General features: G+C 43.3%; 44 protein-coding genes and 1 tRNA gene (2 of these 45 only partly in view). 12 read left to right on the top strand and 33 right to left on the bottom strand.

The features are described from left to right. The 3 genes from A3K91_RS04180 to cydB all read left to right on the top strand — a co-directional run. Positions 1-5, top strand: partial view of an esterase/lipase family protein gene (locus A3K91_RS04180; protein WP_062844130.1) — the 3' portion only. The gene continues 2,461 nt to the left of window position 1, outside the view; 5 of the gene's 2,466 nt are visible here — the last part of the coding sequence; the start codon falls outside the window, past its left edge; it ends in the stop codon at positions 3-5. Between the two features lie 626 nt (positions 6-631). Further along, a complete protein-coding gene (locus tag A3K91_RS04175) occupies positions 632-2,122 on the top strand; it encodes a cytochrome ubiquinol oxidase subunit I (RefSeq protein ID WP_208855371.1) in 1,491 nt (496 codons plus the stop codon). Then, positions 2,122-3,138 (top strand): cytochrome d ubiquinol oxidase subunit II, encoded by a 1,017-nt coding sequence (cydB, locus tag A3K91_RS04170; RefSeq protein WP_062844128.1) that lies wholly within the window; start codon positions 2,122-2,124, stop codon positions 3,136-3,138. The genes A3K91_RS04175 and cydB overlap by 1 nt, the downstream gene beginning before the upstream one ends. 295 nt (positions 3,139-3,433) lie before the next feature. Here the strand turns inward: cydB and murU are convergent, their stop codons facing one another. Together murU and A3K91_RS04160 are read right to left on the bottom strand one after the other, a co-directional pair. Then, the gene (gene murU / locus A3K91_RS04165; protein ID WP_228139909.1) at positions 3,434-4,177 is read right to left on the bottom strand and encodes an N-acetylmuramate alpha-1-phosphate uridylyltransferase MurU; all 744 of its coding nucleotides are present in this window, start codon (positions 4,175-4,177) and stop codon (positions 3,434-3,436) included. 111 nt (positions 4,178-4,288) lie between these two features. Further along, complete coding sequence (locus A3K91_RS04160; protein ID WP_228139908.1) at positions 4,289-5,365, bottom strand: aminoglycoside phosphotransferase family protein; 1,077 nt, start codon at positions 5,363-5,365, stop codon at positions 4,289-4,291. A 430-nt stretch (positions 5,366-5,795) separates the two neighbouring features. Here A3K91_RS04160 and A3K91_RS04155 point away from each other — a divergent pair, with 430 nt between their 5' ends. After that, positions 5,796-8,798, top strand: coding sequence for an LPS-assembly protein LptD (locus tag A3K91_RS04155; protein ID WP_062844126.1), 3,003 nt, complete (start codon positions 5,796-5,798; stop codon positions 8,796-8,798). 173 nt (positions 8,799-8,971) lie between these two features. Beyond that, positions 8,972-10,366 (top strand): peptidylprolyl isomerase, encoded by a 1,395-nt coding sequence (locus tag A3K91_RS04150; protein WP_062844125.1) that lies wholly within the window; start codon positions 8,972-8,974, stop codon positions 10,364-10,366. 432 nt (positions 10,367-10,798) lie between these two features. Here the strand turns inward: A3K91_RS04150 and A3K91_RS04145 are convergent, their stop codons facing one another. Next, entirely contained in the window at positions 10,799-11,932 is a 1,134-nt protein-coding gene (locus A3K91_RS04145; RefSeq protein ID WP_179288316.1) for an endonuclease/exonuclease/phosphatase family protein, read from the bottom strand. 418 nt (positions 11,933-12,350) lie between these two features. On the opposite strand from A3K91_RS04145, the gene asd reads away from it, so the two are divergent. After that, entirely contained in the window at positions 12,351-13,484 is a 1,134-nt protein-coding gene (asd, locus tag A3K91_RS04140; RefSeq protein ID WP_062844123.1) for an aspartate-semialdehyde dehydrogenase, read from the top strand. Between the two features lie 139 nt (positions 13,485-13,623). Here the strand turns inward: asd and A3K91_RS04135 are convergent, their stop codons facing one another. After that, positions 13,624-14,271, bottom strand: a complete 648-nt coding sequence (locus tag A3K91_RS04135; RefSeq protein WP_062844122.1) for an SOUL family heme-binding protein — start codon at positions 14,269-14,271, stop codon at positions 13,624-13,626. Between the two features lie 355 nt (positions 14,272-14,626). On the opposite strand from A3K91_RS04135, the gene tgt reads away from it, so the two are divergent. Further along, on the top strand, positions 14,627-15,778 hold the full coding sequence (tgt, locus tag A3K91_RS04130; RefSeq protein WP_062844121.1) for a tRNA guanosine(34) transglycosylase Tgt: 1,152 nt from the start codon (positions 14,627-14,629) through the stop codon (positions 15,776-15,778). A 130-nt stretch (positions 15,779-15,908) separates the two neighbouring features. Here the strand turns inward: tgt and A3K91_RS13930 are convergent, their stop codons facing one another. The 13 genes from A3K91_RS13930 to rimO all read right to left on the bottom strand — a co-directional run bounded on the left by A3K91_RS13930 (position 15,909) and on the right by rimO (position 31,215). Beyond that, positions 15,909-16,040, bottom strand: a complete 132-nt coding sequence (locus A3K91_RS13930; protein ID WP_021815034.1) for a methionine/alanine import family NSS transporter small subunit — start codon at positions 16,038-16,040, stop codon at positions 15,909-15,911. Between the two features lie 40 nt (positions 16,041-16,080). Continuing rightward, a complete protein-coding gene (locus tag A3K91_RS04125; RefSeq protein WP_062844120.1) occupies positions 16,081-17,598 on the bottom strand; it encodes a sodium-dependent transporter in 1,518 nt (505 codons plus the stop codon). A gap of 287 nt (positions 17,599-17,885) precedes the next feature. Beyond that, positions 17,886-18,665 (bottom strand): acyl-ACP--UDP-N-acetylglucosamine O-acyltransferase, encoded by a 780-nt coding sequence (lpxA, locus tag A3K91_RS04120; protein ID WP_062844119.1) that lies wholly within the window; start codon positions 18,663-18,665, stop codon positions 17,886-17,888. A gap of 183 nt (positions 18,666-18,848) precedes the next feature. Continuing rightward, positions 18,849-19,358, bottom strand: a complete 510-nt coding sequence (gene fabZ / locus A3K91_RS04115) for a 3-hydroxyacyl-ACP dehydratase FabZ (protein ID WP_062844118.1) — start codon at positions 19,356-19,358, stop codon at positions 18,849-18,851. A gap of 52 nt (positions 19,359-19,410) precedes the next feature. Next, positions 19,411-20,427 carry a UDP-3-O-(3-hydroxymyristoyl)glucosamine N-acyltransferase gene (gene lpxD / locus A3K91_RS04110; protein WP_062844117.1) on the bottom strand — a complete coding sequence of 339 codons (1,017 nt, stop codon included), beginning with the start codon at positions 20,425-20,427 and terminating at the stop codon, positions 19,411-19,413. Between the two features lie 140 nt (positions 20,428-20,567). Then, on the bottom strand, positions 20,568-22,988 hold the full coding sequence (gene bamA / locus A3K91_RS04105; RefSeq protein WP_062844116.1) for an outer membrane protein assembly factor BamA: 2,421 nt from the start codon (positions 22,986-22,988) through the stop codon (positions 20,568-20,570). 261 nt (positions 22,989-23,249) lie between these two features. After that, the gene (gene rseP, locus A3K91_RS04100; protein ID WP_062844115.1) at positions 23,250-24,626 is read right to left on the bottom strand and encodes an RIP metalloprotease RseP; all 1,377 of its coding nucleotides are present in this window, start codon (positions 24,624-24,626) and stop codon (positions 23,250-23,252) included. Between the two features lie 33 nt (positions 24,627-24,659). Further along, the gene (gene ispC / locus A3K91_RS04095; RefSeq protein ID WP_062844114.1) at positions 24,660-25,862 is read right to left on the bottom strand and encodes a 1-deoxy-D-xylulose-5-phosphate reductoisomerase; all 1,203 of its coding nucleotides are present in this window, start codon (positions 25,860-25,862) and stop codon (positions 24,660-24,662) included. Positions 25,863-25,961: 99 nt separating this feature from the next. Further along, positions 25,962-26,771, bottom strand: a complete 810-nt coding sequence (locus tag A3K91_RS04090) for a phosphatidate cytidylyltransferase (protein ID WP_062844113.1) — start codon at positions 26,769-26,771, stop codon at positions 25,962-25,964. A 238-nt stretch (positions 26,772-27,009) separates the two neighbouring features. Next, positions 27,010-27,768: a polyprenyl diphosphate synthase gene (gene uppS / locus A3K91_RS04085; protein WP_062844112.1), complete on the bottom strand. Its 759-nt coding sequence runs from the start codon at positions 27,766-27,768 to the stop codon at positions 27,010-27,012. 319 nt (positions 27,769-28,087) lie between these two features. Further along, on the bottom strand, positions 28,088-28,642 hold the full coding sequence (gene frr, locus A3K91_RS04080; RefSeq protein ID WP_062844111.1) for a ribosome recycling factor: 555 nt from the start codon (positions 28,640-28,642) through the stop codon (positions 28,088-28,090). Between the two features lie 96 nt (positions 28,643-28,738). After that, positions 28,739-29,464 (bottom strand): UMP kinase, encoded by a 726-nt coding sequence (gene pyrH / locus A3K91_RS04075; protein WP_062844110.1) that lies wholly within the window; start codon positions 29,462-29,464, stop codon positions 28,739-28,741. A gap of 164 nt (positions 29,465-29,628) precedes the next feature. Continuing rightward, complete coding sequence (rimO, locus tag A3K91_RS04070) at positions 29,629-31,215, bottom strand: 30S ribosomal protein S12 methylthiotransferase RimO (protein ID WP_062844109.1); 1,587 nt, start codon at positions 31,213-31,215, stop codon at positions 29,629-29,631. A 148-nt stretch (positions 31,216-31,363) separates the two neighbouring features. On the opposite strand from rimO, the gene A3K91_RS04065 reads away from it, so the two are divergent. From A3K91_RS04065 to A3K91_RS04055, 3 genes are all read left to right on the top strand, one after another. Continuing rightward, complete coding sequence (locus tag A3K91_RS04065) at positions 31,364-32,725, top strand: two-component system sensor histidine kinase NtrB (RefSeq protein WP_062844108.1); 1,362 nt, start codon at positions 31,364-31,366, stop codon at positions 32,723-32,725. Positions 32,726-32,820: 95 nt separating this feature from the next. Further along, the gene (locus A3K91_RS04060) at positions 32,821-34,659 is read left to right on the top strand and encodes a sigma 54-interacting transcriptional regulator (RefSeq protein WP_084387254.1); all 1,839 of its coding nucleotides are present in this window, start codon (positions 32,821-32,823) and stop codon (positions 34,657-34,659) included. 240 nt (positions 34,660-34,899) lie between these two features. After that, a tRNA-Leu gene (locus A3K91_RS04055) sits at positions 34,900-34,984 on the top strand. 81 nt (positions 34,985-35,065) lie between these two features. Here the strand turns inward: A3K91_RS04055 and A3K91_RS04050 are convergent. Then, positions 35,066-36,091, bottom strand: a complete 1,026-nt coding sequence (locus A3K91_RS04050) for a serine/threonine protein kinase (protein ID WP_228139907.1) — start codon at positions 36,089-36,091, stop codon at positions 35,066-35,068. Between the two features lie 81 nt (positions 36,092-36,172). Between A3K91_RS04050 and A3K91_RS04045 the strand changes: the two genes are divergently transcribed. Continuing rightward, entirely contained in the window at positions 36,173-37,138 is a 966-nt protein-coding gene (locus A3K91_RS04045) for an ATP-binding protein (RefSeq protein WP_062844107.1), read from the top strand. A 1-nt stretch (position 37,139) separates the two neighbouring features. Here A3K91_RS04045 and A3K91_RS04040 read toward each other — a convergent pair whose 3' ends face one another. The 8 genes from A3K91_RS04040 to A3K91_RS04005 all read right to left on the bottom strand — a co-directional run bounded on the left by A3K91_RS04040 (position 37,140) and on the right by A3K91_RS04005 (position 47,106). Beyond that, entirely contained in the window at positions 37,140-38,243 is a 1,104-nt protein-coding gene (locus tag A3K91_RS04040) for a ribonuclease Z (protein WP_062844106.1), read from the bottom strand. Positions 38,244-38,287: 44 nt separating this feature from the next. Continuing rightward, positions 38,288-38,536, bottom strand: a complete 249-nt coding sequence (locus A3K91_RS04035) for a hypothetical protein (protein WP_062844105.1) — start codon at positions 38,534-38,536, stop codon at positions 38,288-38,290. A 68-nt stretch (positions 38,537-38,604) separates the two neighbouring features. After that, positions 38,605-39,273, bottom strand: coding sequence for a glutathione S-transferase (locus A3K91_RS04030; protein ID WP_062844104.1), 669 nt, complete (start codon positions 39,271-39,273; stop codon positions 38,605-38,607). Positions 39,274-39,458: 185 nt separating this feature from the next. Further along, the gene (rarD, locus tag A3K91_RS04025) at positions 39,459-40,529 is read right to left on the bottom strand and encodes an EamA family transporter RarD (protein WP_062844103.1); all 1,071 of its coding nucleotides are present in this window, start codon (positions 40,527-40,529) and stop codon (positions 39,459-39,461) included. A 245-nt stretch (positions 40,530-40,774) separates the two neighbouring features. Beyond that, complete coding sequence (gene rarD, locus A3K91_RS04020) at positions 40,775-41,839, bottom strand: EamA family transporter RarD (protein WP_062844102.1); 1,065 nt, start codon at positions 41,837-41,839, stop codon at positions 40,775-40,777. Between the two features lie 181 nt (positions 41,840-42,020). Then, positions 42,021-44,840, bottom strand: coding sequence for a DNA gyrase subunit A (gene gyrA, locus A3K91_RS04015; RefSeq protein WP_062844101.1), 2,820 nt, complete (start codon positions 44,838-44,840; stop codon positions 42,021-42,023). A gap of 288 nt (positions 44,841-45,128) precedes the next feature. Continuing rightward, entirely contained in the window at positions 45,129-45,308 is a 180-nt protein-coding gene (locus tag A3K91_RS04010; RefSeq protein WP_062844100.1) for a YdcA family protein, read from the bottom strand. A gap of 103 nt (positions 45,309-45,411) precedes the next feature. Next, positions 45,412-47,106 carry an alpha/beta hydrolase family protein gene (locus A3K91_RS04005; RefSeq protein WP_062844099.1) on the bottom strand — a complete coding sequence of 565 codons (1,695 nt, stop codon included), beginning with the start codon at positions 47,104-47,106 and terminating at the stop codon, positions 45,412-45,414. Positions 47,107-47,431: 325 nt separating this feature from the next. Here A3K91_RS04005 and A3K91_RS04000 point away from each other — a divergent pair, with 325 nt between their 5' ends. Beyond that, positions 47,432-48,325: a methyltransferase domain-containing protein gene (locus A3K91_RS04000; RefSeq protein WP_062844098.1), complete on the top strand. Its 894-nt coding sequence runs from the start codon at positions 47,432-47,434 to the stop codon at positions 48,323-48,325. 55 nt (positions 48,326-48,380) lie between these two features. Here the strand turns inward: A3K91_RS04000 and A3K91_RS03995 are convergent, their stop codons facing one another. The 7 genes from A3K91_RS03995 to A3K91_RS03965 form a co-directional block, all read right to left on the bottom strand. Then, positions 48,381-49,583 (bottom strand): ABC transporter ATP-binding protein, encoded by a 1,203-nt coding sequence (locus A3K91_RS03995; RefSeq protein ID WP_416231988.1) that lies wholly within the window; start codon positions 49,581-49,583, stop codon positions 48,381-48,383. Positions 49,584-49,708: 125 nt separating this feature from the next. After that, positions 49,709-51,385, bottom strand: a complete 1,677-nt coding sequence (locus tag A3K91_RS03990; protein ID WP_062844097.1) for an ABC transporter permease — start codon at positions 51,383-51,385, stop codon at positions 49,709-49,711. 123 nt (positions 51,386-51,508) lie between these two features. Then, entirely contained in the window at positions 51,509-52,639 is a 1,131-nt protein-coding gene (locus A3K91_RS03985; RefSeq protein ID WP_062844096.1) for an extracellular solute-binding protein, read from the bottom strand. Positions 52,640-52,978: 339 nt separating this feature from the next. Continuing rightward, positions 52,979-53,746, bottom strand: coding sequence for a 16S rRNA (uracil(1498)-N(3))-methyltransferase (locus tag A3K91_RS03980; protein WP_062844095.1), 768 nt, complete (start codon positions 53,744-53,746; stop codon positions 52,979-52,981). Further along, positions 53,743-55,347, bottom strand: coding sequence for a 3-deoxy-D-manno-octulosonic acid transferase (locus tag A3K91_RS03975; protein WP_062844094.1), 1,605 nt, complete (start codon positions 55,345-55,347; stop codon positions 53,743-53,745). Before A3K91_RS03975 ends, A3K91_RS03980 begins: the two co-directional genes overlap by 4 nt. A 120-nt stretch (positions 55,348-55,467) precedes the next feature. Next, positions 55,468-56,931, bottom strand: a complete 1,464-nt coding sequence (locus A3K91_RS03970) for a tetratricopeptide repeat protein (RefSeq protein WP_062844093.1) — start codon at positions 56,929-56,931, stop codon at positions 55,468-55,470. Positions 56,932-57,031: 100 nt separating this feature from the next. Next, positions 57,032-57,671, bottom strand: partial view of a cardiolipin synthase gene (locus tag A3K91_RS03965; RefSeq protein WP_062844092.1) — the 3' portion only. The gene runs 968 nt beyond the window's last position; 640 of the gene's 1,608 nt are visible here — the last part of the coding sequence; the start codon falls outside the window, past its right edge; the stop codon is at positions 57,032-57,034.

Here is a 57,671-nt window from a genome sequence, read left to right as displayed (position 1 = left end):
AATAGTGGCAATCTGTATTACATCGTCGATTATTCACAATGATTTAACTCTAGCAACTTATTAAAAAATAAGAGAGCCAGACTATAAAGCATGCCATACGAATATTATTTTAAAGAATTGTTCTAGCGAAACCGTATTTTATCTAAGAAAAAATCGTTATGAATATTAAAATAGTTGGTGACGATGTACGAATATCATTTCGTGATCAGTTATAGACATTTTTGACCATACTATCTATTTAGTAACCCCTTGTTATTGAATGGTATTTATTCAAGTTTTTGAGGATGATTTTAGTATTTTTAGATGACTGTTAGGTATGTAACTATGACATAGCTTAGCTTGCGTGTATATCTAGGTAAGCGCATAATATATCTCTAATACACGATAGCAAGATATTAATCCGTACGACAATACATTAATTTATAAGGATGTAAGTTATTCAATCCAACTAAACAGTTGTTAGCCTAGCTGCACTTTGTCTCTAATGTTGCTCGCTAGCCGACACTGAGCTACTGCCGTAATACTTGTCATTTTAGTCTACAGACAATTACGGACAGTTACTTAAGCGTTTTATGGAAGCTAGCGCTGTTCAGGTAACAGATAAGGGTAACCATTTATGTTCGCTACGTTTATGATTGACCAGCTTGATGCGCTCTTACTCGCACGCATCCAGTTCGCTTTCGTTATCTCTTTCCATATCGTCTTTCCCGCTTTTTCCATCGGACTTGCCAGCTGGCTTACGGTGCTTGAATACCGTTGGTTAAAAACTGGCGACCCTATTTATGCTGAAGTCTATAAACACTGGGTAAAAATATTTGCCGTGGTGTTTGGTTTAGGTGTGGTATCGGGCGTGGTCATGTCATACCAGTTCGGCACCAACTGGGCTGTGTTTTCTGATAAAGCGGGGAACGTCTTAGGTCCACTACTTGCCTATGAAGTGTTGACGGCGTTTTTCTTGGAAGCTTCTTTCCTCGGCATTATGCTATTCGGTTGGGGCCGCGTTAGTAAGCGCATGCATTTTGCCTCAACTGCCATTGTCGCTATTGGTACGCTGATTTCAGGATTTTGGATTTTGGCTGCCAATAGCTTTATGCAAACACCGCAAGGTTTCATGATGGGCGCAGATGGGTTGCTATACCCTACTGACTGGCTTGAAATCATATTTAACCCGTCATTTCCTTACCGCTACGCTCATATGATGACAGCCGCATTCTTAACGACCGCCTTTGTCGTTGGTGGTATCGGTGCTTACTATCTTCAATCTAAAAAACATATTGAGCACCGTCGTCATGGTCGTATCATGCTAGGTATGGCGATGATTATGGCAATTTTTGTGGCACCGGCTCAAGTACTCATCGGCGATGAGCATGGTCTAAATACCCTAGAGCATCAACCTGCCAAAGTAGCAGCAATGGAAGGTATTTGGGAGGATGAGCGCGGAGCTGCTTTGCGTGTATTCGCTATTCCTGATCAGGAAAACCAAACCAATAAATATGAAGTAAAAATTCCTTATGTGACCGGCTTGATTCTTACCCATTCACTAGATGGCGAAGTTAAAGGCCTAAAAAACTGGGCACCTGAAGATCAACCTGTCGTTATTGTTGTCTTTTGGGCATTTCGTATCATGGTTGCTATTGGTATGTTAATGGTACTTGTCGGCTTATTTAGTCTTTATAAATACTTTAAGAAGCAGCAATTTAGCCCTGATAGCGTCTGGTTTCACCGTGCATGGATGATGATGACGCCGCTTGGGTTTGTCGCTATATTGGCAGGCTGGTTTGTGACTGAAACAGGTCGTCAACCGTGGACAGTATATGGCGTTATTCGTACCGCTGAAAGTATGTCGCCAGTCGCTGCACAGCAAGTCGCAACGACACTCATTGGCTTTATCATATTGTACATTTTTGTATTTGGCGCTGGCAGCTTTTATATTTTGCGACTGATTGCGCAAGGGCCTAAGCCTTATGAAGACCCATCAGAAGATAACTTCTATGAGCATTCTGTCACAGAAGCGCAAGGTCGGGCTTTGAGTGGTGATAAAAATGCAGGCGAAAATACCAAAGACAATGATGAAGACATGAGTAAGCCTGCTGATGATGTCGATGATGGAGGGTTACGCTAATGTTTAACTTCGGTGATGTATTAGACTTACCCTTAATTTGGGGCGGACTTATCGTCCTTGCTGTTTTTATTTATGTACTGCTCGATGGCTTTGATTTGGGCTGCGGTATTTTGTTTCCATTTGCAGGTTCTGATAAAAACCGCAGCCGCATGATGAACTCAATCGCTCCATTTTGGGATGGTAATGAAACGTGGTTGGTATTGGGCGGGGGTGGTTTATTTGCCGCCTTCCCAGTTGCTTACGGTATCATCATGACGGGGCTTTATTTGCCCGTGACTGCTATGCTGTTTGGACTCATTATGCGCGGCGTCGCGTTTGAGTTCCGGTTTAAATCATCAGCACGTCGTCATGTGTGGGATACTTTCTTTTTTGTCGGTTCGGTCATTGCGACGTTCTCTCAAGGGATTATGCTTGGAGCGCTAGTACAAGGATTAGAAGCCAGTAACCGTCTCTATACAGGTGGTCCATTTGACTGGTTGACACCTTTCTCCATCGTTTGTGGGTTTGCGATGATTATCGGCTATGCGCTGCTTGGCTCGACATGGCTCATCATAAAAACCGAGCATACATTGCAAGTTTGGGCACGTAAAGTATCAGGTTGGCTGCTTTCTGCCTTAGTAGTAGCCATGATTGTCGTGACTGCGTTCATGTATTTTTCAGACATTGATGCACTCGAAGGCTGGTTTATGTTGCCAAGTATTTTATATCTTGCACCGATGCCTGTTATTGCGTTGTTGTTATTTTTCCTAATGCGTAAAGACTTAAAAACGGAACGTGAGTATCGTCCTTTCTTATTGACTGTGGCATTATTTTTGATGGGCTATATTGGGGTTTGTTTTGCCATATTCCCTTATATCGTACCGTATCAAATGACCATTTATGATGCGGCGGCGGCTGATACGTCGTTGTCCTTTATGTTAATTGGCGCGGTCATTATGCTACCGATTATTTTGAGTTATACCGCTTTTGCTTATTATACGTTTAAGGGTAAAACAGATCACAACCCAATGTATTAATCGTAAATAGCAACTTATGACAGGTCAGACTGACGCTGTGGTTATTACTACTGATGTAGGATAATCACAGTTCATGAGCTAATCAGGAGTTTTTATGAAAAAGCTTAGTAAAAAACAGTCACAATGGTTATGGTTTTTTGGTTTATATGTGGCAGGGTTTTTGGTTGTTTTTATATTTGCCCAAATAATCAAGTTAGCAATGGGCGTTTGATGACAATTGCTAAAACCATAAAAAAGCAGCGTCGAGAAATCAACGCTGCTTTTTTTATGGGTCTATTTTTATTTGATAGTGGGTTTATGCGCCCAAATGATTGTCAGCGCCTTTACTATCAATGAACTCATTTACCTGTGTCAGGCGTTCGGGCGTACCAACATCGATCCAATTATCAGTAATGACTTCAGCAGTGATTTGGAATTTTATCATTGCCTGTCTTAATAAAGGCCCTAATGCTGCTGGCTGTCCTGACACCAAACCATCCATCAATCTGGGAGAGATGACACTGATACCAGCAAATGTATATTTGTCTGCGTCACCAATTGCTTGTTCGCTGGCCAGACCGTTATTAATCGCAAAATCACCACCATTATTGTGCTCAGGATTGTCAATCAACAATAAATGCGCTTGTTGGTCAGCACTCAATGCATAATCTCGTAACTGGCCAAAATCATACGTCGTCCAAATGTCAGAATTGACTAAGATAAAGGGCTCATCTCTTAACTGACCTGCTTGCAATGCTTGAAAAATACCACCTGCTGTCTCAAGCGGTTCATCTTCTTCAACGGACCAATGTAGGTTGACGCCATATTGAGAGCCATCGCCCAATGTATCCATTAACTTATCAGCAAGCCATGACGCATTGATAGTAATATCAGTGATGCCTGCTGCATGCAACGCTTTGATATGCCAAACAATAAGCGGCTGCCCACCCACTTTAACCAATGGCTTTGGGGTTTCAAGCGTTAATGGACGTAGGCGTGTCCCCTTACCCGCAGCCAAAATCATTGCTTGGGTAATCTTAGAGGTAGATGACATTGACATGCATATTCCTTTTTATCGTATTATGTAAATTCTTGATCTAAATATTCAGCCACAGCTCATAAGTAGTCTGTATTTATCAGTGTCGATTTATCAATACTTATATTACCGCACTCATATCGCAGAAAATGTGTCTTGATAAGCAGGCAAGACAACACTTTCTAGCCATTGGTTAAAAGGGACAACGGCTTGCTGAATGTCAGCGTTGCCATGCTCAGCCAACCAGTTTAACTCGGTGATCAAATCACGCATGACTTTAGGAATGTCAGATAGATAGCGATCTTTGCCATCGCGCTCAGACAAGCGGATAAATATTCCCAGCACTTTTAGATGACGCTGCACACCCATGATATTCACATCACTTTCAAACTGCTCAACACTATCTGCTGTGGTGAGCGCTGCTTGCTTTTGTAACTGCCAAAAATCGCTAATCCATTCAGATATTTGAGGCTCTGACCACTCAACATAAGCATCTCGTATCAATGACACCAAATCATAAGTATAAGCACCTATGACCGCATCTTGAAAATCGATCACACCCAAGCGTGAGTGATCCGCTTGGTCTTGCATAAGATTGCGACTGTGATAATCACGGTGGACGATAACTTGAGGCTGGCGCAAAATTTGTTTTATCAGTGCCGCTTTTAGATTGTCCCACAATGTTTTATCAAGGGCTACACCGATGTAAGGTATAAACCAATCACTAAATAGATCCATCTCGCGATTTAGTAGTTCCTCATCATAATCTGGCAATTGATGTTGGGCCTTTGCAGTCTCAACCGGAACAGTTTGAAGCGCAATCAATGTCTGCATTGCCAGCTGATAATGCTCATCAATTTGAGCAGGCACTGCACCGACAAGTAAATGGGCAAACTCTACCGCGCCAAAATCTTGTAATACTAAAAAGCCTTTTTCTACATCTTGTGCGATGAGCGTGGGTACATTGATCGCTGGGGACATCAATTTGGCAACATTGATGAACTGGTGCATGGCGTCTTGTTCATCAGCAGAATCCATAACAATATAACGCGATGCTGTCGTATCACTGCCTTCTAACAGCTGAAGACGATGATACTGACGCGCGCTAGCATCACCTGGCAAACTGTCAAGATTGAATGTTTTGCCAGCAAATACTTGCTGCAACCAGTGCTCTAAATGCTGAAGGCGATTGTTTGTAATGGTCATAGTCATATTAGGCTCTAAAATTATTAGGTCAGTCATAAAAGGTAATAAAAGTTAAATATGCGTCGTAAACAATTAAAGTAGTGATAAGTCGCACCAATACTTGCTAAAATAGTAACGTCTTGAGCCACAACAGATGCTGTAACAGTCATATTGATATATCATTCAGTATCTAGCGCTGAGCATTCTCTCAGTGACCATTTAAAAAATAGCCAGTCTATACGATAAATTTTGGTAAATAGTGTAGCTGATTTGGTTTTTTTTGACTATGATTAGTCGTCATTATATGTAAAACGTCTAAATTCTTGAGATTACATTACCCATTAGGAATTTAATAGCTGCTCATTCGCTATTGTATTGTTTGTACCATATAGAATATATCAGCAGTTATTAAACTCAGTATCGCAATCCAATAGGCTCTGCAATCATAGGTGTGCCCTTGTTATATTCTCCGCTTTACCAAAGCATTCGCTTGATTTTATTTGGTGCCCTAGGCTTATCCAGCCTCACTGTCAGTGCTGCGCTGAACGATGTCAATACATCGCAAACAGAGCTACCAATCACTGATAATAGTGCCACTCATAGCCCTGACAATAGTGATTTTGCTGACAGTCGCTTAGATACCACTAATCTAAATGACAACAGTTTAAATAGTAGTGCTTTAAATAACAGCGATTTAAATAGCAATACTTTAGACAGCAATGCTTTGGATATCACTGATATTGAGGAAAACAGTGACCCTCAAATAAATACTGATGTACCAGTCAGCGAGACGGCTGTGTCGGATTCTATAACAGACGCGACTCAAAGTGAGACCAGTGAAGAGAGCATCCAAGACAGTCTGATGCGTTTGGCAGAGTTTTATGAGCTGACACCAGATACTGATAATAGTACTAATACACCAGCTTTGGACAGTGCAGATAAAACAGCAAATATTGAAACTGAAACTGAAACTGAAACTGACGACAATCAAAATGCTTTGACACCTAACTCACAAACCATTCCGAAGGTGGGTAGAGACTTGCGGCTGTTGCCAAGCTCAATCGATAGTGCTCAACGCTGTGAAGGTCAATGGGTATATCCAAAGGGGAACCCAAACTATCAGCGTGCCGTGAATGAGGCTGGAGCAGCAAATGGTCAACCAGCGCCGAACCTTGATGGTCTTCCAAACAATCAAGCGCCTTTGTTTACAGAGTCAGACTACGGTTACTACAATAACGTCGATTATGCCGAGCTTTCAGGCAACGTTATTGTCAATCAGGGTACGCAGTACATAGAAGCAGAAAAGGTCTTGGTCGATTTAAGCACAGGCGTTGCTGCTGCTCAAGGCAAAGTCATGTTTACGGATCAAGCAACTGGACAACAAGTGCCATCTAGTAATGCTACGAGTAACTCTCTTAAGACATCGCAGGGCAACTTTGCCAATAAAGCCTCTCAAGGAGGCCTCATCGGTGTTGCAGACAGCTTGGCTTACAACACTGAAACTGGACAATCAACCGCTAATGATGTGGCGTTTGCCAGTGTGGCACTACAAGCACATGGCTATGCTAAGCGTCTAAACAAGCCCAATGAGAGTCAGTACGAATTAGATGAGGTAATGTTTAGCACCTGCCCGCCGACCAATCGTAAATGGCAGTTCGATGCAAAAAGCATTGATTTAGATACAGACACAGGTCGCGGTGAAGCTTACAACACCACTTTCCGTATTGCTGATGTGCCAGTATTTTATCTGCCTTATTTTAACTTTCCAATTGATAGTCGTCGCAGCAGTGGCTTCTTATTGCCAAGCGCGAGTATCGGTAGTGAAAGTGGCGTTGAACTTGATGTGCCGTATTATTTCAATCTTGCACCCAACTATGATGCCACGCTTAATACCCACATTTATACTGATCGTAATCCCATGGTCTCAGGTGAATTTCGTTATTTAACCGAAAACTATGGCGAAGGGATTTTCAACGGCTCATACCTACCCAACGATAAAGAATATAATGATGAAGATCGTACCAGCTTCTTCTATGATCATTACTGGACGTCTAAAGACATCCCTCGTTTGAGCGGTGATGCCAAATACAGCTATGTGTCAGATGCTGATTATCTCAACGATTTTGATACGTTGGGTTTATCAGACAGTACCATCAATTTACCACGCCGTGCTCGCGTCAATTATTACAATGACTACGTTGATGGCGAATTAAAAGTAGAAACGTTTCAGACTTTGGATGCTTTTACGGATAGTGGACAGCCATTACAAGACAAAGACAAGCCCTACTCACGATTACCGCAGCTCAAACTCAATTATCGCCTGCCTTGGTTTGAAAATTTCGACATAACCGGTGTACAAGACTCTGCTTACTTTAAAAAGTCGATCGATGATGGTTCTGAGAATGAAAAAAGTGGCGCCCGTATTTATAATAAGCTAAGCGCAGCTTATCCAATAGAAAAATCTTGGGGTTACATTAGACCCAAACTAAGCTTGCAGCATCTTTACACCTCTTATGATGAAGACAGTTTGGCAGACAACGATTTGAGTGAGGAAGACGGTAGTCAATCTGTGTTTGTACCACAGGCTAGTATTGATGCTGGATTGAACTTTTATCAAGCAGGTTCACCGTTTGGCGCTTTTGATGACACTATGGGTGGCTATCGCTTGCTCAGTCCGCGATTAAAATATACGTACTCACCTTATAAAAACCAAAACGAGCTTCCCAACTTTAACACGCGTATTGCTTCTATTAACTACGAGCAGTTATTTTCGGACAGTTGGTTCTTAGGTCATGATCGCTTGCAAGATTTGCATTCGATTACTCCTGGGGTCAATTATCGTTACATCGACGCAACGGGTGTGACACGTTTTGATGGTAGCATAGCGGAACAATTCTATATCGATGATGGACGTGTCACACTTGAAAATGAACAACCCGTCTTTACGTCTTCTTCTTCAGGGATGGTTTGGGATACGAGTACACAGCCCTATAATAATTTTTGGGTGGATGTCAGTGGCGCGCTCACCAATGATTATGACTTAAATTACATCACGACTGAACTGCGTTATCAGCCATCAGAAAATAGCTTATTTAACGTCGGTTACGTCAAACGTCAACGTGACGAAAACACGAATCAGCTACCGCTCGCTGCATTTACAGCATCAGCTGTCTTCCCTATCAATAATAGCTGGCGAATATTGGCTCAGGGTCAATACGATCATAATCGTGATAAGATGCTTGATTCGTTAGTAGGTGTTGACTATGAGGATTGTTGTTTTGGTTTTGCGGTTTATGGTCGTCGTTACTATAATGACCTAAATGTTAAAGACAAACCAACGCAAGCGATTATGGCAGAGATCAGATTAAATGGGCTTGGCAGTGGCAGCAGTCGCTTGACACGCTTACTGTCTGACAAGGTTTTGGGCTTTGAACCTGTCCAAACTGCATGGAAAGACTGATAAAGTATTCTTTGTCAGGTTAAAAGATCGTTTGTATAAATATTCATAAAGCATTTTGTATTACCCAGTCTGCAACCCTATTATGGACTATCCTATCTGATACTTATCTATTGAGAGTATCAGATAGCGTTAACCGACTACCATCCGATGTGATGACATTGATGAGGAGCATCATGAGAGTTTTTTCTTTACGTCAGACCAGCCGCGCTGTATTGCTGTCTATGAGTGCCAGTCTTGCACTGACATTGAGTGCCCACGCTGCCACCGTCAAGCCTCCTGTAGGGCAAACAGCGAGCACTGCTGAGCAAAACAGTAGCAATCGTTTGACTCCAGGCAATAGCACAGATGGCATTATTGCTTTGGTCAATGAAAATGCGATTTTAAAAAGTGAATTGGTTGACGCTATCGTGCAAACCCAAGCACGCGCTCAAGCTGCTGGAGAAAACCTTCCAAATTCGGCACAGTTGCAGTCGGACGTGCTAAACGCTCTTATCTTGCGCGAATTGCAATTGTCTATGATTAAACGTGTTGGCTTGAATCCTGATGAATCAGCCATCAATCAGCGCCTTGGTCAAATCGCACAATCAGAAGGTCTAAATAGTCTATCAGAATTGCAGCAAAGTTTAGACGCAGCAAGACCTGGTAGCTATGCTGCCCTGCGTGCACAATTGATTGAAGAAGCTTCTATTCAGGCTTTACAACAACGTCAAATCAGCAGTCGTGTTCGTATTAGCGAACAAGACATTGATGCGTTTTTGGCCTCACCTGAAGCCAAGCGTTTGAATCAAAGCGAGTATCAAACGATTCATGTACGCGTGCCTTATATAGATGATTATAGCCGCCTATCAGAAGCTCAACGCGGAGAGGCGCTAAAAGTCGCAGAGGACTTACGCACTCGTTTACTTGCACCAAACGTTAATGTTGCTGAGGCCGTTGCTGCTACCCAAGGCAGTTATCCTATCCCGTTACAAGGCGGCGATATGGGCTTTCATAAAGCTGCTTCATTACCCACAGAGTTATCAACTGAAATTACCAAACTGGAAGTTGGCGCTGTCAGTGCACCATTAGTGACGCCTGAAGGTATTGACATCATTAAGCTTGCTGACAAAAAAGAAAGCGATAAGATGCTCATACCGCAGTGGCATACTCGTCATATCTTAGTCAAAGTTGATGAGCTACAGACAGACGCACTTGCTGAACAAAAGATCAATGATCTATATGGTCAATTACGTAGTGGTGCTGACTTCGCTGACCTAGCCTCTACTTATTCAGATGATCCAGGTTCAGCTGGTCGCGGCGGTGATCTTGATTGGGTCAGTGCAGAAGATATGGTCGGTCAATTTGAGGCTGTGATGAAAAACACGACTGTCGGTGATTATTCAGCGCCTTTCAAGACTCAGTTTGGCTGGCATATCTTAAAAGTAGAAGGTAAGCGTGAGCAGGACGTCAGTACGCAATATCGTCGCAACATGGCACGTCAAGCTCTTTATCAACGTTTGGCACCACAAGCCAAAGAAGATTGGCTACAAGAGCTGCGTGCAGGTGCTTATATCCAGATACTTGGTTAGTCGATAGACAAATCCATGATACTTGATTAAAAATAATTGATTAAAAAAAGGATACTTGTCGATGCAAGTATCCTTTTTTTGTACGCTAATCATTGTAAGTGAAGCACTGTCTACAAACTAAAGCCATTACACAAAGAATAGCCCCGAACCTAGGGCGATTGGTTCAGGGCTATGACGCTTCATATTGTTATTATTATCTACTCCATTTTGACTTATCCTAAGTCACAAACAGTACACTAAAAGAACAGCGGGCTGGTCTGAACGTTTAGGGTACTGTCTCAACAATGCATCCTTGCATGTCCTTTTGTTGATGGTTTTATTGTAGTGCAATCACTATAAGGCCACTAGAGGCTAAAGACCTTATTTAACGTAAGCATATGCTTACATTTTTATGATGAACTTTATCTTCATTTCGCTCACTGCACTTATCACTTATAAAGCTGGACTTACATGCTCTTCTATATTCTCATTTGAGATTTTTTTACCCTCTTTTTTGCCTTCTTCTATTTTATGGTCAGTTTCTTTAATATCATCTGCTTCCGCAGTAGGCGCATTTTGCTTTTGCTTTTGCTCTTTTTCTGGCTCATATTGTAGTGTGGTCATCACGGGAAAATGATCGGAGCCAACCGAGGGCAGACGCCTAATATCCACCACCGTAAAGCAAGCACTATGGAAAAGGTGATCCAATGCCCAACGTAAAAACGGATACTTGACATGAAAGGTATTGATAAAGTGTCGTCCGATACGCGGGTCCAATAAGCCTGAGATGCGCTGAAAGCGTCTGGTCGTCTTTGACCATGCAACGTCATTGAGATCACCTGCCAATATCGCGGTTTGCTCATTTTCTTTTATATGCTTGCCAACCATTAACAGCTCAGCATCACGAGTGGTCGACTTATCTGCCTCTGTCGGACTTGGCGGCATAGGGTGTAAGCAATATAGCCAGATCACGCGGCCATTATGAAGCCGCAGCTGGGTGTGTATAGAAGGTATGTCATCAATCATCAAATATTTGACTTCAGGGTCAATCAATTCAAGTTTAGAATATAGATGCATACCATACAAATTATCCAAAGGTACTTTCACGGTATAAGGATAATCTGCTTCGACTTGATGCAGGGCTTGCTCCCATTTTTTATCACTTTCTAAAGTGATAAGAATGTCAGGCTGCTTTTGCTTAACGAGATCAACCAGCTTTTGCGTTTCATCATTTGGTGTCAGTACATTTGAAACCATGATTTTAAGATGATGTGAGGTTCCCTCTGCATCACTTTTTGCATGTTCAACTTCTTTTTTCCACAGTTTGGTATAAGGCAATACCATTCTAAACTGGAATGCTAAAGTGACACATAAAGCTGCAAACAATACCCATTGCCCTAGTTGCCACTCTGACCAAAATGCGATCATACCAATCCAAGCGATAACGCCAAGCACCATAATCTGTATGCGTGGAAAATCCACACCGCGCACCCACCAATTATCGAGCGGTATCCACCCCCAAACTGTGATGAATGCGATGAATCCTGCTAACCACTGTGCGCCATAATATAATAGTGAGAGATCCATAATGTGTATTAACCGTTGATTAAAATAATAGGTGAGCCAATAATGATAGTCATTATTCGCTCACTGACAAGCGCTTTTCTGTTCTTAATTGAACCAGCATTAGGGTTTACTTTATCATCTCACAAGATTAACGCCTACTCATTGCGTATTAATTATACGACAACGGTCAGAAAATATAAAAATCATGTCTGCCTTATTCGATATTCCGTAAGCTAATGTATAAGGATTTTTCATATGATAAAAGGGATAAGAAGAGCAGATATCGGTATGGCGTTAATAACTTAAAGTTATAGCAAACACAGTTAATAGTGCATGAAAAACGCGTAAAAATCGTCAAAACGCCTTGCTTTTTGTGACCATTCACGGCATTGTTATCGGCTGGTAATGCAATAATTAATTGTAAATAGGATTAGATTTCATGGGTAATTTGACAGTAGGCTTGGTAGGCTGGCGCGGTATGGTTGGGTCAGTATTGATACAACGTATGATTGAAGAAAAAGACTTCGACGGTATTACGCCTGTGTTTTTTTCAACCAGCAATGCCGGTGGTGATGCACCAAAATTTGATGGTATTCAAACTGGCCAATTAAAAGATGCTCATGATATTGATGCACTAGCTGCCTGTGATGTGATTATCACCTGTCAAGGTGGAGATTACACCTCAAAAGTTCATCAACCATTACGAGACAGCGGTTGGAGTGGCTACTGGATCGATGCAGCAAGTACGTTACGCATGGAAAACGATAGCATCATCATCCTTGATCCTGTCAATCGCACCGTGATCGATGATGCGTTGGCTGAAGGCAAAAAAGACTTTATCGGTGGTAACTGTACCGTATCATTGATGCTAATGGCAATCGGTGAGCTGTTCAATAGAGGCTGGGTAGAATGGGTCAGTGCAATGACTTACCAAGCGGCAAGCGGCTCTGGTGCAAATAACATGCGTGAGCTGATCAGTGGCATGGGTGTGTTGCATGATGCCGTCAAAGACGAGTTGGCTGATCCTGCTAGTGCCATCTTAGATATCGATAAAAAAATCGCTCAAACTCAGCGCTCAGACAGCTTTCCTAAGCAATACTTTGGGGTTCCATTGGCAGGCAGCTTGATCCCTTATATTGATGTACAGCTAGAAAACAAACAGTCGCGTGAAGAATGGAAAGGCGGTGTTGAAACCAATAAGATACTTGGCAACTCAGAAGACAATACCATTCCTATCGATGGTATGTGTGTACGTATTGGCGCGATGCGCTGTCATGCTCAAGGCCTGACTATTAAGTTGAAAAAAGATATTCCCTTAGAAGAGATTGAGGCCGCTCTAAAAAATAGCGGTAACGAATGGCTAGATTTGGTTGAAGATGACAAAGAAGCGACCTTAAACCGTTTAACACCTGTAGCAGTGACAGGTACATTGACTGTTGCCCTAGGTCGTCTGCGTAAACTAAACATGGGACCTGAATACTTAGGTGCCTTCACGGTTGGTGACCAATTATTATGGGGCGCCGCTGAACCGTTACGCCGTATGCTTAATATTATTCGTGAACAAAATAGCTAATCTTATGGCATTTAAGTTTTATACGAAAAAAGACAGCGTTAGCTGTCTTTTTTTATGTCGCCTATCTCAGTTAAAAATATCGAAAAAGAGTCAATTATATATACATACATTTAGCAAATACCCAAAATACTAACGTGTACTATTTGGGCTGATAAGCCATCATCACTTCATTGCGACGCATGAAAGGCAATGTCCAAGGTGGGTTATAGCGTGCCAACTCCGGTGTCCCTGTTATCACTAGCTTTTGAGTTTGCATCCAAGATTTTAACGTTTCTGTTTTTTTCGCCACTTTTTTGCTACCTGCCAATCCTGAAAACTTAATCACACCGTATGTCTGAGCAGGCACTTGTACAATTTTGACGTCTGGATTGTTCGGCTTTGGCAATGTTTGCATCGTATATTGGCTAGGCATTGTGAATTGTACACGCCACTTCCCATCATTTTGTTGCATACTAACTGGCGCAGTCATGGCAATTTTTTGTGAGGCTTGCTCATTTAGATTGTCGGACTGCATCGTAACAGGTGCGGTCATACTTATTTTACTACTCTCTCCACTTGGTGCTGTATTATTACCAAAAATATAATCTGCCAGAATTTTAAAGCCCTGACGACTGGCAGTATCTTGGTCACCACTCACCCATGTCTGAGCCACAAGCTGCTCATCATAACGACGCAACTCAAAATCCTCCACTTGTGACAACACCGTATAGCTTGGCTCTTCAATAGCCATAGTCTCTCCTGATATCAATAATAAACCGCTCAGCAATAAGTAAGGTGCCCTATTCATATTATGTCTCCAGCGTACAGCAGTACATTTTAACGGTTGTTAACCCCTCACCCATTTTTTACTTTACCAACGACTCTATAGTAGTGTCTGTATCTTTTGGTTATAGCGAAGCTATAGCTACGACTAAAGTACATTAGATATCTAATACGACTAGTACTACGATGCATCATTTTAAGAAATTTGTGGCTTTCAGCATCTACGTATACAACATCTATTAAGTTTTACTGTAGTTCCACCTTATTTTCTGTCAACCTGACCGTCAGTATCTCGCATACCCCTAAATATCCATGTCCAAAAAAATAGCCAGTAGTGCTATAATTGGCGCTATTTTCATAGCTTAGATAGCGGTTATCATATGCAATTTGTCTTACACAAAACGGCCAGCGGCGACACGCGTGCACGCCGTGGTACGGTTCATCTCAATCATGGCGACGTGCAAACGCCTGCTTTTATGCCTGTTGGTACTTATGGTACGGTCAAAGGCATGCTGCCACGTGATATCGAAGCGATTGGCGCCGATATCATTTTAGGTAATACCTTTCATTTATGGTTGCGTCCAGGCACGGAAGTGATCGACAAATTTGGCGGTCTTCACAAGTTTATGCATTGGGATAAGCCTATTTTGACAGATTCAGGCGGTTTCCAAGTATTTAGTCTTGGCGCAATGCGCAAAATCACTGAAGAAGGGGTCAATTTTAAATCCCCTATCGATGGTGCCAAGGTATTTCTCTCTCCAGAAAAATCTATGCAAATTCAGTACAGCTTAAACTCTGATATTGTGATGCAATTTGACGAGTGTACGCCATATCCAGCCACTCACGATGAAGCCAAAAAATCTCTAGAGCTATCACTACGCTGGGGACAGCGCTGTATTGATGAGCATAAAAGACTGGGCAGTACTAACGCACTATTTGGTATCGTCCAAGGCAGTATGTATCCTGATTTGCGTCAGCAATCACTTGAAGGGCTGCTCGATATTGGCTTTGATGGTTATGCCATCGGTGGTTTGTCCGTTGGTGAGCCTAAAGAGGAGATGATAGATGTCCTAGATTATCTTCCTGATGATATGCCAGCAGATAAGCCGCGTTATCTGATGGGTGTTGGTAAGCCTGAAGATTTGGTTGAAGGTGTACGTCGAGGCGTCGATATGTTTGATTGTGTCATGCCAACTCGTAATGCGCGTAATGGTCACTATTTTGTCACAGGCGACACGGACAATGCGGGCGTCGTACGTATTCGTAACAGCCAATACCGTAACGACGAAGGCCCATTAGACCCTGAATGTGATTGTTATACCTGCCAGAACTTTAGCCGTGCTTATCTTTACCACCTGAATAAATGTAAAGAGATGCTTGGTGCACAGTTAGCGACTATTCACAATTTGCGCTACTATCAACGCCTAATGCAAGGTATTAGAGACGCCATCGAACAAGATAACTTTGATGCATTCGTCAGTGAGTTTTATAGCAAACGTGGTCAAACCGTTCCTGAATTAAACCTTCGTTGATATGAGTAGAGCTACATAACTGCTTGATTCAGCCTATTTAATAAGAAAAATGCCAGTCAGCTTTCACTGATTGGCATTTTTTATAATATGCAAAGCCTTAAAGACATTAAAGTCTTTAGTAGACTAAACTTTAAAAGTTATCATCTGGTACTTGATCCATTGGAATATCAGGATTGTTGCGCAGGTGTATGATGGCAGAAATCAAGCCACCCCATATCAGTACCATTGAGATAATCATAAAAATAATAGCTGAAGTGCTCATAATAAATTCCTATTGAAATGTTAATCTATCTGCTAACTGTCTAGCGCGCATCATCAATGGCACGAGCTTTATCATCTTCTTCATCATGGATACCTTTCATACGACTTAATATGAATGCACCTAAGCCAAAGAATACGACTACGCCCCAACCAAACAGCAATAGAATCGTTGAAGAGTAACCTTCATAAGGTGTTTTGACTAAGTCAATAAACTTGAGACCTAAAGCAATAGTCAGTACAGCTGGAGTAATAATGGTCAACATAAATATCCAAGCGCCGCCTAACTTGACACTAGAAATACGGTTGCTATGTGCCAATAAACCTGGAATTTTCTTACGATGAAACCAAGTAACTAAAACAATTGACATCAAACCACCAGCAACAATACCGATGTTATTTGCAAAATGATCTATCACATCTACTAGCACTAGTGAGCTACCTGTAGAGAAAGCAGAAATAGATATCAGTGCACATGCTCCGCATATGATAGCAACTGCTTTTTTGCGTGACCAATCAAACTTACCTTGAAAAGCAGAGATAGGTACTTCAAGAATACTGATTAATGAGCTAATACCCGCCACTACTAAAGAGCCAAAGAATAAGAAACCAACAAAATCACCACTGGCACCCATAGTAGAGATGATTTTAGGGAAGACGAAGAATGCCAATCCAACACCGCCACTAGCCACTTCAGACACGTCTTGACCTGTCGACATTGCCATAAAACCAATTGCAGCAAAAATACCAATACCTGCCATAAGCTCAAACGAAGAGTTAGCAAAACCGACCACTAGCCCTGCACCTGTTAGGTTTGTGTTTTTCTGTAGGTATGAGGCGTAAGTGACCATGATACCAAAACCTACTGATAATGAGAAAAACACATGACCATAAGCTGCTAACCAAACATTAGGATCACTCATTCTCGCCCAATTTGGCTCAAAGAAGGCATTTAAACCAATGACCGCACCTGGTAGAGTAATTGCCTTAAATACCATAACACCAAATAATACCAGTAATAATGGCAAACAAATTTTGTTCGCAAGTTCAACACCCTTACGAATGCCACCAAACATAATCAATATGGCTAAAGCCCAGACAATGACCAAGCCTACAAACATTTGGGGTACAAATACTGAGGTTAAGTCGCCAGTATGCTTGACAAAGTCACTGACGAAAAAGTTTGTGGTGTCTTCGCCCCACTTTTGGCCAAACGAGAAAAACATATAACTGCCAGCCCACACAATGACGGCTGCGTAATAAACCGCAATCACAAAAGAGACCAGCGTTTGCCACCAGCCCACAAACTGACCAGAAGGCGCCAGTTTCTTATAAGCACGAGGTGCTGCAGCGCGATACTTATGTCCTATAATATAATCTAAAAATAACAATGGAATACCTGCGGTTAATAACGCAATGAGGTATGGCACCATAAATGCCCCACCACCATTATCATAAGCAACATATGGAAAACGCCATATGTTACCTAATCCCACAGCTGAACCGACAGCGGCTATAATAAATCCAGTTCGACTGGACCAATTTTCCCTTTGCTCTGCCATATGACACTCCTAAATTTTAATAGTAATTCCCTTTAAGTTATCAAACTCAGCTAAAGACAGATACTTAAAGAGACTACACAAGCTATTGGTTAAAATACGTTACTAGAATCTAACTGTATATGATTAGGAAGTTTCTGCTAAGCGACTAAAAAAGTCAAGTAATTATAAACATAAAAAGCCATAACGTTTGGTTATGGCTTTTTGATATTTTAGCTGCGATTGATAATATTTTGGCTGATTAGAACCGTAATACGCTCTAGATTTCTTAATAAAAAGCCACTACCTGTTTAACGTACAACACCGCGGCGGCTTTTTTCTAATGAGTTGATCAGTAATTGAATTTTTGGCTCTTTTGGTAATAGTTCGTTGCTCAAAACTTCAAGTGCTTGAACGGTTGTCAAACCGGATCTAAAGATTGTGCGGTATGCTTGACGCAACACGTCGATGGTATCCTGTGACCAATCTTTACGACGCATTCCTTCGACATTAAGACCGTGTGCTTTTGCAGGGTTCCCTGATACCATTGTAAAGGCTGCAACATCTTTCAGAATCAAACTGGCGCCCCCAATTAAGCTATAATCATCAACCGTACAGAACTGATGAATACCTGAATTACCACCAATAATGGTATGGTCGCCAATGGTCACATGCCCTGCCACCCCAACGTTATTGGCCAGCACATTATAATCGCCAATCACACAGTCGTGAGCCACGTGCGTATTTACCATCAACAGATTATGACTGCCGATTTTGGTAAGCTCACTGTCTTGCGCTGTACCACGGTGTAAGCTACAAGCCTCGCGAATAGTATTGTGATCGCCAATCTCAAGCCATGTGCGCTCACCTGCATATTTCAGGTCTTGTGGGTCTTCACCAATACTTGCAAATTGATAAAACTGATTGTGCTGGCCAATACGAGTTAGCTTGGTCACAACCACATGTCGATGCAAAACTGTATGGGCACCAATCGTTACCTCATCACCGACGATACAATACGGACCAATGATAGCAGTCTCATCGATTTGAGCGGATGGTGAGATGAGTGCTGTTGGATGAATCTGACTCATAATGTGGCCCTTTGTATCATTTTATGCGAATAAATAGTAAAGCGAATATAACAAGTCTGGCTTGGTGAGCTAAAACAAAAGCATCATGACTATAAAACATCATAATAAATAACGATGCCTATTATCTATTTTGATGTGGTTCTTTAGACACTGTTGCCAATCGTAGATAGGTAGCAATAAGTACTATTGCTCTTGACGTGCAATCATTATTTGCGCGCTAGCCGCCAGCTCATCTTCAACATGAACGGTACAATCGAACTTATAAATACCACGCTTTTGCATCACTGATGTGGCACGAATGGTCAGTTGATCACCAGGGATCACTCGACGTTTAAAACGAACCTTATCCACGCCTGCAAACAGATACAAATACCCATCTTCTGATGTCAGCCCTGCACTGATAAATCCAAGCACGCCCGATACCTGAGCCATCGACTCAACCATCAATACGCCTGGCATAATTGGCTCATCAGGGAAGTGGCCATTAAAAAACTCTTCGTTGATCGTCACATTCTTAATACCAGTAATGCTTTCTCCAGGGGTACAATCAATAATTCTGTCCACCAATAAAAAAGGATAACGATGCGGCAAGTAATGCTTTAGAGTGTGATAAGTTAATGGCAGCGTGAGACCTTGCTCAGCCAAACTTTTCACATTATTATCAATTGAACTATCTGTATCAGTGCTGCTCATAATGGCATTTCCTTGCAGTATTTTAAATCTTTAAGACATATTTGTGTTTTTGCTAATCACGACCAAGCTTGCGGAAACGTACTGCGGCACGTCGCCACTCAGCCGTCGGCATTGCAACCGTTCCAGAAGAATATGAACCGGACTTTTTAATCGATTTGGTGACCATTGTCATGCCAGATAAAATAACATCATCTACAATCTCAATATGACCAGTAATACCAACATCCCCACCAATAATACAACGTTTGCCTATAATAACACTGCCAGCAATACCCGTTTTGGCAGCGATAGCGGTACCATCCCCAATACGAACGTTATGACCAACTTGCACCAAATTATCGATAACCACATAACTGCCAACGATTGTATCGTCGATAGCTCCGCGGTCGATACAAGTTTGGCTACCAATACGCACATGGTCGCCAATTACTACTCGCCCTAGCTGAGCGATACGCTCCCAGCCCATAGTACTAGGATCTCTAGTAGGTGCAAAGCCAAACCCCTCGGATCCGATACTTGCGTTCGCGTGTATCCTTACATGATTTCCAATAACGCTATCGTGCCCAATGACCACGTGAGACTTAATAACACAATTGTGACCGATCGCAGTATTGGCTTCAACCACCACATGAGCATCAATTGAGCTGTGTGCACCAATGTGTACATTGTCGCCAATCACGCAAAAAGCGCCAATATTGACTTGCTCACCAATCACTGCGCTTTCAGAAATCACCGCACTCGGGTGAATGCCATTAAACAGTGACTCACGAGCAAATAGCTGACTGGCACCAGCATAGGCTAAATAGGGATTCGCCACGACCAGCGCTACTGCTGTCTGTGGCACTTGGTCAAAATATTCGGCAGTAATTAATACTGCACCGGCTTGACTACTCGCTAAACTCGAAATGTAGTTAGGATCTGCTAAAAAACTCAATTGTTTATGAGTTGCAGTGGTTAAACTACCAACACTATCAAATTCTTGATGTAATTGCTCAGCATCAATGTCAGCTTTATTGATAATAGGCTGACGCTGCTCAATTCGAGTGATAAGTTGCTCAATCGTTATCATAGTTGCTATTAATATTATTATGAATATGGCAATCGCCAAGCTGAAAAATCATCTTGGCGATCTATTTATATTTAACTGAGGCTTCGCTCTTTTAAATTTTCTATATTGTTTATCAAACCAGCATAGACAAGGATAGCAAATTAGAAAGTATTACCAATTTGGAACTGAACTTTTTCAGTCTCATCGCCGTCTTTATCACCGATAGGCACTGCATAGCTGAGTGAAATCGGGCCAATTGGCGTATACCAAGTCACCCCTGCACCAGCACTAAAGCGCATGCTATTGTCTTGTGTCAATAGCGGTACTTCGGTATCAACCCCTGTATTAGGATTAACAAAAGTACGATCTTCTTTATCAGTTGTATCAAATACCTGACCACCTTCAGCAAACAGTACTGGACGTACTTGGTCTGCCCAGTCGCCTTTGAACGGCATCGGTAAAATCAGCTCACTACCGAAGCTAACCAATGCGTTACCCCCAACTTCTTCTGCTGAAAAAGTTTGGTTGGCGGGGTCATTAATTGCATCAAAATACGTTTGTGATTTTGGCCCAAGCGTTGAGGCTTCATAACCACGTACTGAGCCATAACCCCCAGCATAGAAGTTTTCGTAGAATGGCAAATCATTACCATAACCTAACTTGGTATAACCGCGAGCAACCCAATCTTTGTAAATCGGATAGTACACATTACCTTGATAAATAAGCTTTTGATAACTTGAATCACCTAAGCCAACCGTTGCATCTACCGTATGACTCATCCCTTTAGTCGGGAAAACAGGGCGATCTAAAGTGCTATAATCCCACCCTAGTAACAAGTTGTAGGTCTGGTAATCATTTTTGAAGCCAGTACGTCCCTCAAAATCCCCTGTGAAATCTTCAAATGAACCGCCATCATCGATGATTTGCTGTACGTTTGATACACCAAGGAAACGACCACCACGTATTGAGGTATTATCGACATTGATACCTGCGCTCACACGCTTGGTCTCGTCAACAGGATAGCTATAATTCAAGGTAGCGCCGTAAGAATCAGTCACATAATTACTGACGTTTCTATCATCGAATTTAGTCTCACGATAATAAGCACTCAGACCTTGTGATACACCATTTTCGGTGAAATACGGGTCGGTATAGCCCAAGCTGTAAGAGTCACGCGTCTCTGAACGTGATAGCGCTGCTTTAACACGGTTACCTGTACCCATAAAGTTATTTTGGGTCAAATCCAACTGGAATGTGACACCACCACTTTGTGAGTAACCAGCTGCAATCGTCGAGCTGCCAGAAGGTTGTTCTTCAACAGTATAGCTAACATCAACTTGATCTGGTTGGTTAGGTACTGGTTTTACATCAACATTGACAGCTTTAAAGAAACCTGTGCGCATCAAACGAGTACGTGACAATTGTATTTTGTCATTAGACGCCAACGCGCCTTCTAATTGACGCATCTCACGGCGCAGCACTTCATCTTGAGTTTTGATATTGCCTGTGAAATTAATACGGCGAACATAAATCGGACGCGCAGGATCGATAAAGTAATCGACATCAACCACTTTAGTATCATCATTGATACGTGGCACAGGTCTGACCTGAGCTAAGTAATAGCCTTCGTTACCGTAACGACTTTTAAGTGCTGCGGTCGTCTCATCCAATTTGGCTTGTGAGTACTTCTCATTAGGGGCAAAAGTAACCAAACCTTTTAACTCATTTGTATCAAATGTTGGTTTGCCTAAGAAGTTTGTTTCACCAAATTGGTACTGCTCGCCTTCACTCAGACTGACTTCGATGAAGACATTTTTTTTGTCTTCACTGATATTGAGGACAGCATTGTCTACCGCAAAACGTACGTAACCGTCATTTTGATACAGCGCCTTTAGATTTTCTAAACTGGCTGCCAGTTTTTCTTTCGCATAACGATCAGATTTAGACAGCAGACGTGTCCAAGAAGACTCTTTCACGGCGAAGACATCTTTGATTTCTTCGTCACTAAAGTGCTTGTTACCAATGACGTTGATATCAACCACTTTAGCAGGCTTGCCTTCAATGAAGCGCACATCAAGCTTCACTCGATTGCCATCAAGTAGGGTTTGGTCAACCTCGATATTACTGTTGTAATAACCTTGGCTTATATACTGCTGCTGCAGCTCATTAGCAACGCCTTGCAAAGTGGCTTGTTTTAGCACTTTACCAGTAGCCAGGCCAGCATTGTCTAGACCTTGCTGAAGTCCTTCTTTTGGAATGAGCTTATTACCTTCAAAATTTACCTCAGCAATGGTTGGACGCTCAACAACGTCAAATCGTAGCTGTCCCCCTTCCACACGGCTTTGAATATCGGCAAAGTTTTCGGTCGCATATAGCGCCTTAATACTGGCCGCCAAACTACTGTCATTAACCGTATCCCCTACCGAAATGGGTAGGACCGGATAGAGGCTATCTGGGGTTAAGCGTTGCAGACCATTAAAACCGATGTCAGTTACTACAAACTCGGCAGCCTGTGCAGGCATGCTCATCATCGCTACAACTAACGGCAACCCTGCCGCGCTCATAAATAAAGGCGTACGCATAAACACTATCCGTCAATAAAAAACTTGCTTAAGTTAAGTTAAAAAGCGCCTGTTGTCCAGTCCATCACATGTCAAATTCGAACGATACATGGGAGACTCAGAACACTTTATATAAAATGCATCACAAAATAAACTAAAAATTACGATTAGTACAGAGGTCCTGATATAAAGCCACTTACCTGTCACATGAATAATGACAACACAATTGAGGTAAAGCCATTATTATATCTCCTCTGATCAAGGGTATAGAAGAATAATTGTTTAAAACAGACGACTGATATCATTACCAATTGCTAACACCATGAAACCTGCCAGCAAGAGTAAGCCAATATTTAATCCTACCATTTGTACCCCTTCTGAAAGTGGCTTACCGCGTATCAGCTCAATAAAATGATAGACAATATGACCGCCATCTAATACCGGAATGGGTAAAAGATTCAATACAGCAAGGCTCAAACTGATCAAGGCTGCGGTGGATAACACCATCTCCCAACTAATATCAAAGCTTTGTTTGGCGACTTTGGCAATGGTAATTGGGCCTGATAAGTTGTCTAACCCAATCATACCTGACAGCATTTTACCCATCGAGCTTACTGTCATGACAGCCAATTGCTCAGTCTTTTCAAAAGACTTGATCAGTGACTCACCAGGACCGTATACCACGGTCGTCTTATAAGCATCAGGAATAACAATCTCAGATTGCTCCACCATAGCACCAATCTGCCCATAATCGTTACCTAAATTGTCTTTTTTACCTTGCGGCATAATCTGTAATTGAACCGACTTATCATCACGCAATACCGTGAAATTAAGCAACTTCTCTGGACTATCACGAATAATACGAGTCGCACTAATCCAGTCTTTGATTGGTTCATCATTGATAGCTGTAATGCGATCACCTTTTTGCAAACCTTGACGACTAGCAGCGCCGTCGGGCGTCAAGTTACCAACGATTGGTGCGATATTGGGTTGCCACGGTAACATACCAAAGCTGCTCAAGGCATCTTTACCTTGTGCTGCACCTTGCATAAACTTTTGTACGGGCGCTTGATATGTTTTGGTCGGGCTATCGACTTGTGCGTCTGACTGCAAAGTAACACTCACCTTGTCTGTCTCACCCATACGATCTGCGAGACGATAGTTAATACCTTCCCATGTCTGCACTTCATGGCCATCAATGGCGACAATTTTATCACCAACGGGAAGCTGTGCGATGGCAGCGGGTGTATCAGGTAAGACTTGTCCAATTCTCGTCGCAAGCTGCTCTGATGGCGTCATAAATAACACCCAAAAAAGCGCGATTGCAATGATAAAGTTCATGAGAGGACCCGCTGCAGTAATCGCAATTTTTTTTAGCGGATGCTGGCGATTAAAAGCCAAATGCTGCTCATGTTCTGCGACATTCCCTTCACGCTCATCAAGCATTTTGACATAGCCACCAAGTGGTAGTGCTGAGATACGATAATCAATGCCACTTTTCTTACTGGTCCAACCAAAGAGCTTGGGTCCAAAGCCGATAGAATACGTCAGCACCTTTACACCGCAAAGACGCGCCACGATATAGTGACCCCACTCATGTAAAGCAATAAGTGGGCCCAAGACAAATATTGCCGCTAGTAGCGTTAATAAAAATGTCATGCTCTTTTCTCTGTTAAATGGCTCATGAGATGATTATGTCAGACTCTTGATAAGTCTATCGGTATGATGACGCGTTATTTTATCAATTGCCAATATGTCTTCTATGTCAGCACTATCATTTAATAATGGCACTTGAGTGTTAGTTAGGGCTTGCTCATTGATATCAGCAATATCTGTTAAGCGAATTTGTCCATTTAAAAATGCAGCCACTGCTATCTCATTGGCCGCATTCAGTACAATCGTTGCGTGTGTTCCTGCTTGCATGGCTTGGCGTGCAAGGCGCAAACAGGCGAATTTTTGTAAGTCAGGTTCAATAAACTCTAATCCACTAAGCGCATACAAATCTAATGGCTGCGAGCCGCTATCCATACGCTTGGGATAGCTGAGCGCATGCGCGATTGGCGTCTTCATGTCTGGACTGCCAAGCTGGGCTAAGAAGCTACCATCGCTATATTCTACCATTGAGTGAATGATACTTTGTGGATGAATCACCACATTTATCTTATCTTCAGGCAGATTGAATAGATGACACGCCTCAATCAACTCCAAGCCTTTATTCATCATCGTAGCAGAATCAACCGATATCTTTTGACCCATTGACCAGTTTGGGTGTTTGACAGCTTCAGCAACGCTCGCCTGTTGCATTTGCTCAAATGATTGCTGCAAAAATGGCCCGCCAGATGCCGTTAGCCAAAGCTTGCGTACCCCATGGTCTTTTTGATGAATTTGGGTATTGTCTTGTTGAATAGCAAGCGGCAAACATTGGAAAATAGCATTGTGTTCAGAATCGAGTGGTAGCAAAGTCGCATTATTTGCTTTGACCGCGTCGATCATCATTTGACCTGCCATAACCAAAGCTTCTTTGTTGGCCAGCAAGATACGTTTGCCTGCACGGGCAGCAGCCAAGGTAGAAGGAAGGCCTGCTGCACCCACAATGGCTGCTACCACTGTATCGGTCTGGGAGTCTTTGGCAATATCTACCAGCCCCTCTTCACCGCCTACCACATCGATGTTTAAGCCTGCCATACTGAGACGATTGGCAAAATCATCCACCGCTGTCAGAGGTACACTGACACGCTTTGGTAAAAACTGCTGGCAGAGCGTAAATAATTTGTCTAAACGGTGATGACCTGATAACGCATAGACCTCATAATGCTGTGGCTGCGCGGCTAAGATTGCTAGCGTACTATCGCCAATCGAACCTGTCGCGCCTAATACGGCGATGCGTTGCGTCATAACCAATGGTGCCTATATATATAAAGTAAAGAATATAAAGAGTACGAATGTAAGTGATACAGTAAAAATAAAACAGACTAATATAAGGATTTTTTAGCGTTACACAACCATCAAACCGAAATATTGTATCACCCAAAAACCAAGCGCAAATATTGGGGTAGCAGACAATAACGAATCGATGCGATCAAGCACACCGCCATGCCCAGGTAGTATGGTTCCTGAATCTTTTACTTTCGCACGACGCTTAAGCATTGACTCAAACAGATCGCCAAGCACTGAGGCCAGAATGGTTAGCGCCGACAGTAGCACAAAAGCAACCAAAGGCACACCTGTCAGATGCAGCTTAAAAATACTAATGGCGACAACGACTAACAAACCTGTTACTAGACCGCCTGCAAGGCCTTCCATACTTTTATTGGGTGAGACATTTGGGGCCATTTTTCGGCGGCCAAACTTACGTCCAACAAAATACGCACCACTATCAGCACACCATACCAATAAAAACACGTATAACAGCCACCATGCTGACAACTGCCATAAGTAAAACATGGCTGTGATGGACGCCGTCAATATTACAGCGCCCATTAATGCCAGCTTTTTGCCATACCAATTGGTATGTGTCGGAAAGGCATTTACCCAAGACAGGGCCATTAGCCATATCGCGATTGCAGCAATCCACCAAAACAACCAAGTCACTTTAAAAAGCAAAGATACCGATGTCAGTATCAGTACCAACAATACAAAAACTGGCGGCTGACGCCACGCTGGCATCAGCTTTGTCCACTCGTGAGCGGCGATAATGACGCCAATTGCTAATAGCGGCGCAAATAAAATAGGAGTTTGGCTCGCAAACATTGCAATACCAACGATAATAACGAGAATAATTGCCGTTTTAATTCGTTGCCACATACTTATTGAGCCTTATAATAATAAAAAACGCATGAACAAAAAGTGCTTTATATAGCTGTCAATCTATAATCATCTTTTAATAGCAATTGACCCTAATGAGAGTATTGATTATTTCACAAACACAGCTTATTAACTACTAGTAGCATATTGGCTTTGTAAAAGACTTATTTGTAAGATGCTTATTTATAAAAGTACTTACTTATAAAAGCACTTAGAAATCCTCAAAACCGTCACCACATTAACGAGACTGCTGCTCTATCACTATTTGTTCGCTGGTTTTACCAAAGCGGCGTTGACGCTGAGCGAATTCGGTTACCATAGTAGACAGCTCCTCCGCACCAAAATTTGGCCACAACGTTTGAGTAAAAAACAGCTCTGCATAAGCAGATTGCCACAATAAAAAATTGGAGATTCGATACTCACCGCCTGTACGTATCAACATGTCTACTGCTGGCGCATCTGCCAACTGCACGTACTCACCCAGCAGCTCTTTGCTCACTTCTTCCGCCTGCAATTGTCCTGTTTGGACTTGCTGGGCTAACTGTTTTGCAGCATTTGCAATATCCCACTGTCCACCATAGCTGATGGCAATGACCAAGGTCATGGCTTCAAAATCTGCTGTTTTTTCTTCCGCGTCCGCCATCAATGCTTGCAAACTGTCGCTGAGCTGGCTGCGATCACCAATAAAACGCAAGCGAATACGGTACTCATTCATACGCGGTATTTGCTCATAGATGGTTGATGATAAGAGTTGCATGAGTAACGCCACCTCGCTAGGCGGGCGCTGCCAGTTTTCACTAGAAAAGGCAAATACGGTCAATACCTCAATACCTGTTTCGACACAATACTCAACAATAGGATCTAAGGCATCTTTGCCAGCCACATGTCCTTGCCCCTTTGCCAAGTCATTGGCTTTCCCATAACGATTATTACCATCCATGATAATGGCGATATGGCGTGGAAGAATGTCAGGAGCCAAAAAAACTGAAGTGGACATAGGAAAACTTGCTTATTGTTAAGGTGAGATAATAATAACGTGGACTTGCGCAGTTAAAAAGCGTCATACAGACAATTCATGAACTTATCATAAATGCATTATCAGACCATATACATTTATTATCGATAAGATATGATGGGCCAAGTATTCAAAAACACATATGCTCATGCGCTGAGTAAGACCAAAAAACCATATTGCTATAAAAACATCCTGCCAATCGACATAATAATAAGCAGCCAATAGCACTCGCACATTGGCTGCTTAAACTGTCAAAATACAACTCAACTGGTTATGCCATAAATAATAGGCTGACCCGTTTTTAGACTTCCATCAAATCACTTTCTTTTTTGCTCAGACGGCTATCGATAGTGTCGATATACTTGTCAGTAATTTTCTGAATATCATCACTGGCGCGGCGCTCGTCGTCTTCTGAGATTTCTTTTTCTTTCGCCAATTCTTTGATGTCATTCATCATATCACGGCGAATATTACGAATAGAAACGCGGCTGCTCTCAGCTTCCCCGCGGGCAAGTTTTTGCATGTCGCGGCGCGTGTCTTCTGTCAACGCTGGCATTGGCACACGAATTACGTCAGCAGTCATTGGATTCAAACCCAGATCTGCTTCACGAATGGCTTTGTCTACCGCTTGTACCATAGTACGGTCAAATGGCTGAACCAATAGCGTGCGCGAATCTTCTACGTTTACGCTAGCAACTTGGTTCAATGGCGTAGGTGAGCCATAGTAACTGACCATTACACCAGATAACATGCCTGGATGTGCACGGCCAGTACGTACTTTACTAAAGGTGCTCTCAAGCGCTTCTAGCGTTTTTTGCATGCGCGCTTCGCCGTCTTGCTTAATCTCTTTAATCATTATGTATCCTTATTTATCGCTACCGACAAATCATTCATTATTGTTAGTTATAAAAAGTTATTAGGGTATTTACTACAACAAGAGTCGTCGCTCGTATTAATGATAAACGCGCGTTCCTTCATTTTCGCCCATAATGACATTCAATAAAGCATTGGGCTTATTCATATCAAAAACTTGTAGAGGTACATTGTGCTCACGGCATAATGCAATGGCAGTTAAATCCATCACGCCCAGTTTTTGCTCTAACACTTCATCGAACGTTAAGCCATCGTATTTTTTGGCATCAGCATGTAGGCTTGGGTCTTTGTCATAAACGCCATCTACTTTGGTGGCTTTTAAAATAAGACCCGCTTCAATTTCGATGCCGCGCAAGCAAGCGGCGGTATCAGTGGTAAAAAACGGGTTGCCTGTGCCTGCCACAAAAATGCAAACTTCGCCGTTTTTGAGGTAGCGAATCGCATTACGACTGCTATAGCTTTCTGTCACCTCACCAATTGGCAGTGCTGACATCAAACGCGTCTTGATATTGCGGCGCTCAAGCGCATCACGCATGGCAAGTCCGTTCATGACTGTCGCCAGCATACCCATCTGATCACCTGTGACACGGCCAACCAAGCCTTCTTTTTGCAACTGCGCACCGCGATATAAGTTACCACCACCAACGACGATACCGACTTGCACGCCAAGGCCGCGCAAGTGGGCAATAGACAAACTCATTTTATCAAGTACTTCGGTATCAATACCCATGTCTTTACTGCCGGCCAAAGCTTCACCAGAGAGTTTCAACAAGATACGGGAGTAACGTGGATTTTTGTCAGACATGAGGTCACCTTGTTAGTATTAAATTATAATTACAATCATGGGTAAAATACAAATAGCGTCTGCCTGCAGCGCCATACAGGCTGACGGCGTATGAAGCAGGCTAAATTGCGCTAATTGTAGCAAAAACTGCCCGCTCTTGGGCAATTTTCACTCGCATATTATAGTCAGTGTTCACCTTGATAACTGGCAAATAAGTCATATTCGCTTGCATCATCAATAGTGACCGTTAAGAATTGACCCACTTTTACCTGATCGGTAATTTCGTCAACATAGACATGGCCATCAATCTCTGGCGCATCAGCGTAACTGCGACAAATCGCGATATTTTCGTCGCTATCAATCTCGTCAACCAATACCATCAAGGTCTTGCCAACTTTTTCTTGTAGCTTTTGTGCCGATATCTCTTGCTGTAGTGCCATTAAGCGCTCATAACGAGATTGCTTAACGTCCTCAGGTACATGATTTGGCAAATCGTTGGCGACCGCGCCTTCAACTTCCGAATACGTAAATGCCCCAACGCGATCAAGGCGCGCTTCAACTAGCCAATCGAGCAAACACTGAAAATCTTCTTCTGTTTCACCAGGGAAGCCGACAACAAAGGTTGAACGAATCACGATATCTGGGCAAATCTCACGCCATGCTTTGATGCGTGCCAACGTGTTTTCGCTATGTGCAGGGCGCTTCATGGCTTTTAGAATACTGTGGCTCGCATGCTGGAAAGGAATATCCAAATACGGCAACAGCTTTTTTTCGCCCATCAGCTCGACGACTTTGTCTACGTGGGGATAAGGATAGACGTAATGCAGGCGCACCCAAATCCCTAAGTCGTTTAATGCTTGGCACAAGTCATAAAACTTAGATTTTAGGGGCATACCATTCCAAAAGCTGGTCTTATACTTTAAGTCGAGACCATAGGCAGAGGTATCTTGTGAAATAATCAACAATTCTTTCACGCCCGCCTTTTTCAGTGCCATCGCCTCATTCATGACATTGTCGATCGGACGCGAGACCAAATCACCACGTAAACTTGGAATGATACAGAAAGTACAACGGTGATTACATCCTTCAGAGATTTTTAGGTAGGCGTAATGACTTGGCGTCAACTTTATGCCTGCCTCATTGATCAAATCTATTTTTGGATCGTAGTTGGTATCCATATTACGATTGGGTCTAGGCACATGCTGCGCCACTGCGGTAATCACTTCATCATAAGCATGAGCACCTGTCACAGCGAGCACCGCTGGATGCATTTCGCGGATTTTTTCCGCTTCTTTGCCAAGACAGCCTGTAACGATGACTTTACCGTTTTTGCTAATGGCTTCACCAATGGCGTCAAGTGACTCTTGTACTGCTGACTCGATAAAGCCACAAGTATTGACCACGACTAAATCTGCACCGTCATAGTCGCTTGCGACTTGGTAACCATCACGGCTAAGTTCCGTAATAATGCGCTCACTGTCTACTAGTGCCTTTGGGCAACCTAGCGATACAAACCCAATCTTTGGTGCTGCGCTCACTGGCGCAGTAGAAGTTGCTGCCGTTGAAGCAGCATCACTGCTTTGCACGATACTACGGTTTTGATTGTGATTGGCTTTATGGTGGTAAGGCTGGCTACTGTCTGACAATCCTCGCTCTTTTGCCATTGCGGGCTTAGCAGGATTAAATATAGTGGCTGTATTATTAGGAGCAGTAGACGCTGACGGTGAGGTGATCGTAGTCGTATTTACCGACTCGGTAGAAGTTTTGGACATGGCTGACCTTGCTAGAGATAATTGGCTGTGCGCATTGTACGTTTTTTTTACAAAAACCGCCAGTTTTGCCGCTCTATACTGTTGATTTGTGGTTAAATATTATATCAAGCACTTTTTCACTTATGCATCATTTTATTAGGCATTATCTATGACAAGTCATTTGACCCCGACAAAACTGACACCTGACTTAGCGTTTTTATCACAGCATTTGTTTACGTCTATTTTATGGGTCAATGACGCACTGTCTATTATTTGGTTGAATGCGCAAGCTGAACAATTGCTTGCGATCAGTAGTGGCAGATTGCTCAATCAGTCCATATTAACATTACTGGTCACAGAGAACTCAACGTCAAAAGATCATACGTCAATTGAAGATAAAGAAGCTGAACCCACTTGCTCTTTGACCGAGCGTTTTACGCAGGCCAAGCACTATCAGCAACCCTTTATCGATCACGATCACATTATCAATACTTCTTTAAATGGTAATTTGTCATTGTCAGTCGACTACAGCGTGACGCCTGTGATTTATGAACAACAGCATTATTTTATCATTGAGATGTGGGGCAAGGATCGTCAAAGCCGTATCTCAGAAGAACAACGCCAGCAGCAACAATATAGCGTCGCTCGAAATATGCTACGCTCGGTTGCACATGAAATCAAAAATCCCCTTGCTGGTATTCGCGGGGCGGCGCAATTACTACAGCGAAAATTCATCACCTTTAGTGATACTGCTACTTTCAGTTCTCAATCATCTGATACTGCTGATCAGTCGACGCCCGTATTGACCCCCAATCACAATTTGCAAAAAACCGCGGAAAAACTCCGTAATTATACTGATATCATCATTTCGGAAACGGATCGTTTGACCCATCTTATTGGGCAATTTCTTGGCTCGAATCAGCTGCCCAATTGGCAAGTGCTGAATATCCATGAGCCATTGGAACACGTCATAACCTTGGTGCTTAATCAATATCCAGAAGTCACATTACAGCGTGATTACGACTTATCATTACCAGAGTTGCAGGCAGATAAAGACCAGCTGATTCAAGTATTCTTAAATTTGATTAATAATGCTTGCGAATCTATGACAGAGTTTGCCCAAACGTTGCAGCAAAAAGAGTTGTCCGATGCTCAATCTGCGACTTCACAGGCGCATAAAGATAGCAATGGTGACTACCAACCGACGTTGCATATTCAAACCCGCGTGGCGTTTCAACACACCATCAGTGGGCAGCAGCATAAACAAGTACTACAAGTTAACATCACCGATAATGGCTCAGGGATTGATCCTGCGCTCATCGGACAAATATTTTTTCCAATGGTGACCAGCCGAGCAGCAGGGACTGGACTTGGATTGTCCATTGTGCAAGATATTATTAGCCATCATCATGGTATGATTGATGTCAGCTCCACACAAGCAAAAAATTCTCATAGCCGTCTCAATAATAGCCAAGGCCAAACCCGCTTTACGCTTTATCTACCGTTTAATCAACCAATCGTTGAGACGTAAATACAGTTAAAACGTAAATGGCATTAAAGCTTAAATCATTGTCTCACCACTCAATCATAAACCTGAATCAACTCATTGCTCATTAGGCCTGATACATGACTGACTATAACAACACGCGTAACCCTAAAAGCGATAACTACTCACCGAAAGATCAGACTTTTGATCGGCAAGCTCCAGACAATCAAGTGTTAAATACTCAAAGGGTCAATGACCAAACTGCAAAAGTCACTGTCAACAACCATGCAGACAATCACTCTGCCACTTTATGGCTTATTGACGATGATGCTGCCCTACGTTTGATATTGGCGGATACTTTTGAAGACGCAGGATTGACGGTTATTAGCTTTACACAAGCGCAAGCAGCGTGGACACGCCTTAATGATATCTTGCAGCAGCCAGAGTCAGCCGAGCCATTGCCAGACGTGATATTGACAGATATCCGCATGCCGATGATGGATGGCTTGTCATTTAGTGATTGGGTACACCGGAACTTTCCCAAGCTTCCCATCGTCATTATGACAGCGCATTCAGACCTAACTTCTGCAATCAACAGCTATCAGACAGGCGCATTTGAATACCTTCCTAAGCCATTTGACTTAGATGATGCAGTCGCAACGATTTATAAAGCCATCAACTATCAGCCTAACAGGGCGACGAGTCCCAATGTCACTGGATCTGATATCGATGTCACTCCTGATAGTGCATCCAATAAAGCAGCCGTATCAGAGGCAGCAACGAAACCTATCAGCATCACTCGTCCTGTGAGTAAAATGCATCCATCTGCACATAGTGAACCTGAGATAAAAACTGATACTCAACTCGCACCCCAAGCCCAACCTCAGGCGCAGAGTAACCCCAGCGGAATTATTGGGCAATCACAAGCCATGCAAACCGTGTTTCGTGCCATTGGTAGACTGGCGCACTCACCCATTACCGTCTTAATTACAGGAGAGTCAGGGACAGGTAAAGAATTGGTTGCCAGTGCCTTGCATCAGCATTCACCTCGTAAACAACAACCTTTTATCGCTCTTAATATGGCAGCCATTCCGCATGATCTGATTGAGTCAGAGTTATTCGGTCATGAAAAAGGGGCGTTTACAGGAGCCACCACAACGCGCCAAGGTCGTTTTGAGCAAGCAAATGGAGGGACGTTGTTTTTAGATGAAATTGGAGATATGCCGTTTAGCACGCAAACGCGTCTACTACGAGTATTGGCCAACGGAGAGTTTTATCGAGTGGGCGGACAGCAGCCGGTCAAAGTAGATGTGCGCATCATCGCTGCTACCCATCAAAATCTAGAAGAATTGGTCAAACTGGGTCGATTTCGTGAGGATCTTTTTTATCGCCTAAACGTCATTCGCCTGCCACTACCGCCTCTGCGCACACGGCGCGAAGACATCCTTGCCCTAGCCATTTATTTTATGCAGCGCGCGGCTGAGCAGATGAATACGACTCCAAAGCAGTTGCATCCTGCAACGATGCAGATAATGCAGTCTTTTGAATGGCGCGGTAATGTGCGCCAACTTGAAAACGTTTGCTTGTGGCTCACCGTCATGGCAACTGGTGACACAGTCATGGTTGATGATTTGCCGCCAGAACTGCTTGAGCATAGCCCAGTGAAGCCTCAACTAAGGCAACCGTCTGCCTCTGCACAAGAAACCATACAAGACCAGCACCACTATGCTGGAGCTGATATTCTGCATGAGGGATTTGAGAGCCAGAACTGGCAGCAAGCACTGGCTATTTGGGCTGAGCAATCACTACAAGAAGGCGAAACTGATATTTTGCAAACGGCAACGCCTGAATTTGAACGCATCCTACTGACGGCAGCTCTTAAACATAGTGGCGGTAAAAAGATAGCCGCTGCTAACCTACTTGGCTGGGGACGCAATACGCTGACACGCAAATTACAGCAATTAGATATTCCGTCATAGAAAAAACCAAATATATAGGTATTTAAGCAGCAAAACCTTCAAACAAAAATGTTTTTATTATCAATTATTTATAAAATTTTTGAAAAATATTCGTCAAATAATTAAAAATAATCGAAAATAGGGGTTGACCAAAAATTCAAACTCTATATAATAGCCAACCACTGAGACGCACTACCGAATCAGTTAACTGTCTAGATAGCGTTTGAATTTAACCGCTTTTGATGATAGAGTAACGAAAATGGGGCTGTGGCGGAATTGGTAGACGCACCAGATTTAGGTTCTGGCGCCGCAAGGTGTGAGAGTTCGAGTCTCTCCAGCCCCACCATTTTCGGATAGTACATCTTAGACCAAATATTAAAGCCTGCTTTTTAGCAGGTTTTTTTGTGTATGAGTTTTAATCGTAGGTTCACACTTTCCCTAAATCTAATAGTATGTCACCCATACTCTGATACCGCCTCTCTACCCGCTTTGCTAAAGTTTTATCAACAATACATTGATAGCCACTATACTTTAAAGGCAATTTTGGCACAGGCTTTTGGCAATGTTGAGTCGCCCAATCAATCATTGGATCGATACTTTCAGTAGCAATCTGAAACGGGCGCTCACCCATGAGTATTTCAACCATCATGATACCGAACGCGTAGATATCACTTTTTATCGTTGCTCTCTGTCCCTGCCAGCGCTCAGGTGCCAGATAGGCAGGCGTCCCAGCAGGATTTGAGTTAATAGGTTGATGAATCGTTTCTGCTAACGCAAAATCAATCATGACTAGATCAGACGTTTCGCTAATATTGTGACCACCACTTTCTAAAGCGGCATTAAGCAAAATATTACTGGGTTTAATATCATTGTGCAGACAGCCAGCATGATGTAATTCGGCCACAAGATGCGCGGCTTGTTTAATGAAATGATGCTTGTGATTATCGGTTAATGAGGGACGGTTTTGATTCGTAAGCTGCTTTGCTAAATTACCATTTGAATAATAAGGCATGACAAGTGCCATTAATTGCTGACTCTGCCCCATTGCCTGAATGCTTATTTTTTCACAAGTAAGTACAGAAGGAACAAAAGCTTTTTGCGCACTCTGATTTTGTAATAATGCGTTCAAAGATTTCAGCACATCATACTCATGAGTCAAACCGGATAAATCATGATTTTCAAAAGCATTTAGCTGCCACTTAATCATCACGCTACCGAATTGCGGGTGCTTTGCGCGTGTCAAACCTTGATAACAACTTGTTGCTGTGGTTTTTGTTTCAGCACCTCGTGTTTTCAGAGCGTTTTGCTGAGCAATACGCTGATGCACTATTTCGCTATATTGTAGTGCAGACAGTGCTTGAGTAATAAGCGGCAATAGCTGCTGAGCTTGCGTTTGCAAAGCTTGTATAATCAGCCGATTACTGGCACTATTTTGCATGGTCTGGTTTTTCATGGCAAACTCTTATCATACAGTGACGTCCTGAAAAAACCACGATGACACCTCTCAAATCCCACCTCAACAGTTAGAGCTATTATGTCGCAACCTACCCACTCGTCTAAACCTACTACTCATTATGCCTTACCCACGCCAATACTGGATTTGCTGACTCAATACTTACAAGAGCAGGTCACGCCAACGATCAAAATTGATCCTGAGCAGCTGGCCTATCGCTGGATCGGCGGTGAAAATGGTCATCTATCACCCTTGGCAGTCAATCTGTTTTTAAGTTTAGACGACTTGCAAGGTATCGAGAGACAAAAGTCAAAGCTCATACAAAACACACGTCAGTTTTTAAAAGGCTATCCCGCCAATCATGTGTTGATGACAGGGACACGCGGTGCAGGTAAATCTTCATTGATTCGGGCTTTATTACAAGCTTATCATAGTGAAGGGCTGCGCATTATTGAGATTGCTCGTGATGATTTGCAAGTATTAGACAAAATACGCGCCGCCATTAAGGCGTTACCCGTAGACTGTGGTTGCCGTTACATAGTGTACTGTGATGATTTGGCATTCAATGGTCAAGATGAAAGTTATCGCGCTCTAAAAAGCGTACTCGATGGTGCGCTGGATTCTGAACAAGACAAGCTACTGGTCTACGCCACCAGTAACCGCCGTCGTCTATTACCGCAGATGATGAAAGACAATCTTGATATTTACAATGGTCAAACAGATGAAGTTAATCCTTATGAGACCATTGATGAAACGGTGTCGTTATCTGATCGATTCGGTTTGTCACTCACCTTTCACCCCATGGATCAGCAAACCTATCTACAAATTATTCAGCATTATCTGATTTTAGAACAACAGAAAATATTAGCTAATACCGATATGACTCTTGAAGTTGGCTCAGAAGACGGCAATTTACCTGACGCTATTAGAGCAGATGCGCTACGTTGGGCATCCGAACGTGGCGGGCGCTCAGGACGGGTTGCTTATCAGTTTAGTCGCTATTGGAGCGGTAAAACACAGCTGGCTATCGAAGACAGTATGCGTTAAATCATTTTTCATGATTGCGTGCAGAGCCTAGATAATGTACGCGATCGTGTTTTTGATTATTGGTCAAATCACTGGCACCATTGACTATATACTGAGCAAAATCGACTGCCAGCCAAAGATTGCCTTGATAACCACTTTGCGCATCCGCGCGGATGTGTGCCATATTTGGTGTGCTACTATTCGGATTTTCAAAGCTCTGATAACGGGCGCTAAAATGCGTCAAAATTAGGTTTTGGATACCGCTATTGTGCGCAAACTCACCCACTAGCCGCGCACTACTATGCATCGGATCGAAGTCTGGATTTTTGGCTTGGATTTTAGTTAACACATCGGTGGTGTAAGTGGCTTCATGGACCAATAAATCTGTATCGACCACCGCTGCACTTAGGCACTCTGGCATGTCGTTATCTCCAGCCACTACGATACGTGTGCGCTGCGTCTCATGATTGACATAGTCTGCCGAATGCAGCTGTTGACCCTCATCCGTCACCACATCTTGACCTTGCTGTAAGCTGCCCCACAAATGACTGGTAGGTATGCCGGCGGCGATGAGTTTAGCGGTGTTTAGTGTGCGACGACTGATATTTTGTGTGATACCAAAACCATGCGAAGACACTCGATGCGAGAGAGGTGTGATGTCGATCGTTAGCTGATGCTGCTCATTTAAGGCAATGTCCACTTTGCCCACTTGCCCCTCTACTATGTCTTCAACTGCTATAAAGTCAATCGTAAAAGGCAAATATAGCTCAGTGGTCAATACGATGGCATCTAAAAGTGTAGCAATGGCTTTTGGCGCAATCACAGTTAATGGCTGGCGACGTCCAGACATGGCCGCACTGGCGAGCAGTCCAGGCAACCCATAGCAATGATCCCCATGCACATGGGTGATGCAAATAGCAGTCAATTGATGCAAAGACAACTTGGTATGCAACAATTGCTGCTGTGTGCCCTCGCCGCAATCAATTAACAGCCATGGGTGCGACTTACTGTTTTGTTGATTTGCGCTTGATGCATAGGTATTCAAGCATTCAATCGCAAGCGCCGTCACATTACGCTGCTTGGTAGGCACACCAGCTGATGTGCCAAGAAAGGTCAACTTAAGCATTGATAGCTTCTCTGACTGATAGCAATCATCTATTTATCCATTCACTACGATAACTGACATAGCATGGTTTTCTGATTTTCTACCATTTGTCCACCACTGGCTCGGCACTCGCTGACCATATTGGACTCATAAGATTTCCAGCCGCCATAAAAACTGGCAAGACACAGCAGCACAACCAATATCTTTTGCGTCCATGATTTAATGGAGACTTGCTGCGCACGAATTTCTTGACGACGAATATCACTCTCATCGGTATGCACGGTATCTTTAGCCAGCTTATTCTGGTCGTTCATGGTACTACCTTCTTTATATGCTATGGTTAAATAAGAATCAAAAACGCTCACAATAGCATATTATATCTTTAAAACTTCGGTGTGCCGCCTTTTTCTTCAGCACGCTTGAAGGCTGGACGTTCTTGGCAACGCTTAAGCCAGTTTAGTAGATTGGCAAATCTGACTCTGTCCATCCCTGCGCGCGCGTTAGACGCTGCAACGACGATATACATTTGAATATCAGCGGCACTAAACGCTTCACCAGCAAACCAATGGTTGTTTTGTAGATGCTGCTCCATCAAGTTTAAGTTGTTCATGATGTTGTTATCGATCATGCCATCTTCTACCTGTTTGCGAATACCTTTACTGATTGGTTTGATGAGCATTGGTGATCTCTCAACCACTTTGCTAAATACCAAACGCATGACCAAAGGCGGCATCGCAGAAGCTTCAGCAAAGTGTAGCCAAAAAGTATAGTTTTCCCACGCCGTTTCATTGTCATCAGTAGGTTTGAACTGATGGTCGGTGTCATAATGTCTGAGCAGATATTCAATGATAAAACCTGACTCAGCCAGCGCGCGACCATCCACTTCAAGGACTGGAGTATGACCAAGCGGATGAACTTTTTTTAAGCTTTCAGGTGCCAGATAAGATTTGGTGCGCTCATAGCTGGTTAACTTATAATCAAGCTCAAGCTCTTCTAATAACCATAAAATACGAAATGAGCGCGAGTTGTTTAAATGATGCAGATTTAACATAGACCGTCCTAGTTGTAGTATAAGTAAATAATAAGATCCATAGATGGTGCCACATATTCTATTACGCATGACAACATTGATATCGATAATAGCGTAATTGATTCACCTTTAACATAGGCGCTATGTAGAACCATCACGAAAAATTATGTCTACTAAGTCAACTTTATGACGCTATCTACTCCGTATTATTCTAAATGTAACGCTTCAATTTTACGGGTCATTTTATCTATTTTTTGCTGATATTTTTTTATTTTGCGGAATCGGTGCGCGATTAGCACACCTTTGATACGGCGATTTTTGAGACGACGACGCGGCGGAAAACTGCCTACTTGTGGCTCATTATAACCATGTAAGCGGTCATCACGTTTTCGCGCCAGATAGCCAAGAGCGCTATCAGCAATCATAATAAGCAGTGCAATAAAGATCATGCTATACATCAGCATAGATCCACCATCATGTAAATTACGATCCAAAATCGCAATCGAAAATATAAATAAAAATATCGGTTCAAGGTAGCACAAAGTCCCAAATAGTGAGACTGGTAACTTTTGGCTTGCCACCATGGTTAAGGACATCGCAGCGGTGCTGATAACGCCCAATAGTGGCAGTAGATACCAAAGCTTGTCGCTTGCGATGGCTATTTCAAAACCGCCGTTAAAATACAGCGCAACTAACACAACGGGCAACAACAATACAAGATCAGAAATCAAGCCTGTGATTGGCGGCACTGCCAGCTTGCGACGCAGTAGATAGTAAGGCGGATAACCCAAACAGACAAACAAAGTCGCCCAAGAGATCGCGCCATATTGGAAAATATCATAAGCAATACCGAAACCTGCACATATAATGGCCGCCCATTGAAGTAAGCTCATATCTTCATTATAAAAAAATCGACCAACGACGATCATGATCATCGGATATAAAAAATAACCCAATGTTACCTCAAGCCCCAAGCCATTAACGGGTGCCCACATAAATATCCAAATTTGTGCGCCCAAAATTGGGGTTGGTAATATAAATAACAACCACTCTTTTGTGCCCTTCAATGTTTTTAAATAATCAAAAATATGCTGCCATTGTTTGAGCACACTGACTAGTAGTACCAGACTAAAAAACATCGTCAGTACGCGCCAAGAAGCCACTTGCGTACCTGATAACGGTTGCAGTAGCAAACCAAATAGGAACAGCAAAGAGTATAAAAAGTTTGCAGCCACAGCAGTGATTGTACCCTGCGAGGTTTGGTTAGTAGTCAGCATTACAACAGCCTTTAGAGATTGGGGCACATCCTTGGCAATTTTAAAAAAAAACAAAAGCCTCAGACGAGAACGTCTGAGGCTTTTGCATATAAGGTCGTCGCGCCATCTAAAATCAACGCTTGTAATGTATTGTGCTTACATCATGGGCAGCATTATGTCAAAGTCAGCATAGATAAGCAATGCCACTGTTCATCTAGTGTGTCAACTTCTGCCTTGAGTAAATTTAATACACCTAAGCACTTATTTTAAATAGAATTATTTAATTTCTGCTGTATCTTATTTATCTTCTTTCGATAACGACGAATTTTGCGAAAACGATGCGCTTTTAGTGCACCATCGATTCGTTGATTGATATAGTGACGACGCGGCGGAAACCCGCCCACTTGTGGCTCTCTATAGCCATGCAAATGATTGTCACGGCGACGAACCACATATCCTATTGCACTATCAATTATCATAACCAAAAGCGCGAGCGTAATCATGCCGTACATAAAGAGCGATCCGCCTTCATCAAGGCTTTGACTCAAAATGGTGATAGAGAACACAAATAACAGCATCGGCTCTATATAGCTCAAAGCCCCAAATAATGAAACAGGCAGCTTATTACTCGCCATCATTGTTAGAGACATTGCAAGCGCACTAAAGGAGCCAAGTAGTGGCAATAGGTACCAAAACTTCATATTTTGCGCCGCCACACTAAAACCACCACTCATATAAAGCATGGCGAGTACCACTGGTGTTAGCAATGTCAAATCAAATAGGAGACCAGTAATGGGCGGAACAGAAAGCGTGCGCCGCAGGAGATAATAAGGCGGATATCCCAAACAAACAAACAACGTCACCCAAGATACCGACCCATATTGAACAATATCATAACCAATGCCTAATGCTGCACATAGTGCCGCTATCCACTGCAATGCGCTCATATACTCTTGATAAAAAAAGCGACCGATCACTATCATCATGAGTGGTAACAGAAAATATCCCAAAGTGACATCGAGACCAAAGCCATTTACAGGTGCCCACATAAATAACCAAATTTGCCCACCCAAAATTGGTGCAGGTAATATGAATATCAGCCATTCTTTTGCTGTCTTTAGTGTTTTTACATAATCGAAGACGTGCTGCCACTGTTTGGTTAAACTCAGCAATATGACCAAACTGAGCAGCATCATAAGCACGCGCCATGATGCTACCTGCGTACCTGTTAAAGGCAGCATAAACAGTCCAAACAAAAACATCATCGAAAACAAAACGCTCGATGATACCGAGGCGACAGTTCCTTGAAAGGTTTGATTGGTTGTGAACATATATATGGCCTTTAAAATACAACGTGATGGACATTTTTTTCAATTATTAGCGCTTCCAAAAATTAAAAGCAGGCAATAAAAGAAATAGAATGCTAAAAAAACAAAAGCCTCCAACGATAGCGTTAGAGGCTTTTTTAGAGCAGTGTGAAAAACTAAACTAAAAAACTAACTGCCGAGACGTTTATTTGTCATCGTCTGCCGAATCATCATTCAATGAATAGTCATTGGCTATATCAATCGCATCATTGACATCCGTAGTTGCTGAGTCTCCAGTGACCGTATCAATGTCTTGTTGCTCTTGACCTTCCACCTCAAACGTACCATCTTCTCTCATGGCATCGATTAATTCATTAGCGTTTTCTTCATTTTCAACTCGCGCCATGGCGACCAACTTTTCATCTTTTGATAAGCGGATCAGCGTCACACCCTGCGTATTACGTCCAGAACTGGCAACATGCTCAACAGGCGTACGTACTAATGTTCCTTTGTCTGAGATTAAGATAATATCATCTTCAGGCTCAACTTTGGTCGCACGAACTAAGGCACCATTACGCTCACTGGTTTTAATAGCGATCACACCGCCACCGCCACGATTTTGGGTATTGAACTCATCGATAAAGGTACGCTTACCAAAGCCATTTTCACAAGCAATCAATATCTCGCGCACATCATCTTCGATGACAACCAATGATTTGATAAATTCATCATCTGCCAAACGCATACCACGTACACCTTTTGCGGTACGACCCATTGCACGAGCATCATTTTCATCAAAACGAATGGCTTTGCCACTTGAGGCAAACAGCATGACTTCTTGGCTACCATTAGTGATGCGAGCACTGACCAATTTATCACCATCTTCTAAACCAACAGCAATCAAACCATTTGAACGGATATTGGCAAACTGCTTAAGCTCAACTCGTTTGACTGTACCATTAGCAGTTGCAAAGAAGACAAAAGGTGGAACTGCTTCATTGCTGCCTTCTAATGACTCATCATCGTCACTAGTTAAAGACACGTCATTTTTCGCAGAAAGATCCTCTACTATTTTTGGAATCGGTAGTATGGTCGTCACCGTCTCGTCACCATTCAGACCGATAAGATTGACCAATGGACGACCACGAGCGCCGCGACTGGCAATGGGTACTTCAAAGCCACGCAAACTAAAGACGCGTCCACTATCCGTAAAGCACAATACCGTCGCATGCGTGGATGTCACAACCAAATGATCGATGACATCGTCTTCTTTCATCGCAGTTGCAGACTTGCCTTTGCCGCCACGTTTTTGTGCCACATAATCATCAATCGGCTGAGTTTTGGCATAGCCAGTACGAGAAACAGTCATGACCACAGTTTGTTCAGGAATCAGGTCTTCACGGTTAAAATCAGTACGTGAATCGATAATGTCCGTACGACGCTCATCGCCAAAATTGTCACGAATCTCAATCATCTCATTAGAGATAATGGTCATTAGCTTGTCAAAATCTCCAAGAATAGACTCTAAATGCGCAATTTCGCGCAGCAAGTCTTGATATTCTTCGGTCAACTTATCTTGCTCAAGACCTGTTAGGCGATGCAGTTGCATGTCTAAAATTGCATTGACCTGCTCAAGTGATAAGCGATAACGCTGCTCACCATCGCTTTCGCCATCAATCAAACCGAATGGCGCTTTAGGATCTTCGCCTTCGATGAAATCAGGACGCACTGACTGACTACCGGCAGCGTTTAGCATCGCAACGACGCTACCTGAGCCCCACGTGTTATTCAATAAGCTTTCGCGCGCCAATCCACGGTTTGCAGACGCTTTGATGGTTGCAATAATCTCATCGATATTCGCAAGTGCAACCGTCAAACCTTCGAGCAGGTGCCCACGTACACGTGCTTTGTTTAACTCGTAAATGGTACGACGTGTCACGACTTCTTGACGATGACGCACAAACGCAGCAATCAGCTGACGCAAGGTCAATACTTTTGGCTGACCATTATCCAGTGCCACCATATTGATACTGAAGCTAGACTCAAGCGGGGTTTGCAAAAACAAGTTATTGACGATAACTTCTGCTGTCTCACCACGACGCAAGTCGATAGCGATACGCATGCCGTCTTTATCAGACTCATCACGAATCTCACTGATGCCTTCGATTTTTTTATCACGGACAAGCTCTGCAATACGCTCAATCAGCTTGGCTTTGTTGGCTTGGTAAGGCACTTCGGTGAATACAATACGCTCACGGTCACGGTTGACACCCGTATCACTCATAGGTTCAATATGATAACGCCCCCGTATGTGCAAGCGGCCTTTACCCGTACGATAAGCATCTAAGATACCTGCGCGACCATAGATAATGCCGCCTGTGGGGAAATCAGGACCTGAGATATGGGACATCAGCTCTTCGGCTGAAACCTGCGGATTTTGGGCATAGGCCAAACATGCATTGATGACTTCGGTCAAGTTGTGCGGTGCCATGTTGGTGGCCATACCGACAGCAATACCTGTCGCACCATTCACCAATAGGTTGGGAATACGTGCTGGCATCACGCTTGGCATGCGCTCAGATCCATCGTAGTTGTCTTCCCAATCGACCGTGTCTTTGTCCAAATCAGCCAGCATTTGGTGGGTCAACTTGGTCATACGTACTTCGGTATAACGCATCGCTGCCGGTGGATCATCATCGATCGAACCAAAGTTACCTTGACCATCGACCATCGGATAACGCAAGCTAAAATCCTGTGCCATCCGCACAATCGCATCGTATACCGCACTATCGCCATGTGGATGGTATTTACCGATAACATCACCGACCACACGTGCAGATTTTTTGTAAGGTTTGTTGTAATCGTTAGATAGCACATGCATAGCGTACATGACGCGGCGATGTACAGGTTTGAACCCATCACGCACATCAGGTAGTGCACGCGAGACGATCACGCTCATCGCATAATCCAAATAGGATTGTTTTAGTTCATCTACAATGCCAATAGGACTGACCGATTCGCTCATATACACTCCTTCACTCTCGTTTTTTCTAATGTAGACACTTTTTTTGAGATACCAATACACTCTAAAAAATATAGCTGCATCAATGCGCAGCTACTATCAAAATAGTGATCATAAAAATACGGCTAACCGTGCAAAACAATAGGAAAATAACGATCGTTTTAATGTTTAATAAAAGAAGCTATTTTAGCACAAAATTACTGATTTAGGGGCATCTGACTGTCATTAAAATCAAGGAAAACAGCTTATTAGCAGCGATATTTTTATGAATCGCTGCCCGTTAAATTTATGTTAGTGACAAGTTTTTTTAGATTGGCTAATTTTGCCATTATTACACACAAATTTACCATCTGCTGAGCAGTGAGATACTCCGCCCATCTTACCCGAACATGGGGTATTTTTTGCTTGTGCTTGGCTAATAGGCGCAACAACAAAAATAATTGTGAATAGTGACAATAGTATTGATTTCATATTTTCCTCTCTTCAATTATTGGCAGACATTCATCAAAAAACTGCATCCAGTAGATACAGTTTTTGATGGTAAAATAGTAGTTATAAGCAGGTCTGAATGAACTTAACTGGCTGTGAATTCCTGATCAAAGAATTCGCGTGTCGCTTGGGTACAGGCTGCACTGACTAAGCCACCGTGATAGCTGGCCAATACAGCGGCGCCTGCTGCTTGAGCCAATACCGTCGGATCAGTTACTCCTGCCGCTTGAGCATCTGCGATAGCTTTGTTTTGAACAGCTGTCAAAGTTGCAGAAAATCTGCCTTGAATGTTGTCAATGATGGACGTGGACATCCATGGGTTGCTCATAGCACTACCAATTGGTGTTACTGCGCCGCGATTGCCTCTGGTATCGACATCCAATACTGTGACATTCAGATTGGCGCCTGACGCTGCTCCTGCTTGTTGTATGATGGCCGTCATTGATCCTGTGTTTATATCATAAAAAACGGTTGGGTCTTGGTTACCACCGCACAATAGGGCTGGCATTTTAGGCACATAGCCGCGAAGGTCATTGTCTTTTAGCGCTTTGCGCAAATTGTTTTGTGGATTAGCGGCTGGCAATACTCCTGTACTAGCTATTAGGCTGTCTGGATTTTGCAAGGCATCGCCAACGTAAGCGGCACGGAAGTCTGTTTTTATCAGATATTTATCATCGTCGAACCCTAAGAAAGCAAAAGGCAAATTGCTGGTTGGGAGTTGATCGAGAATCGTATTATTGGTAGGTTTTGATTGAAAAAGCGCGTTATCAGGTAACTTGCCAGCGTTTACCAACTCGCCAAACGTTTGCATACTTGGTAGCTGAGTATTGGCATACTGCGCCGAGAAAATATCTGATGTGTTGCTATAGATATTTTTATACTTTTTATCCAAACCTACTGCCAATAACGGTGCAAAACGGGTCGCACCAATATTGACATTGCCCGCAAAAATCGCATCACCAAATGCGGCTAATGCATAAGGGCCTGATGAAGGCGCAATTGCCGTCACTGGCTCGTTTTGTTGTTCTAGAAGACGGGCGGTTGCCATGGCAACGTGGCCACCTTGTGAGTATCCGCTGATAAACAGTTTGCCAGAGTCATCAATACTGGTGTAGTCCGTATCATTGACGCGTTGTTGTCTATCAATAATCGTACGCGCACCCTCTAATGCATCCGCCATGTCAGTAGCTTGCTGCTCTGCCACCAGATACGGATGATACTCTAGATTAGAATCATCGTAACCGGCATAGTTTGGTGCCACCACAATATAACCTTGTGCAGCAAAATTCGCGGCTATCAATGTGGCTTCAGCCACCGCTGGGTTTTGGGTATTCGCCACTTGACTGAAGTCATAGTCTTTATCGGTGGTGGTGCCATGTGCATAAAGCAGTATGGGTCGATCACCTTGGCAGTCCGCGCTATCACCACTTGGTAGCATCAGTGCGGCAGTTGCATTGGTACGCTCGCCCGCTGCACCTACCGTTGGATAATTGATTTTTTCAATTTTAATGTCGCATTTGGCATCAGGCGTTGCGGTATTTCCTAGACCAAATCCATTATCAATTTGATCGGTACTAAATGCATTGATGGTTTCAACTGTCGTGTCATAGGAGACAACTCTGTCGTTGTCATCATCCCCGCAGCCTACCAGCAGTAAACTACTGGTGATGGCGACAGACAACAAGCAGCGTGACATTTTTGGTTGTTTCGTAATAATAGAAGTTGAGAGCTGAGTATTAACAGCTGGTGCGAGGCGAGTGGCAGATTTGGATTTTATCATCGTTACTATCCTTAGTAGTGATGGCCTTCAGAGGCAAGTAATAGATTGCCGATAGTCCATGGCAGTAGATAATGTCAGTTTGAAAGAGATTCTTAATCATTGCTTTGTCTTAAGCATTTTCTTCAAAATCTGCATGATCAGAATTGTTTCTTAAACCTTACTATTTATACCGTAAAATATTATCAAAAGCTACTGCAAAGCATGACCTTAGACCCTTTTTTGACACTAAGAAACAATATTCTAAGCCATCAAACCAATCCTAGCATCGCTCTCTTCTTTATTGTACGATGTTGCAAAATCTCACCTCGATACAGACCTACCCTTTATGCAAACAATACCTCAAGACACAAAAAATGCTGATAATCCATTATTAGAATCAGCAACTATATCGACGCAGCAAACGTTAGAGCAACAAGACGCACGTACAGATCGCAATTTTGATACGATTGCTGATCATTTTGAAAAAAAAGTCTATGGTGGTCTAAAGGGCGAGATTCGACTGGCTGTGTTGCGTCGTGATATTTTTGAATATAGTGCAAAGATGAGCGAAAAGCTTGGACGGCCTTTGCGTATTCTCGATGTGGGCGCAGGACTGGCACAGATTTCGATCGAGCTTGCCACGCAAGGCCATAGCCTAGTCATCAATGACATCTCAGCCAATATGCTTGAAAAGGCGAAAGTGAGCGCGGCGCAAATAGATAAAGCGTTGGATATAACGTGGTATGTTTGCCCGTATCAAGACCTTGAAGACAAGCTAAATAAGGATAAAAGCTCAAATGGCGCTAAGTTTGATTTGATCCTGTCACACGCGTTATTAGAATGGTTGGCAGAACCTGCGATGGTTATGAATTTCTTTGATCGACAATTAGCCAATCATGGGGCGATATCTTTATGCTTCTATAATCCCGCCAGCTTCGATTATCGTAACCTCATCATGGGTAACTTTAACTTACTCGATAACACGGACTATAAGGCCGACAACAAAAAAAGCTTAACGCCCAATCATCCCGTTGCCAAAGAAGAAGTCGATGCTTGGCTGGCAGCCCATCATTATCAAACCGTACTGACCAGTGGCTTGCGCGTGTTTCATGATTATGCGCCCCTCAAACGTGGTGGTCATAATCACCCAGATGCCGTCGTACGGATGGAGCTGCGTTACTCACAACTAGAACCTTATAAATGGCTAGGACGCTACTTACATGTCATGGCAACTCGGTAAATTTGCCCATCATGATAGCCAGTCTAAAGTTACAGGCAAAGCAAACCGTTTTGTTTTATCTAATCTCTTCCACTCTTTTTGATTTATCAGATTCTGACCACGTCGTGGCATTGATCTCTTTTTCATCAAATACCACGACATGCTCTAACAAGGGTAAAATACCAATGTGCGAGCCTATCGCATGATTATGGTGACTGGCGACCAAAGATAACACTGTCTGCCCATCATCAAGCTGTAAGCGATACAAATAGTTGGCACCGCGAAACACGCGCCCAATCACCAATGCTGTTCGCGTACTCTCATCATCATGAATGATATCATCAGGACGCACCAGCACTTTAATCGGCGTGCCGTTGGGATAATCATACGCGCAGTATTGCGGCTGCCCTAATTCGTCATAAACTTCCATGCGTCGATAAATATTCCCCAAGGCGGTTTCGATGCGGCCGTCTTTTATGATGCCATCTATCATTGCGCCTTCGCCTACAAACTCGGCAACAAAAGGACTGATTGGCTCATGGTACAACTCGCTTGGGGTTGCCCATTGCACAAGCTTACCCTTATCCATCACCCCAACTTTATCTGCCAGCGCAAAAGCTTCGTTTTGATCATGAGTCACTAAGATAGCAGTAGTATTGGTGCGTTTGAGAATGTCACGGACACTCATTGCCAACGACTCACGCAATACCACATCCAAATTCGAAAATGGCTCATCCAGCAACAACAACTTAGGCTTAGGTGCCAATGCTCGTGCTAATGCTACGCGCTGTTGCTGTCCACCTGAAAGCTCATGAGGACGTTTGTCAGCATGTTCGGTCAATTCGACTAAGCTTAGCATCTCAACCACGCGGGCTTTTTTGTCGGCCGCAGACCATTTATTCAGCCCAAAAGCGATGTTTTTTGCGACGCTTAGATGACCGAAAAGTGCATAGTCTTGAAACACCATACCCATGCCACGTTTGGCTGGCGCTACGGTCAATGCGTTACTAGCCGTTTGGTCAGTTAAACACTGATTGCTTAGATGAATGCTACCGCCGCGACTCGGCTCCAATCCTGCAATGGCACGTAATGCCGTAGTTTTACCGCATCCACTGTATCCCAAAAAACAGCCAATCTCGCCTTGTTGCAGAATGAAAGACAATCCATTGACGACTATCGTATCGTCATAGCCAACCACCAAATCTTGCACGCTAAAATAAGGCTTAGTGTCACTCACTGAGCTGGTGTTTATTGATTTGAGATCTGTTGAATCTTTCATCGAATCAGTGTGCATGGAAGATACTCGTTAAATAATATTAAATAAAAACTCACGGATAAAACAGTACAATCATCATAACGACAAAAAGGCTATCGCCTGCTTTCAATCTATTTTAGCGCCCGCCTTTAATGCTGCTTGTCGCTTTGACGCAATAATATCCAAACAGGCAACAGTCCAACCAGTACAATCAATAGGCTGGGCAATGCCGCGCGTCCCCACATGCCTTCACTGGTCATCTCAAATACCCGTACTGCAAGCGTATCCCAGCCTTGTCGCCGTGTCATTAACGTAATTGGCATCTCTTTCATGACTTCGACAAAACCCATCAATAATGCTGTCAACACTCCTGGGCTCAGCACCGGTAACACCACTTGTCGCCAGCGCTGATATGCGCTATCACTAAGTAACTTGGCCGCCGCTTCTTGATTGACTGTCAAGCGCTGTAATTGCCGATCTACTGGCTGAAAGCTGACTGTCATAAAGCGTGTAGATAAGGCAAGTAGCATTACAATCACACTACCTGATAGCACTTGTTTTGAGATTATTCCAGAAGCAATCATTTGATTGTCTAGCCAAGCAATCGGAATAAATATACCCACTGCCAATACCGTCCCGGGCACCACGTAACCTAAATTGGCCAGCGTGGTCATCAGCTTGGTCAATTTATCAGGATACTGCCGCTTAATCCACGCCATAATAATCGCCAAAACAGCAATAAAGAGCGTAGTCATGCTAGCAATCATAAAGCTATTGGTCACAAAATCGATATAACGCGCATCAAAGTCTTGCCTGAAATTCAATGCCGTCCAATAGATCAGCTGTAAAAATGGGATGAAAAATGCCACTGCAAATACGAGCATACATAGCAGCGTCATGCCCCATTTGGCAAGCGTAGTGGTTTCAAAACGTTGACTATTGCCTTGAGTCACCGAACGTCCGCGCTTTGCTTGCCAGTACTGCTCAAACAAAACCACGATGAAGACTACCCCAATTAGCAACGCCGCTAACTGTGCTGCCGTCGTTAAACTAAAAAACCCAAACCACGCTTTATAAATTGCGGTCGTAAAGGTATCGACATTAAATATTGATACTGCACCGAAATCTGCCAAGGTTTCCATACTTGCCAGCAATAATCCACCAACGATCCATGGCAGTGCTTGTGGCAATGCCAGTTTAAAAAACACCTGCCCTCGGCCTAAACCAAGCATCTGTCCTGCTTCAATCGCACGCCGACCTTGCGATAAAAAAGCTTGGCGCGCCAACAAATAAACATAAGGATAGAATGCCAATGATAGAACTAGACCTGCGCCCCAGATATTACGTACTGATGGAATCGCTGTATCAATGCCAAAATCCCGCAAACCGGTCTGCAATGGCCCACTAAAATCAACAATGCCGATCGTCACAAACGCCAATACATAAGCAGGAATGGCCAACGGCAACATCAATGCCCACGAAAAAAACCGCTGTCCAGGGAAGCGGTACATGCTGGTAATCCAAGCAAGCGTGGTACCAATGATGCCAGAAATGGCTATCACCATCGACAATAAAATTGCCGTATTTTTGAGTACTTCTGGTAGCACATATTCTGCCATGTGCGACCAAATGTCAGCGACCGGCTGAGTCCATGACAACAACACGATTAAAATTGGGATGAGCATAAACAACGAAATCAGTCCTAAGACTGATTTTGAAAGAAAACGTTTAAAGAGTGTATGGTCTTGACTGGCAACCTGCGGCTGACTAAGACGATCATCAACTGTACCAGCTTGACGAACAGACGCGTTTGGCGTTGTGCTCATATCGTTATTACCATGCTTCAATGCCCTGTCATGCGTATAGCGGCTTTATACCAACCCCAAAACTATAAGCTACTGTTAAAGATTGGTATAAAAGCCATTATCAACCACCATGACTAAAAGTCGTTATTTATAACCTGCTTTATCCATTATTTGAATGGCTTGAGTCTGTAGCTCACCAAATTTTTGCACGTTGATATCGTCTTTCTTAAATTGACCCCACGATCTGAGCATCTCCGACTCATCAACCCCTTCTTTTACTGGGAATTCTTTGTCTGAGCTGGCATAAATGCCTTGTGCTTCATCAGATGACAACCATTCTATAAGTTTAAGCGTGTCGTCTGCATTGTCTGAGCTTGCCACCACACCCGCGCCTGAGATATTTGTGTGCGTACCAGTTGTGCCTTGGTTTGCCCAAAATAGCTTAACAGGAAAGTTCGGCTTTTCATCGAGCAGACGACCATAATAGTAGCTATTGGCGATACCGACTTCACACTGTCCAGCAGCAATCGCTTCTAACAGCGCTGTGTCATCACTGAATATATCAGTGGCCAAATTATCGACCCAACCACGGATGATGGTCTCAGTTTTTTCTGGGCCTAAGTGCTCAATCATACTCGCTACAAGTGATTGATTATAAACTTTCTTAGAACTACGTAGACACAGCTTGCCCTTCCACTTTGGATCAGCCAAATCTGCATACGTCGATAATTGGTCAGCGTTGACTTTGCTTGGGTCATAAAAGATAGTACGCGCGCGTAATGACAGGCCTGTCCACTGACCTTTTGGATCACGGTATTTTGCAGGGACATTCGCTTCTAAAATATCAGAAGCTACTGGCTGGAGCAATCCTTCCTGCGAAGCTTGCCACAAATTACCTGCATCAACGGTCAAGAGCATATCAGCTGGCGTATTCTGCCCTTCTGCTTTTAAACGTGCAAGCAATGGTCCAATACTATCTGTGACCAACTCAACCTTCACACCTGTCTTTTCAGTATAACGATCAAGCAATGGCTTAATAAGCTGCTCGTTACGTGATGAGTAGATAGTAACAGTATGATTTTCAGTATCAGCCTTAACGTCAGCAGCATCACTGGTCGCAACGTCTGCTTCTGTACTAGCAGGTTCTGTATCTGCGCTACCGTCTGTCGTAGAAGAATCGCTACAAGCTGTAAGCCCCAGCATCATGCCAAATACAGCAACAGGTAAGGTCAGCTTACTAAAACTCGCAATGGTAGTGATGGCATTCAGTGACATGGTTTCTCCACAATGGTGTTATAAAAGAAAGATAGTATTATCAAACGTTAGAAAGGCTGGTGAAAAAATCTGTGCGACCATTTATTGCGTCAACCACTGATTAAAATGGTCAAGACTATAATATCTAGAAACGACATACTAATGTAAATGAGAGTAATTATCAATGCATTTTTTTCTCACAAATCCTTTGATAACTTGCCCTCCAGCCGTATGTAAATCGCCAACCTGAACTCAATAACGTTAATTTCTGTACAGTCAATGGAGCAAAAAAATTACCACTACAAAAGCTCAGCGGGTATAAATATTTCTAAATTACCACCATCAATAAACCACTTCTTTTTACAGCAGCCACTGTCCTAATAGCGCGTTAACCGCAGCTTCAGTGCGCAAAATCCGCGGCCCTATATGCACAGGCTCGCAACCTTGAGTGGCCAACAACGCTATCTCGTAATCAATCCAGCCACCTTCAGCACCGATGCATACCAAACTTGGCAAGCCAGAAACCGGCGGCTTTTTTGAATCTGGGTGATCTAGATAGAGCTTGTCTAAAGGCTGCTTTTTTATATACTGAGCAAATGACTGTGTGCTATAAGGATGTGCCACAATAGCACCATTAGTGACCAGATTCGCCAGTTCATCTTCAACAAAGGGTTTAAAGCGCTTTTTTAGATCAATACTTGGCGCTATCGTATCCACACTTTGTTGCAGCCCTTCTAACACGAACTCATCTAAGCGCTCCAGCATTGGACTTTGCCAATAGCTTTTTTGAGTACGATAACTGTTGATAAGAATGATATGTCGTACGCCAAGCGCCGTCATATCCATGATCAGGCGTCGTAGCACTTTTGGTCGGGGCAGCGCCAGTATCACTGTCAGATCTAGTTTAGGTGGTGGTGCAATCGTGAGCTGAACATCACGTAACTGAATACAGTCTTGTGTTATAGACTCAATGATTGCTGTGCCTAGCTGTCCGCCGATCTGACCTATCTTTAGTGACTCACCAACCTTAGCATCTAATATTTGAGTCACATGACGCACTTGCAACAAAGTATTAATCTGAGCAGTCTCATGTACGATGTTTTCGGCTGGAAGTAATATACAGTTCATAACGTTTTTAAACCCGCATGCTTCTCTATAATATTCGTAATCATTGTAAGTTGACGAGGCAATACCGCTTGTTGCTTCGTTGTCATACGGGACCCAGCCTGTCCAGCCAGTTTTGCCAATGCCAAATTGTCCAACCAAGACACCAACTGTTGATAAATCAGTGTTGTCTCATCCTCATTATTAGACGCTTTGCGCGCGGGTTTTTGAGTTATATTTGAGGTGGTTTGTAGGATGGTCTGCTCATATTTACCAGCGTCATTCGGCGCCACTTGTTCTCTAGTAGCGGGACGATAAAACGCATTATTCGGCTGATACAAAGCTCCTACTTCAGACAGCGCATCGACTACGCTTTGACAAGACTGCGTGTAGCGTCCCATAATCACAGGCGTTGCCACACTCGCAGGCTCCACTGGATTGTGCCCACCAATATCAACCAACGAGCCGCCCACCAGCGCCACGTCTGCTAGCGTATACCACGTCATCAGCTCACCCATACTATCAGCTAAATATACTTGTGTACCTGCTTCTATTGCCTCTTCGTTACTACGCCGTGCCATCTTTAATGCTGTGTTTTGAATCAGCTCTGCGACTTCGTCAAAACGTTCGGGATGTCTGGGCACCACAATTAATAGCGCGTCAGCCAGCGCTGAATTGGACAGTAATTGCTGGTGTAGTGACAGTGCCGTTTGTTCTTCATCGCTATGTGTGCTTGCCGCCACCCAAATCGGTCGACCAGCGACGCCCAGCGCTTCTGCCAGCTTGCTTTTTTGTGTTAATAAATCAATAGAGTTATGGGTATTTTCTATACAAGCGGCGCTGTCCGTCACTTTAGGTGTATTGATCACCCACTTTAGCGAGCCTGCCACACGAATTTGCGCACTGTGCGCCCCCAATTGCCGAAAGCGTTTTGCCGACTCATTGTCTTGCGCGATGATGAGTGTCAGATTTTTCATCATACTGGTACTGACGGCGCCAATTTTCTGGTAGCTTTTAAAAGAGGACGCCGATAAACGTCCATTGACCAAGATACTAGGAATCTGGTGTTCAGAGAGTTTGGTTAAAATGTTTGCCCATAGCTCCGTCTCTACAAACAAAGCTGCCACAGGGTTTACATGTGCCAAAAACGTCTCAATGACTGCCGGACTGTCGACCGGCACATAGCTATGACTCATATGACCTTGAGCAATTTCGTCGGCAAAACGGCTGGCACCGCGAGCAAACCCTGTCTGAGTGGTATTGGTCAGCCATATCTTATAACCCTCAGCCAGTAATGCATCTAATAAAGGCGCAACCGTGTTGGTCTCACCCAATGAGACCGCATGACACCAAATCACGCCTTTATTTGCGTGGGGTTCGTTTTTATTAGTAGCAGACTCTATTATTGGACGAGCGGGATAGTGTTTACCAAACCGTTGCGCCACTTCTCGTTGATAATAATCGCGCTTATGTGAGCGTCGCCATACCTGCATTCGATATAACGGCTTGAGTAATCCAATACCAAATTGATAATAAAAAGGTGGCGTGTGCACAGAACGACTGGGTAAAGAAGCACTATCAGACGACTTCGAAGGACAATCAGGAGTTGTATGGGGAGATGACATGAAGCAGCCCAGATGAGTAATGGATTGATAAACAAAAAGCTAGTAGTAAAAAATGCGCCAATTCTACCTGAATTTGGCACATAACAATACGCTTTTAAGCACGGTCTACCACAAAAGAGCTTAGAGAAGAATGAGAATCAACATCGCTATCACCGCCACCGCTCCAAGCAAGATTTGATACCGCTTGATACTGTGCTGCTCTCGCTTTTGTGTACTCATCAAGTCTTGGGTCTGCTGCCAATGGGCGACCAAGTCAGCAGCTTCAGCATGACCATGTTTAGCAGCTTGGGTGAGCCAATACTGACCATTTTCTATGTCTTGCGTGACCCCTATGCCTTGGTAATACATTTTACTAAGGAGGCGCTGGGCCCGACTGTCGTTTTTGCTGGCGGCTTGTTTGACCCACTCTGCCCCTGTCGCCGTTCCCGCAGACTTATCCACCGCCAAACCCTCACCCAATAATTCATACATTGCCAAACGTAACATGGCCGCCGTATTGCCAGCATTAGCAGCCTCTTGTAGCTTCAATAATGCTTGTTTTTTTGCTTTTAGATGATTTTGTGAAAAAGAAACTTGCGCACGGGGTTTGTTTTGTTTGGCAATGTGTTCTTCAAACTGATCCAACACACGACAAGCTTGTTGGTACGCCATATTGTCAGCGCTTTGTACCACTTCAATCTCATTTAACTCTATAAGAAGCTGCGTAAACATCTCTGGCGTTGGAGGCGTTTTTGAGACAGCAGCAGGTTTGGATGATATAAGCGTGTCTGATGCCGTATCAACTGATGGTGTCTCAGCGCTGCTTAAATTTGGCGATGGTTGATAGTCTGTTGTAAACGAGGGATTATTGACTGGTGTCGAACTGGTCTCTATTTTATCTGACGGACCAACTAACACTTGATTAGAATTTTGAGGCAGTTCTGGGACAGTGTCTAAATAAGGCTCAGCCGTTTTATGTGTACCAACATTCTGAATGATATCGGGTACAGCAGCTTTGACAACGGATGGCTTGCTGACACCTGGTAATCGTAAGCTAACCGCTTGATATAAACCGCTTGCTACTTGACCACCTTGTACTGCCTCAAATGGTCGATCAATATGCCCAAACAAACGCAGCCCTATTGGCTCTAAGGCGAAAAAGGCAGAGTTACTGCCATTATGTGAGGTGCTGTGTTCCGTATCCTCACGATAGACAACCGCCATATGCTGATAAAAATCATCACCTGTTAACGATACGTTTGGATAGCGTTTGCGTAGCTCAAATTGACCATACCAATGCGGCGTATGCTGCCACCGCTGGGCTAAGACTTGTCCTGCATAAAACGCCAGAAACACCATAAAGTTACGATAACGCTCATCAATCAGTAACGTTTCTTCATGCCATTGACCCGCTTTAATCATATCACGGCGTATTTGCGTCAATAATGTATCTATACGCTGCAAACTTGCCAGTGACTCATCCAATACACAGTCGCGCAGCTCGGTTTCATAAACAATACCGCCAGCAATGGGACGCTCAGCTAAAAAGTCCTGCCAATATCCTGCTGCGGTATAATCAAGTGGTGTCAAAAGCAATGCAGACATAAACAATCGTGTCCTTTTTACCAATAAGTGGAATGTGGTATGGCTAAAACAGTGAGCGTCATTAATAGCGATAGGTTACCTTAACCTAAAAGTAAAAACGCTACAATAAAGGACTAAATAGGCGAACCACATTATCAAACAAACGCGCAGCACCATGACGCTGTTGCCATTCCTCTAAGCCTAAAAATCGGCAATGTTGCAAGTAGACTTCTTGGCAACTTGCTACTTGAGCTACCATTTCTGGCGTATAAATTGCCAAGCTGACTTCCATATTTAGGTAAAAACTGCGCATATCAATATTTACCGTACCAAATAAACAATAGTCATCATCGACGACCACTGTTTTGGCATGCAATAAACCGCCTTTGAATAGAGCAATAATGACGCCAGCTTCAAGTAATTCTTGATAATACGCTTGCGATGCGTGCTGTACAAGGAAGGAGTCGACCTTTTCAGGGACAATCAGCGTGACCTTCACGCCACGCTTCGCTGCTGTTGTAAGCGCCCCTGATAACGCTTCATCCGGCACAAAATACGGGGTAGTAATGCAAATACTTTTATTAGCACGATGAATTACTGTGACTAACGTATTATAAATTACATGAGCTGTCACTCGAGGTGCTGATGGTATCAGCTGCGCTAAAACACCTTCTACAACAGGCATTCGAGGTATGGCAATTAATTTTGAGCCATTCTCTGCTTGCTCATGATGCGCCACATTATTGCCCAGCACTTTTACC

The organism is Psychrobacter alimentarius, from assembly GCF_001606025.1.
Lineage (GTDB): Bacteria > Pseudomonadota > Gammaproteobacteria > Pseudomonadales > Moraxellaceae > Psychrobacter > Psychrobacter alimentarius.
This window is presented reverse-complemented; position numbering and strand designations above follow the sequence as displayed.

Excerpts from the sequence above, each read along its gene's own strand:
- A3K91_RS04175 (WP_208855371.1), top strand. The coding sequence starts at position 632 with ATGATTGACCAGCTTGATGCGCTCTTACTCGCACGCATCCAGTTCGCT.
- cydB (WP_062844128.1), top strand. The coding sequence starts at position 2,122 with ATGTTTAACTTCGGTGATGTATTAGACTTACCCTTAATTTGGGGCGGA.
- murU (WP_228139909.1), bottom strand. The coding sequence starts at position 4,177 with ATGTCAATGTCATCTACCTCTAAGATTACCCAAGCAATGATTTTGGCT.
- A3K91_RS04160 (WP_228139908.1), bottom strand. The coding sequence starts at position 5,365 with ATGACTATGACCATTACAAACAATCGCCTTCAGCATTTAGAGCACTGG.
- A3K91_RS04150 (WP_062844125.1), top strand. The coding sequence starts at position 8,972 with ATGAGAGTTTTTTCTTTACGTCAGACCAGCCGCGCTGTATTGCTGTCT.
- A3K91_RS04145 (WP_179288316.1), bottom strand. The coding sequence starts at position 11,932 with ATGGATCTCTCACTATTATATTATGGCGCACAGTGGTTAGCAGGATTC.
- asd (WP_062844123.1), top strand. The coding sequence starts at position 12,351 with ATGGGTAATTTGACAGTAGGCTTGGTAGGCTGGCGCGGTATGGTTGGG.
- A3K91_RS04135 (WP_062844122.1), bottom strand. The coding sequence starts at position 14,271 with ATGAATAGGGCACCTTACTTATTGCTGAGCGGTTTATTATTGATATCA.
- tgt (WP_062844121.1), top strand. The coding sequence starts at position 14,627 with ATGCAATTTGTCTTACACAAAACGGCCAGCGGCGACACGCGTGCACGC.
- A3K91_RS13930 (WP_021815034.1), bottom strand. The coding sequence starts at position 16,040 with ATGAGCACTTCAGCTATTATTTTTATGATTATCTCAATGGTACTGATA.
- A3K91_RS04125 (WP_062844120.1), bottom strand. The coding sequence starts at position 17,598 with ATGGCAGAGCAAAGGGAAAATTGGTCCAGTCGAACTGGATTTATTATA.
- lpxA (WP_062844119.1), bottom strand. The coding sequence starts at position 18,665 with ATGAGTCAGATTCATCCAACAGCACTCATCTCACCATCCGCTCAAATC.
- fabZ (WP_062844118.1), bottom strand. The coding sequence starts at position 19,358 with ATGAGCAGCACTGATACAGATAGTTCAATTGATAATAATGTGAAAAGT.
- lpxD (WP_062844117.1), bottom strand. The coding sequence starts at position 20,427 with ATGATAACGATTGAGCAACTTATCACTCGAATTGAGCAGCGTCAGCCT.
- bamA (WP_062844116.1), bottom strand. The coding sequence starts at position 22,988 with ATGCGTACGCCTTTATTTATGAGCGCGGCAGGGTTGCCGTTAGTTGTA.
- rseP (WP_062844115.1), bottom strand. The coding sequence starts at position 24,626 with ATGACATTTTTATTAACGCTACTAGCGGCAATATTTGTCTTGGGCCCA.
- ispC (WP_062844114.1), bottom strand. The coding sequence starts at position 25,862 with ATGACGCAACGCATCGCCGTATTAGGCGCGACAGGTTCGATTGGCGAT.
- A3K91_RS04090 (WP_062844113.1), bottom strand. The coding sequence starts at position 26,771 with ATGTGGCAACGAATTAAAACGGCAATTATTCTCGTTATTATCGTTGGT.
- uppS (WP_062844112.1), bottom strand. The coding sequence starts at position 27,768 with ATGTCCACTTCAGTTTTTTTGGCTCCTGACATTCTTCCACGCCATATC.
- frr (WP_062844111.1), bottom strand. The coding sequence starts at position 28,642 with ATGATTAAAGAGATTAAGCAAGACGGCGAAGCGCGCATGCAAAAAACG.
- pyrH (WP_062844110.1), bottom strand. The coding sequence starts at position 29,464 with ATGTCTGACAAAAATCCACGTTACTCCCGTATCTTGTTGAAACTCTCT.
- rimO (WP_062844109.1), bottom strand. The coding sequence starts at position 31,215 with ATGTCCAAAACTTCTACCGAGTCGGTAAATACGACTACGATCACCTCA.
- A3K91_RS04065 (WP_062844108.1), top strand. The coding sequence starts at position 31,364 with ATGACAAGTCATTTGACCCCGACAAAACTGACACCTGACTTAGCGTTT.
- A3K91_RS04060 (WP_084387254.1), top strand. The coding sequence starts at position 32,821 with ATGACTGACTATAACAACACGCGTAACCCTAAAAGCGATAACTACTCA.
- A3K91_RS04050 (WP_228139907.1), bottom strand. The coding sequence starts at position 36,091 with ATGAAAAACCAGACCATGCAAAATAGTGCCAGTAATCGGCTGATTATA.
- A3K91_RS04045 (WP_062844107.1), top strand. The coding sequence starts at position 36,173 with ATGTCGCAACCTACCCACTCGTCTAAACCTACTACTCATTATGCCTTA.
- A3K91_RS04040 (WP_062844106.1), bottom strand. The coding sequence starts at position 38,243 with ATGCTTAAGTTGACCTTTCTTGGCACATCAGCTGGTGTGCCTACCAAG.
- A3K91_RS04035 (WP_062844105.1), bottom strand. The coding sequence starts at position 38,536 with ATGAACGACCAGAATAAGCTGGCTAAAGATACCGTGCATACCGATGAG.
- A3K91_RS04030 (WP_062844104.1), bottom strand. The coding sequence starts at position 39,273 with ATGTTAAATCTGCATCATTTAAACAACTCGCGCTCATTTCGTATTTTA.
- rarD (WP_062844103.1), bottom strand. The coding sequence starts at position 40,529 with ATGCTGACTACTAACCAAACCTCGCAGGGTACAATCACTGCTGTGGCT.
- rarD (WP_062844102.1), bottom strand. The coding sequence starts at position 41,839 with ATGTTCACAACCAATCAAACCTTTCAAGGAACTGTCGCCTCGGTATCA.
- gyrA (WP_062844101.1), bottom strand. The coding sequence starts at position 44,840 with ATGAGCGAATCGGTCAGTCCTATTGGCATTGTAGATGAACTAAAACAA.
- A3K91_RS04010 (WP_062844100.1), bottom strand. The coding sequence starts at position 45,308 with ATGAAATCAATACTATTGTCACTATTCACAATTATTTTTGTTGTTGCG.
- A3K91_RS04005 (WP_062844099.1), bottom strand. The coding sequence starts at position 47,106 with ATGATAAAATCCAAATCTGCCACTCGCCTCGCACCAGCTGTTAATACT.
- A3K91_RS04000 (WP_062844098.1), top strand. The coding sequence starts at position 47,432 with ATGCAAACAATACCTCAAGACACAAAAAATGCTGATAATCCATTATTA.
- A3K91_RS03995 (WP_416231988.1), bottom strand. The coding sequence starts at position 49,583 with ATGAAAGATTCAACAGATCTCAAATCAATAAACACCAGCTCAGTGAGT.
- A3K91_RS03990 (WP_062844097.1), bottom strand. The coding sequence starts at position 51,385 with ATGAGCACAACGCCAAACGCGTCTGTTCGTCAAGCTGGTACAGTTGAT.
- A3K91_RS03985 (WP_062844096.1), bottom strand. The coding sequence starts at position 52,639 with ATGTCACTGAATGCCATCACTACCATTGCGAGTTTTAGTAAGCTGACC.
- A3K91_RS03980 (WP_062844095.1), bottom strand. The coding sequence starts at position 53,746 with ATGAACTGTATATTACTTCCAGCCGAAAACATCGTACATGAGACTGCT.
- A3K91_RS03975 (WP_062844094.1), bottom strand. The coding sequence starts at position 55,347 with ATGTCATCTCCCCATACAACTCCTGATTGTCCTTCGAAGTCGTCTGAT.
- A3K91_RS03970 (WP_062844093.1), bottom strand. The coding sequence starts at position 56,931 with ATGTCTGCATTGCTTTTGACACCACTTGATTATACCGCAGCAGGATAT.